Here is a 55879-nt window from a genome sequence, read left to right as displayed (position 1 = left end):
GCGAGTGCCGCCGCATGGGCCGGAGGCGGCAGAATCGACAGCGGCGGGAGGACTTCGGGCAGGCCCGGTTCGTGGCCCCAGCCCAGTCCGCGATAGGCGAGGCAGCGCAGGAAGGCATCGGCGTTGCGCGGCCCCCCTTCGCGCAGATAGCGCCACAATTGGTGGCACAGCGCCGGGTCGGCCGTGCTTTTCGCGGTGAGTGCCGGATCGTCCTGCAGATCCCCGGAAAACATCACCAGCAATTGCCCGCGCCGGGCCGCGAGATCGGTGACCCGCTCGATCCCGTACGGCCAGTACGCCTCGCCGCCCAGATGGTCGACGACGACCACCTCCGCGTGGCGCAGCACATCCTCTTCGTAGAAATCGACCGACGCCGGCTGGCGCAGGAAGGCGAGGTTCGCCAGCCGCAGTGTCGGCCATGCCGGCCCGAGACGCGCCTGCGCGGCCGCCAGCAGCGACAGCGTCGTGTCCGCCGAACTGAGCACGACGATGCGTGCGGGCGTCTGATCGATCCGCACGACGCCCTCGCTGTCATCGACGAAGCCGCCGGGCGTGGTGCGCAACAGATGCATGCGTCAGCGCCCCGTCGCGATGCGACGCGCGCGCGCGCCGGCACGCACGGCGGCCGCGTCGCGCCGGCCATGGCATCGTCGGCGGATAGGCGGATTTCCGCGCCCGCTGCCCCGGCCCTTCATGCGGCGGCCGCTGCCGCGAGCGCCGCATCGAACGCCTGCTGCAGGCGCGCGACGTCGAGATCCTCGCCGATCAGCACGAAATGGCTCGTCGGCCGCGCGGGGTTGGCCGTGCGCTCCGCCAGTTCGTCGGCCTGCCAGCGGCGGTCGAAATAGCTGTCGAAGCGTTTGCCGACGCCCTGCACCACGAGCCGCATCGGCGCGGCGGGCAGCGCCGCGAAACCCTTCACGCGGTAGATGGTATGGGCCTCCACCAGCGCGTGCAGCGCCGCGAGCAGCGGCGCGCGCGCGCGCACCGTCGCGCTGACCACCACCGAGTCGAAATCGTCGTGGTGGTGATCGGGATCGTCCGCCGAACCGTGATGGTCTTCGCGCAGATGGATCGTCGCCTCGGACGCCGATCCGAGCCCAAGCAGGGCGTGCAGGTCGATGCGTCCAAGGCTCGCGGGCACGATCTTGACCTGCGCCGGAATCTCGCCGCGGATCAGTGTCTCCACTGCCTCCCGCTGCCCGGGCACGAGCAGATCGGTCTTGTTGAGGATCACCAGGTCCGCCGAAGCGAGCTGGTCCTCGAACAGTTCGTGCAGCGGCGATTCGTGGTCGAGATTCGGATCGGCGCGGCGTTGCGCGTCGACCGCAGTGGGGTTCGCGGCGAACTGCCCGCTCGCCGCGGCCGGGCCGTCCACCACCGTGATCACCGCATCGACGGTAAAACTGTTCTTGATCGCCGGCCAGTTGAACGCCTGCACCAGCGGCTTGGGCAAGGCGAGACCGGACGTCTCGATCAGCACATGGTCGATCTCCTCGCGGCGCTCGACCAACGCCTCCATCACCGGAAAGAATTCCTCCTGCACGGTGCAGCAGAGGCAGCCGTTCGCCAGCTCGTACAGCTGGCCGCGCCGCTCGATGATCTCGACGCCGTCGTCGTTGCCGGTCTCGACCTCGCAGCCGATACCGCAGCCTTTCAGAATCTCGCCGTCGATGCCCAGCTCGCCGAATTCATTGACGATCACGGCGATCCGCAAGCCTTGCGCGTGCGCGAGGATGTGGCGCAGCAAGGTCGTCTTGCCACTGCCGAGAAAGCCGGTCACGACGGTGACGGGGATCTTGCGGGTCTGCGCGGGGGTTTGCAAAATGACGCTCCTGGCACGGGCCTGGCGTACCGTCCGGGTGCTTCCTCGCCCGCGGCGCGGCCTGTCGCCCGCCTCGGTCCCACTGCCTGTGCGGAGAACGCAGAGCGGACCGGCACGGACACCGCGCGCAGCTGTCCCGAGGATGAAGGAGACGGGAAAACAGGAAGCCGGGAAGCCGGAACGACGCCAGACGAAAATCAATCGAATTCGAAACGAACGACGCGCACCGCATCCCTGCGGTGCGCGTGCCAGTCTAGGCGCGCGTGACGATCACGTCAAGACGGCCGGATGCGGCCCGATCCAAGCATCTCGTGGCACCATCGCGTGCCGACAGCCTCGACACCCTGCGGCACGCGATGTGCTATCGTCGTTCCCCCGGAGACGCCAGATTGACCCTTTACACCATCGGCCTGGGATGCCGTCGCGGCGTCGGCAGCGCGGCGATCGACGCGGCGGTCCGGTTCGCGCTGGGCGCCACGTGGTCGGCCCGCCTGCTGCCCGATGCCGGCGATCACCGTCCTTTTGCCGGCGGTCCCGCCGCCGTCGACACGCACGCTTCCGGCACCGGAACCGCCACCTGGAACACGGGCGTGCTCGTGCAGGTGGCGACGCTCGACGCGAAGGCGACGGAATCCGGCCTGCTGGACTACTGCGCGCGCCATCGGCTGGCGCTGCGGCATTTCCCGCAGGAAGCGCTGGCCGCGTTGGCGGCGCACGCCCCGGACGTCTCGCGCCCCTCGGACGCCGTACGCGCGCGGTTCGGCATCGACGGCGTCTGCGAACTCGCCGCGCTGTGCGCGTCGCCGCGGGGCGTGCTGCTCGTGCGCAAGACGTCGCGGCACGGCGTTTCGGTCGCCCTGTCCGGCCCGGCGGCAACCGGCCCCGTTTGGGAAGATGCCAGCACCTTTACTGACGATCGATGATGAAAACAGACCCCGACGCACACCAGCGGATGACCCAACGGCGCAAGGAAGGCTTCGACAGGAAGCAGGCTGCCGCGCACCAGGAAAAAGGCCTGTTGATCGTCAACACCGGCACCGGCAAGGGCAAGACCACGGCCGCATTCGGCATGGCCGTACGCGTGCTCGGCCATGGCATGCGCCTGGGCGTCGTACAATTCATCAAGGGCGCGCTCTACACCTCGGAGCGCGATTTCCTGGGAGCGTTTCCGGGCTGCGATTTCGTCACGATGGGCGACGGTTATACCTGGAACACGCAGGACCGCGCCGCCGACATCGCCACCGCGCGCCGGGGCTGGGACGCCGCGCGCCGCATGATCGAAAGCGGGGACTATCAGATGGTCGTGCTCGACGAATTGAACACCGTGCTGAAATACGACTACCTGCCGCTCGACGAAGTGCTCGCCGTGCTGAACGCCCGCCCGCCCATGCTGCATGTCGTGGTCACGGGCCGCCATGCGGCCGAACCGATGATCGCGGCCGCCGACCTCGCCACCGAAATGCGCGTGATCAAACACCCGTATCGCGAGCAGGGCATCAAGGCGCAGCGCGGCGTCGAATACTGACCGTGCGCTCCGCCATCCTCTCCTGCCCGGCGCTTTTCATCAGCGCCCCGGCCTCGCACCAAGGCAAGACCACGGTGACCGCGGCGCTCGCCCGCCATCATCGGCGGCAGGGCCGGCGCGTGCGCGTGTTCAAGACCGGGCCGGATTTTCTCGACCCGATGATCCTGGCACGCGCCGCCGGCTCTCCTGTGTACTCGCTGCACCTGTGGATGGTCGGCGAGGACGGCTGCCGGCAACTGCTCGCGCGCGCGGCCGCCGAGGCCGATCTGATCCTGATCGAAGGCGTGATGGGCCTGTTCGACGGCAAGCCGAGCGGCGCCGATCTCGCCACCCGCTTCGGCGTGCCGGTGCTCGCGGTCATCGACGCGCAGGCCATGGCGCAGACGTTCGGGGCGCTTGCCTTCGGCCTCGCGCACTTCCAGCCGGACCTGCCGTTTCATGGCGTGTTCGCGAACCGTGTGGGCACGCAAGGGCATGCCGACACGCTGGCCGCGGCACTGCCGCCGACGCTGCGCTGGTGCGGGCACATGCCGACGGCAGCCGACATCACGCTCCCCGACCGGCATCTCGGACTTACGCAGGCCGACGAAATCGACGATCTGGACGCGCGCCTGGACCGTGCAGCCGATGCGATCGGCCGCACGCCGCTGGCCGAACTCCCCCCCCCCGTGGATTTCCGCGCGGCGATGGAATCCGACGCCGGAGTGGACGCGGCGCCCTCGACCGCGCCGACACCAACGCCGACACCGACACCGACACCAACGCCGACACCGACACCGGCGCCAACAGCAACGGCAAACGCCGCCGCCCATGCGCCGAACGTCGCGCGACGCGGCCTGCTCGACGGCCGGCACATCGCGGTCGCGCGCGATGCCGCGTTTTCCTTCATCTATCCCGCGAATCTCGACCTGCTGGTCGAACTGGGCGCGCGGCTCAGCTACTTCTCGCCGCTGCGCGACGAGCCGGTGCCCGCCGGCGCGCATGCCCTGTTTTTGCCCGGCGGCTATCCGGAACTGCATCTGCCGCGGCTGACGGCGAATGTCCGTACCCGGGATGCCGTTCGGGCGCACGCCGCCGCCGGCCGGCCCATCGTCGCCGAATGCGGCGGCATGCTCTATTTGCTGGATCGCCTGCGCGACGCGCAGGGCGTGGACTGGCCCATGCTGGGGCTGCTGCCGGGCGATGCGGCGATGCAGCCGCGCCTGGTCAGCCTTGGCATGCACCGGTTGCACACCGCCCACGGCGAAGTGACGGGCCACACGTTTCATTATTCGCGCATGACCAGCCCGCTCACTGCCTCGCACACCACGCGGCATGCCGTCCGCGATACGCCGGGCGAGGCCGTCTACCGCGTCGGGCCGATCGTCGCGAGTTATTTCCATGCATACTGGTCGTCGAACCCCGCTGCTGCCGCCGCACTTTTCAACGGAACCGCGTTATGAGCGAAACCAACCAGGCGGTGATCGCCGCCGTCGCCGCCAGCCGGGAAATCCATTCGCTGGCGGATACCGTCGCGCGGGCCGGCGCGCGGGACCCCGTCGGCTCGCCCTGTACGAACGTATGCCGCCTCGACGTCGAAACCCGCAGCCATTGCATCGGTTGCTACCGTAGCCGCGCCGAGATCAAGGGCTGGAAAACGATGGACGACGCCGCGAAGCGTGCGATCCTCGCCACGCTGCTGACGCGCCAGGACGCCCATCCTGCCTGAAAGAGGCGGATCCGGAATGTATTTTGCATGCCCCGCGAGAACTTCGCTTCCCTGAAAGGAACAGAAAGCACGCGACAGCGACGCCCGCTATGCATCGCCCTACAGTTTCACGGGATCCCGCCGTTATCGCGTGTTGACGAGCATGGAATGAACAGCTCAGCTTCGCGGCACTCTCCCGTTTCACGAGGCGATGCCGACAGACCCACCCGAAAAGATCACTGAACGTCTCAGCCATGGCCAATCTCCACGCATCGCTTCATCGCTGGCTTCACCGCCGCGTTCCCGGCGCCCTGTTTGCCGTCGCCGGCTTGCTGTCCCTCTCGGGCCCACCCGCGCGGGCGGCGCTGGGCGGCGGTCCCACCACGGTGACGCAGGATCGGCAAGTTCTCGGCGGCTCGGCCGTGGTCGCTACGACACTGTCCGTGAAACAGGCGACGGCGGCCACGACGACGGCGGCCAGCACGACAGCCGTGGCCGCGGCGGGATATACCGTCACGACCATCACGACCGATGCCGGCACCACCGTCAACGAATACGCCACCACCGCCGGCGTGGTGTTCGCGATCGCCTGGTCCGGGCCGCAGATTCCCGACCTGCGGCAGTTGCTGGGCGACTATTTTTCGACCTATGCGAGCGCCAACGCGGCGCAGGCCGCCTCCAGCCCCGGCAGCCGCGGCCCCGCCCGCGTCGACATGGACGATCTCGTGGTGCACTCGGGCGGCCGCATGCGCAGCTTCCAGGGTTCGGCCTATCTGAAGAGCCAGCTTCCCGCCGGCTTCAATGTCGACGACATCCGCTGACCGGAGCCGCACGTGAAACTACGACCCTATCTTGTCGCCGCCCTCGCGGCGCTCTCGCTCGCCGCATGCGGCGGCGGCAGCAGCAGCAGCTCCAGCACATCCAGCGGCAATTCGAGCACGTCGTCGGGTTCCACGACAACGACGGCCGCCGCGAGCAACGTGGCGACCATCACGGTGGGCACGCCGGTCAGCGGGCGGCGTCCCAACCTGCCCTATGTCAGCGTCACCATCTGCGTGCCCGGCACGACCACCTGTCAGACCATCGACGACGTCATCGTCGATACCGGCTCGGTCGGGCTACGCCTGCTCGCTTCGGCGGTAACCCTGTCGTTGCCGGCGGTCACCACGTCGTCGGGCCAGACGCTGGGCGAGTGCGTGCAGTTCGCCAACAGCTACAGCTGGGGGGCGGTGCGCTCGGCCAGCTACACGATCGGCGGCGAGACCACCACCAGTTCCACACCGGTACACATCATCGGCGATACCACCGTGCCCACGATGCCCACGCAATGCTCGGCGAACGGCGGCACGGCACAGAACACCATTTCCACGTTCGGTGCCAATGGCCTTCTGGGCATAGGCCAGTTTCAGCAGGACTGCGGGTCCGGCTGCACCATCCTCGCCAACGGGAACTTCTACTACGCCTGCACCGGCAGCACCTGCACGGCGATCACGCTGCCGCTCGCCAGCCAGCTGCAACACCCGGCAACCCTGTTCTCCACCGACAACAACGGTACCGTCGTGGTGATGCCGAGCGTCGCGGCCAGTGGCGCGGCCAGCGCAAGCGGACAGTTGATCTTCGGCATCGGCACCGAATCGAACAATGCAATCGGTTCGGCCACCGTGATCAACAGCGATGCGTCCGGCAACTTTACCGCGACCTACGACGGCCTCACGCGCGCCAGTTCCTTCATCGACAGCGGTTCGAACGGCCTGTTCTTCAACGACGCCAACGACACGTCGCTTACCGCGTGCTCCACCACCAGCGGCGCGTACGGCTTTTATTGCCCGAGCGCGACCATCAACAAGACCGTCACCCTGGTCGGCAACGCGAACACCACGCAGACGACCAGCGTGGCCTTGACGATCAATTCCGCGACGACCCTCCTCGCGGGCGGCTCCAGTACCAACAATGCGCTTCCCGGACTGGCCGGCAAGGGCAATTCGCTGAGCTTCGACTTCGGCCTGCCGTTCTTCTATGGGCGCAGCGTCTACACGGGCATCCAGAACGTTTCGACGCCGGCCGGTACCGGCCCCTTCGTCGCGTTCTGAGCGCGCAGCGCGCACATGGCGTGGAGGCTGCTCGCGCAGCCTCCTTTCCGGTTCCCGGGCACGGAACCTTTCATTTCCCCTCGTTTGCGATTGAAACGCAATCTCATCATGATTTAAAATTCGCCGGCGGCATGACGCCATCCCGGCATTCTCCGCGCCTTCACCGTCGCGCATGGCACAAACGAATTTGAATTCTTCCCCGTCTCCCGCCGTTTCAGCCATCGAACGCAGCGCGAAGCGCGCCACCCGCAGCCGTTTTCTCAAGTGGCTGCGCAAGGTACACGGTTGGGTGGGCCTGTGGGGGGCGGTCCTTGGCCTGCTTTTCGGGGTTACCGGATTCCTGGAAAATCATCGTGCCGTGCTGCGCATCGGCACGCCCGGCCCGGTGAAGACGCAGGTCGAGTTGCCGGTGCCCGCACCGCAGCCGCGCGACCCGCGCGCCCTCGCGGCGTGGCTCGGCAAAACCCTGCAACTCGATGCGGCGCATGCACGCGTCACGCGCGAGCCCGCGCAGCCGGTCGACTGGGGCGGACAGGCGGTGATGCAGCCGGAGCATTGGCAGATCCGTTTCACCACGCCGCGCCACAGCGTCACCGCCGATTACTGGAAGAACGCCAACACCGTTCGCGTGGCGCGCAGCGACCATGGCTGGCTGACGGTCATGCAGAACCTGCATCGCAGCAACGGCGTGGGCGTCGGCTGGGTCCTGCTGGCCGACTCGATCGCCGGCTCCCTCGTGTTGCTGTCGATCACCGGCGTCATTCTCTGGACCGAATTGAACCGGCGGCGCACCGTGGGTTTCGGCATTTTCGCCGCATCGCTCATCACGCTGGTGGTGGTGGCCGGACGATCGCTATAAGCCGTCCGTCGTTGAACGGCCTGCCCCCGCCGCGATCTTTCTCCCACCCGCTTCGGTAGCCTCCCACCGAAAAGCGTGGCAAGATGTATGCGCTGTCAAACAATGGGGTCATCCCCCTTCCTGCCCTGACCGGACAAGGCCGTCAAACCGCGTCCATCACCGGACCGACGTTCATGCCCGATGCAGTAGCGGCGCCGCTTTCCGGTTCGCCCGCGCCACGCGACAGTCTGCCGCCGGCGAACCGTAAAGCGATGGGCGCCCTGATGATGGGCCTGGCGCTCGCCACGCTCGATACCGCGATCGCCAATACCGCCCTGCCCGCGATCGCCGCCAGTCTGCACACGACGCCCGCCGCATCGGTCTGGATCATCAACGCCTACCAGTTGGCGATGGTGGCCACCCTTCTCCCCTTCGCCGCGCTGGGCGACCGTCTCGGACACAAACGCGTTTTCGTTGCGGGTCTGAGTCTGTTCGTGCTCGCCTCGCTGCTCTGCGCCGTGTCGCCCACCCTGCTCGCGCTGACGATCGCACGCATTCTGCAGGGTCTGGGCGCAAGCGCCGTGATGAGCGTCAATCTCGCGTTGATCCGCTTTCTGTACCCGCCCCACAGGCTGGGACGCGGTGTCGGATTGAATGCGCTGGTGGCCGGCGTCTCGATGGCGACCGGACCCACGGTGGCGTCGCTGCTGCTCTCGGTCGCGCCCTGGCCCTGGCTGTTCGCCGTCAACATCCCCTTCGGCGTGGCCGCGATCGTCTTCGCGATCCCGAATCTGCCGGTGGCGCCCCGCCGCGACCACCATTTCGACGGCATCGCCGCGCTCCTCAATGGCGCCGCCTTCGCCGCGCTCGTATTCGGTTTCGTGGAAGCCGCGCAACGCGCGCCCTGGCCCGTGCCCACGGCGGCGATCGGCACGGCCGCCCTGCTGATCGTCGTGCTGATGCGCCGCGAGGCGGGTCATCCCGCGCCGATGCTGCCGGTCGACCTGTTCCGGCGGCCGATGTTCGCGTTATCGACGATCACCGCCCTGTGCTCATTCTGTGCACAGGGGCTCGCCTTCGTCGCGCTGCCGTTTTATTTCGAGACGGTGCTGGGACGCGGGCAGATCGAAACCGGCTTCCTGATGACGCCATGGCCCCTGTTCGTCGCGATCATCGCGCCGGTGGCGGGGCGCCTGTCCGACCGCTATCCGCCGGGCCTGCTGGGCGGCGTCGGTCTGGGCGTCCTGAGCGCGGGCATGGCTTCGCTGGTGCTGATGCCGGCGCACCCGAACGTGCTCGACATCTGCGTGCGCATGGCGCTCTGCGGCATGGGTTTCGGTTTCTTCCAGTCGCCCAATCTGAAGGCCTTCATGACGAGCGCGCCACCCGAACGCAGCGGCGGCGCAAGCGGCGTCATCGGCACCGCGCGCCTGCTCGGCCAGGCCTCGGGCGCGGCGCTGGTGGCGCTGAGCTTCGGCCTGTCGGGCCATCATGGCCCGCTTCTCGCGCTGGTGTGGGGGGCGGTGTTCGCGGGCGTCGGCTGCGTGGCGAGCGGACTGCGGCTGATGACGCCGGTGGGCGATCCCCGCAAGGCGCCGCCCGGCGGCAAGCGTATCTAGATCGACGTCGTCCGATCCGGCGCCGCACGAAATAATTCGCTCAAGCAATGGTCGGTAAGGCCGTTAAGCGCAGGGAGAGAGGCGATTTCTTCCCCGGGCCGCCTCGTCCTTCACGTTTCTCATCTCCCCGCGCCATGACCATTACCCGACGTCTGCTTGTCATCATTTCGATTGCGCTTTTCGCGCTTGTTGTCGTCAGCGCTTTTGGCCTGCGGTCGCTCGGCAAGGCGCAAACGCGATTTGAGTCCGTTCAGACCGACACCGTCCCCAGCATCATCGATCTCTCAACCATCCGCAACGATTTCTCCTCGCTGCGCGTCAACGCCTATCGCGAGTTCCTGGCCATCACGGACGAACAACGCGCCGAGCTCAATGACAGTCGTCAGGCCATTGTCCAGCGCCTCGACCGCGAACTCGCCAAATACGAAGCGACCGAAATTTCCGACGACACCGACCGCCGCATGCTGCAGGTGGACCGGGATGGATTGCGGGCCTACGAGACCGCGTTGACCACGATGGTGGCCAAAATCCACGCGGGCGACACCGAGGCGGCGAAAAAACTCATCCTGCCGCACGGCGACATGGCCGAGGCCGCCACCGCGTTGCAGAAGGCCCTGTCCGACCATATCGATTACAACCAGAAACTGGGTGAAAACCTTCGTCAGGAAAACACGTCCGCCTACACCTCGACCGTGACCGTTCTCTCCTGCATCGTCGTGCTGGCCGTGTTGACGGTGGGCGCGCTCGCGGCGCAGCTGTACCTGATCATCAGCCGCGGACTGAGCGGCCTGCAGAAAACGCTCGAGGACGTAAGCGGCAGCCTCGATCTGACGCACACCGCACCCGTCGTGCGCATGGACGAAATCGGACATACCTCGGTCGCCTTCAATGCCTTGCTGGCACGCGTCGCGGGGGTGGTCGGCGAAGTACGGCAATCGAGCGGCTCGGTCGCGGTCGCGTCGCGTGAAATCGCGGCGGGCAATATCGATCTGTCGGCGCGTACCGAGGAACAAGCCGCCTCGCTGCAGCAGACCGCCGCCAGCATGGAGCAACTGACGGCGACGGTGAAGCAGAACACCGACAGCGCGCAGATGGCCAGCAAGCTCGCCGGCGATGCGTCGGACGTCACGATGGCGGGCAGCGGCGTCGTCAAGCGGATGGTCGGCACGATGAACGAGATCACCGAAAACTCGACGAAAATCGGCGATATCACCGCGCTGATCGAAGGCATCGCGTTCCAGACGAACATCCTGGCCCTCAACGCCGCAGTGGAAGCGGCACGTGCAGGCGAACAGGGTCGCGGTTTCGCGGTGGTCGCTTCCGAGGTACGTACGCTCGCACAGCGCTCTTCCGCCGCCGCCAAGGAAATCAAGGACCTGATCGCCGTGTCCGTGTCGGTCGTGCACGACGGATCGAGGCAGGCGGAGGAAGTCGGCCGGGTCACCGTCCAGGTGGGCGAAGCGGTGAAGCGCGTGGCCGACATCATCGGCGAAATCGCCTCCGCTTCCAACGAACAAAGCCGGGGCATCGAGCAGGTAAACCAGGCCGTGGCGCAGATGGACCAGGTCACGCAGCAGAACGCCGCCTTGGTCGAGGAAGCCGCCGCCGCGACGCAATCGCTGCAGGAACAGGCGAACAAGATGACCGATACCGTGTCCGCCTTCAGGGTCGGCGGCATGCATCACGCCTATTGACCGCGTCGGCCGGACCTGGCCCGGCCTACCCGGACCGGGTCGGGTCCGACGTCATTCCGCCTCCTCGTCGCGCGTGCGGACCGTGCCGCCGTCCTCGCCCGCCGCCACCGGCTCGCGATACTGTGCGAGCGACATGCCGAGTTCGCGCGCCGCCGCGCCATCGTATTCATCGAGCAGGCGCTCGCGCTCGTCCGGCGTGTCGATGCCGATTCGCACCAGATACCGGTAGGGCTCCAGGTTGTAGGTCCGCGCCTGCTGCTCGATCGCTTTCTGCAGATACACGCTGCGCACTTCCTCCTCGGCGACATCGTGCCGCCTGGCCTCGGCCACGCTGGCCGCGTCGATGCGCTGCGCGATCGCGGGGTACTTTTCAAGAAAGCGTCGGCTCGCTTCGGCCAATTGTTCAGCGTTCATGCCATGCTCCATCCGGATGGGTACTGATATTTTATACAGTAGTTCCCGGCACCGTGCAACGGTTCGGCCCGATTGACAGGTCCGGGCGCAGGGGTATATTGAGAAAAGCCGCTGCCCAAGCAGCCACCCACCGTACCCATGTCCATGAAAGCCGCGCTCTTCGTTCCCTGCTTCATCGACGCGTTCTATCCCGAAATCGCGATCGCCACGCTCGAACTGCTGGAGCGCTTCGGCGTGGACGTCGACTACCCGATGCAACAGACCTGCTGCGGGCAGCCGCTGGCCAACAGCGGCGCGCAAGCGGCGGCGGCCGGTGCGGAAAAGGTTTTCGCGCAGAACTTCGCCGATTACGACTATATCGTCGGCCCCTCGGCCAGTTGCATCCATCACGTGCGCGCGCATTTCACCGCGATCGAACAAACCGCCCAGGTGCGCAAGGTGCGCGCGAGCGCCTGGGAGCTGACCGCTTTCCTGCACGACGTGCTGGGCGCGCGCGACTTTCCCTGGGCCGAATTTCCGCATCGCGTCGGCCTGCACGACAGTTGCAGCGCGCTGCGGCATCTGCACACCGCCTCCGCCACCGAAATCGCCCAGCCGGCGTTCTCGAAACCGCGCACGCTGCTCGAGGGTGTGCGCGGCATCGCATTCGTCACGCCCGAGCGTCCCGACGAATGTTGCGGCTTCGGCGGAACCTTTTCCGTCAGCGAGGAAGCGGTCTCGGTGAAAATGGGGCAGGACAAGGTCGACGACCATCTGCGTGCCGGCGCCGAATACATCGTCTCCGGCGACATGTCCTGCCTGATGCATCAGCAAGGCTGCGCGGCGCGCGGCGGACGCGACGTCCGCTTCATCCACATCGCCCAGATCCTCAACGGAGCACGCGAATGAAGCGTACGGCACGGGTCGATCACGCCGCCGCCGCCGCGGCCTTCATCGCCAAGCCGGCGCATGTCGCGTTCCATGACAAACGCCTCTGGGACCTGCGCAGCAAGCGCGACGCGCAGGCCCACGGCATCGCCGAGTGGGAAACCCTGCGCGATGTCGCGTCGAACATCAAGGAACACACGCTGTCGCATCTGTCGGACTATCTCGCGCAGTTCGCGGACCGTGCCGAAGCGAACGGCGTCGTCGTGCACTGGGCGGCGGACGCGCAGGAGCACAACCACATCGTGCACCGCCTGCTGACGGAGCGCGGCATGACCTGCCTCGTCAAGAGCAAATCGATGCTCACCGACGAATGCCGGATGCGCGATCATCTGGAACCGCGCGGCATCACGGTCATGGAGACCGATCTGGGCGAGCGCATCCAGCAGCTCGACGGGCAGGACCCGAGCCATATGGTCGTGCCCGCCGTCCACAAGTTGCGCGACGATGTGGCCGTGCTGTTCGGCCGCACGATCGGCACGGATCCCGCCAATAGCGACATCCACTATCTTGCCGAACGCCAGCGGATGCACACGCGGCCCTATTTCGTCCGCGAACGCACCGCCGGCATGACCGGCTGCAATTTCGCGGTCGCCGAGACCGGCACCGTGGTGGTGTGCACCAACGAAGGCAATGCCGATCTATCGGCGAACGTGCCGGCGCTGCATATCGCCTCGATCGGTATCGAGAAACTGATTCCGTCGATCGCCGATCTCGGCGTGTTCATCCGCATGCTGTCGCGCAGCGCGCTGGGTTCGCCGATCACACAGTACACCTCGCATTTCCGCGCACCACGACCGGGCACCGAAATGCATTACATCCTCGTCGACAACGGCCGCAGCGAACGGCTGGCGATGGACGATTTCTGGTATTCGCTGAAATGCATCCGGTGCGGTGCCTGCATGAACACCTGCCCGGTATACCGGCGCAGCGGCGGATTGTCATACGGCGGCACGTACTCGGGACCGATCGGCGCGATCATCAATCCGACCTACGACCTGAAACGCTACAGCGCGTTGCCGTTCGCATCGACCTTGAACGGCAGCTGCACCCAGGTCTGCCCGGTACGCATCGATATCCACGAACAGATCTACAAATGGCGTCAGGTCATCGCCGCGGAACACGAGGTGCCGTTCGTCAAGGCCGAGATCCTGAAAATGGCCGGCAAATTGCTGGCGAGTCCCACGCTGTACCGCGCGACGGCAGCCTCGATGGGCAGCGCGCTGCGCCGGTTGCCGAATTTCGTGCTCTACAATCCGCTTAACATCTGGGGACGGCAGCGCACGCTGCCCGACGCACCGGCACAGACGTTTCACCAGTGGTATGCAGCCAACCGGCTTGCCGCGCACCGTCCCGCAGCCGACGCCGCCCGAAGCGACGGCAACGGCGGCAACGACGGCAACGACAGCGGCTTCCGGCCATGACCCGTCGCGACGATTTTCTCGCGAAGGTGCGGGCCGCACAGCCCGCAGGGATCGCCCGCGGCGCACTGCCCTACTTTCCCGCGACGTTCGACAGCGGCCGGCAGACGCGCTTCGCATCCGCGCTGGCGACGATGGGCGGCCTCTGCGTCACGCTCGCGTCGGGCGTCACGCCGACGGACTATATCGCCGGGCGCTTCGGCGCAACCGCGACGATCGCCTCGGCGGTCGACGGCGTGCCCGGCACCCGCTCGCTCGCGCCGGATACGCCACCGGCCTCGCTCGAAGACGTCGACGTCGGCGTGGTGCGCGCGCGCTTCGGCGTCGCCGAGACCGGCTCCGTCTGGTTCAGCGAAACCGAATACCGGGTCAACGCGCTCGGCTATCTGGTCCAGCATCTGGTCGTCCTGCTCGACCCGGCGACGCTGGTCGACGGACTGCAGGACGCCTACCGTCGTAAGGACTTCGCGAACGCGCGCTATGCGGTCCTCGTCACGGGCCCTTCCGCCACCGCGGATATCGAGGGCGTGCTGATCCGCGGTGCGCAGGGCGTGCGCTCATTGACGGTGATCTGGGGAAGCTGACGGCGGGCGTCTTCCGTGCTCGGACATGCCGCGCCGTTGCAGCAGCACGTTCTTTCCCGCGCTAGGCGAACTCGGCAGGGACCGCGACGGCGATTTCGCGTCCAGAGCCAGTCCCGCCTTTCCCACAGGCAATTCGGGCAGAAGCGCCGCGACGCGGTAATGGTCGTTCAGCCCCTCGCCAAAGCCTGCGGCGCGAAGATTGAGGTCGACCGCCTCGCTACCCGCCCGGGCACTTTCCATCGCCGAGAAATCGATGACTTTCTCCAGCCCCCACGGGTCGATCAACAACACCTTGTTTCGATGGGCATATGTGAACGCGAGAAACTCCGTGCGGGTCAGCCGGGGCCGCAAGCGCTGCCGCTCCGGGTCCGTCTCCTCGATACGACCGAACCGGCCCAGCAAAGCGGCATCGTCCGCATACAGCAGCGCGGCGTGGCCGAGCCCGCTGCCGGGCAGTTCGCGAAACTCGATCTGCAGGATTTTCGTGCGCAGCGCCGCCGATTGCATCAACTGCGCCGTGATGAAATCCGTCATTTCGTGACACAACGCGTCGCTCGAACGATGCGGCAAGTACAATCCCTGCGCATAAAATTTGAAAATCTTCTCCGATACGAAACGCTGCTTTTGCTGGACCGTCCACGTGTTCCACTTCTCGGCCTGATAGGTCTTGCGGAAGAATTCCTGCCGCACCGACACGACATTGGACAAGTCGCCGCCGCCGGGCGCCGTGCGATTCGGACGGCGCACGTGAAGATCGACGATTCCCTGGAACGCCGCGTCGACCGCCGCACGCAGGAGGGGACGCGCCTGGAGGAAACCGATTGCTCCAAGCCGCTCGTGATACTGCCGGAGGCTGTCGAGACTCCGGTTGCTGTCCTTGCGCACCGATGCATGCCGGCCCGCGGGTGAGAGACGGGACATGCCATCTTCGCCGCGATCCGGCGCGCCGATTCCGCCACCGCCATTTTCAAGCTCCACCGCTCCCGAGATGACGTTCCAGCGCTTGCGTTCGGAATCGAACCGCACCCAGCGCCGCCCGTCGCCTTCGCCGACATAACGGCGCCCGTTCGGGCCATCGGAGCGGAGGTCGTAATACCCATAGCGCCCCTCGATCAGCGTGCTGCCATCTGCGCGGCGAATGATGCCGGAAACATCCGCCGGCCCCAACTCCGCCATTTCCGGAAACGCGAAACGGCGGATGCTCTCCTCCCCGAAGATGACATTCCTCGCGATTTCGATCGTCCTGCCTGCCACGCGGATGAATTTGCGATTGGCGACACGGAGAAACCCGTCGCTCGCGATAGTCCCATCGATCTCCTCGGGTTTCATGTCAGCCGGCTTGAGCGCCCAATTCCGTTCCGGGCCGCGTGTCAGCGGCAACGGCGGCCACCCGCTATGTTCATGCACGATCCACAACCCGCCGGGCTCGATCTCGCCTACCCGATAGGCCACCCCGTCGATGCCGATGTAATCTCCGCCGGAAACCGCGAACCGCTGCGGCGCGGCGGCGGGAATGGCCATGGGTGTCGCGTATTCGGACAAAGGCATGCTTTCCCAGAGCACTTGTCCATCGTCGCGGCGGCGCCCGAGCAGGGGCACGTTGCCGACGCGGGTGTACAACGCGGGACCCCGCGTCAGATCGTAGGCCGCGTCCGCATGCTCGAACGAACTGCGTTCGCGATCGCTGTTCAGCCGCCATGTGAAACGCGGCACGGCGAGCAAGGCGGGGTCGTCGCCCCGCTGCACCGACGTTTCCTCGCGCGCCGCGTCGCGACCCGCGGCCAGCGGCGGCGGCGGCGGCGATGCCGCATTGCCGGACGGCAGGGCCGCGTTCTTTTGCCACGCCGCGTCATCCGACGCGTCGCCGGTCACCAGCAGCAACGCGCCCGTTCGCGCCGGCGAAGGTGGCGGCGCAGCGTCCGCCGTCGTGCCCGCCTTTCCCCCCGGTTGCGCCGGCGAGGCGGTCGGACTACGCGATTCGCCGCCCGGCCGCGCCGGGGGCTGCAGCGTCATCAGGTTGCGTTCGAGCGTGCCGATGTCGAGCATGTCGTCAGCGTCGGCCTGACCGCCCTTGAGCAGTTTCGACGCGATGCCGATCACGCCAAGCGCGCTTCTGTACCCGTACGTCTTCGGATCGAGGCCGGTCAGGGAATCCAGAATGGCGCCGATTCGCAGGACCGCCGCGCGCCGCGCGGGATTCCGCTCGCCGGCGCCGGCTGCCGACAGGTCCTCCCCCAACGCCGCGAGCGATTCGAACGGATGGGCGCCGGCGGCGAGCGCGTCGAGGATATCGGTGGTCGAGTAACGCGTTTTGATCGACAACGTTGGCCGTACGGGAACGATGACGACGTGGTCGCGCGGCATCGCAGCCGGCAGCGGCACGGGCGTCGTCCGGCCCGTCCCGTCGCCGCGGGGAACATGCCGCCGAACGCGGTGCGCGCGGCGCCATATCGATTCGTATAAACGGAGGTCCTCCCCCCGAAAATGTCGCAGCGCATCGTGTGCCGGAGCCGGGTGTCGCGGCGTAGCGCAATCGTGCGTCCCGCGGTCGTGCGGCGCCCGGGTCGCGATCCCGGACCTGCCGCCGCGCGCGACGTCGCCGCCGGAACGCGACGCCACGCCACTCTCCGTCCTATTCAACTGGAACATGCTCCCTCCGCTATCGTTCGATGCGATAGCCGGTGGGTCGTCCTGCACCCGGCATCGGATCCCGCGGCAGGGCGAAATTGCGCCATTGGGACGCATACCTGACTAAGCTAACGGTAACCGGCACGGCAAGGAGTCCGCCCGTGTACGCGCCCCTTCGTATACGGCGGCGTTACCGTGCCGACGCCTCCGAGGTATCGACGGCGACCGCGTCGCCGCCCAGCGCCTGCTGGAGCGTCACCGCGTTGACGGCGAGATCGTAGCGCAGCCGCAGCAGCGTCGCCTCGACGTCGCGGCCCGCGGCCCGGTGTTCGAGCCATGGCGCGATGTCGGTCTCGCCCGCGCGGTAGCGCGCGCAGGCGAGATCCGCCGCACGTGTCGTGGCGGCCCATTGCGTGCGCGCCGCGTCGAACTCCGCGAGGTAGCGGCGGCGTTCGGACAAGGCATCCTCGACCTCGCCCAGTGCCTGGTGCAAGGTGCGCGCGAACTCGGCCAGGGCGAGTTGCGCCTGGGCGTCGGCGGCGCCGATGCGCCACTGCCGCACCCGCCATTCCATGGCGGGAAACGACAGCCCCGCGATCAGCGTCCCCACCGGGTGCCGCAACCATTGCAGCAGATGGTCGCTCGCCGATCCGAGACGACCCGTCAGGGTCAGCTTGGGATAGAAGCTCGCATGCGCCGCGTCGACCAGCCGTGCCGCCTCCCGTAATCGCCATTCCCGCGCGCGCAGATCGGGCCGGCGCGACAGCAGCGCGGCCGGAAGACCCGCATCGATCCTGGGCAACTGGTCGACCTCCGGAAGCGCCGCCGCTTCCGTGGCGCGTCCCGCCACGGATCCGGTCACGGATCCCGCAGCGGGATCGGTGATCGCCAGCAGGCGGTTCAGCGCATGCCGCGCGCTCGCCTGCTCCGCCGCGATGGCGGCGCGCGCGCCTTGTCGCGCCGCGACATGCCGGGTCGCGCCGGCGACATCGTCGCCGCTCGTCTCGCCCAGGCGATGCCGCGTCTCGGCGTGGGCCGCGCGCCGCCGCGCGTCATGCCACGCGGCGTCGCGCAGCGCCGCTTCGCGCCGCAGATAGGCAAGACGCCAGTAGGCGCCGCTGACCTCGGCGACCAGACGGCGCCGCGCATCGGCATGGGCGAAGTCCAGCGCCACGGTCCGCGCATGCGCCGCCTGGGCGCGCCGCGCCAGTTCGCCGCCGAGATCGACGGGCTGTTCCACGGCCAGGGAAGCCGAGGTTTGCGAGCGCCGTCCACCGATGCGGGCTTCGTCGCCGGCATACCGGTGCTGCTCGATCGCGACGCCGGGCGTCGGCCAGCGGCGGCGCCGCGCGAGGCCGTGCTCCATGCGTGCGCCATCGCGCCGCGCGCGGGCTTCCCGAAGACCGGGATTGTCGCGCAGCGCCTGCGCGATGAGCCCGTCCAGGAAGGGATCGTGGCCACCCGCCGGCCAGGGCAGCGGATCTGCACCTTCGTCACGGGGAGCAGCGCCGGCATTGTCCACGCCCGCGGGAACTTCGGCGCCGTCCAGGCCTGCGGGAATGGCCGGCCCGTCGTCCGCCCAGGATTGCCGCGGCGACGGCGCCAGCATCGCGAGCTGCGCGCTCACCCGCTCGTCCGCGGCGCGCGGCGGCATCGCGCATCCGGCGAGGCCCGCGGCGAGCGCCCACCACAGCGATGCCCTGACCAAGGTCGTTCGATCAACCATGCGTCAGCGCCCGGATCGGATCGAGACGCGCGGCATTGCGCGCCGGAAGATAGCCGAAGGCCACTCCCACGGCCATCGACATCAGGCAGGCACCCGCGATCGACGACCACGAAAAAATCATCGGCAGCGTTGGCACCCAGAGCGGAACGAACTGCTGGACGGCCAGCGAAATCGCCACGCCCGCCGCACCGCCGAGCGACGCGACGATGATCCCCTCGTAGAGAAATTGCCGGCGGATATCGACCTGACGCGCGCCCACGGCCATCCGCAGTCCCACCTCGGCAGTCCGCTCCACCACCGACACCAGCATGATGTTCATCACGCCGATGCCTGCCACCAGCAAGGAAACGCAGGCAATCGCCAGGATCATCCAGTTCAGCGCGGCGCTGCTGCGTTGCGCGGCCTTGAGCTGCTTGTCATACGAGAAAACGAAGAAATCCTTCACGCGGTGCCGCAGGAGCAGCAGGTTCTCGATCCGCGGCTCGGCGCTCGCGGGCGTGACGCCGTCGACGGTTTTCACCATCAGATAGTCGATGTCGTGACGCCCGCTCAACCGCGCGCCGACCGTCGTGACCGGCATATAGACGGTCATTTGCTCGGGGCCGCCACCGTTCGCATCGTCGGCGGCGAGCACACCGACGACGGTGCTCGGCACGCTGCCGACGAGCAGCGTCGCGCCGATCGGATCGGTCCCCGGCGGGAAAAACGCGCGCCGGGTGGGTTCGTCGATCACCACCACGGCGCGCATCCGGCGCGCGGCATCGGCACGAAAGGCCGCCCCGGCCTGAAACACGCTGTTGCGGATCGAGAAATAGGCCGTGTCGACGCCGACGATCGAAACGTCGGCCTGCACGCTGCCGCCGCGCACGCTGCGCAGCGTGCGCAGCACGGGCGTGACATCGGCGATGTAGGACTGCGCGCGCAGCAGATCGACGTCGGCATCGCGCAGGGTGCGCACCGCCTTCGCGCGACGGTCATTGAACCCCTCGCCGGGCAACACGAAAATGGCATCGGCGCCGAACGACTGGATCTCCTCCAGCAGTTTCGCGCGCGCGCCCTTGCCGAGCGCGACCATCGATACCACCGCGGCAATGCCGATCGCGATCCCCAGCATCGTCAGCGCGCTGCGCAGCCGATGGCGGGTCAGCGCCGCCCAGGCGATCGCCCCGCTGTCGCCGATGCGGGCGCCGGGCGGCACGCGGCGCGGGGATGCGGGCACGGGGGCAGGAGCGGGGGCGGACGCAGAAGTCGTCGACGCGAAACCGGTTGCCGCGACGTCGGCGCTGTCGGTCGCCGACACCTTGTCCGGCGGCGCCGCGCCGCCCGCCTGGATGCTGCCGTTCCCGCGGTCGGCGACGATCCGGCCATCGCGGATCTCGACGACGCGCGGCGCGATGCCGGCCACTGCCATGTCGTGCGTCACGACGATGACCGTATGACCCAGCCGATGCAGTTCGCGCAGGATCGCGACGACTTCTCCGCCGCTGCGGCTGTCGAGCGCGCCGGTGGGCTCGTCGGCGAGAATCACGGCGCCACAGTTCATCAGCGCCCGCGCGATGCCGACCCGCTGTTGCTGGCCGCCCGACAGCATCGCGGGCCGATGTCCGGCATGGTCCGCCAGCCCCAGGCGGCCCAGCAACTGTGCCGCGCGCGCGCGGCACAGGGACGCGTCCGTACCGGCATAGATTCCCGGCACGCAGACGTTTTCCTCGGCGCTCAGGTGGGCGAGCAAATGATAGCGCTGGAAGATGAAACCGAACCGGTCGCGCCGCAATGCCGCCAGCGCATCGGGCGCCAGGCCGCAGACATCGCGCCCGGCCACCTCATACCGGCCCGTCGACGGGCGATCCAGACAGCCGAGCAGATTCATCAGCGTCGATTTCCCGGACCCCGACTGCCCGACGATCGCGAGCATTTCGCCTGCGCGGACGTCGAGATCGATGTCGCTGAGCACGGTCGTTTCTTCCGCACCGGCCGGAAAGCGCCGGGACACGCCGCGCAGACGCAGCAGGGGCGCCGTCCCGCGCATCCCGGCATCCGGCGCGGGCCCGTGGATCGTACCGATCGGCGGCGCCGATGCCGCGCTCGTGTACTGCATCACGACGCGCCGTCCGCGAGCAGGACCCGCTCGCCTTCCGACAGCCCTTCGCGCACTTCCACATGCGTATCGCTTCTCAGGCCAAGCCGCACCTTGCGCGTCACGCCGCCTTTCGGACCGGCGACGCGGACCTCGGCGACATCCGGCCCGAGCGGCCTGTCGAGCGCGAGAATCGGAATCACCAGCGCCTGCGATGCGCTGTCCTGCACGATCCGCACGTTCGCGGTCATCATCGCGCGCAATCGGCCCGACGCATTGTCGACATCGAACAAGGCGTTGTAATAGATCGCGCCGCTGCTGTCCCCGGTGATCCGCACCGGCGCGGGTTCCACCTCCCGCAAAAGGCCGGCGTAACGCACATCCGGCTCGGCCAGTACGGTGAAATAACTTTGCTGACCGGGCGCGACACGCGTGACGTCGGCTTCCGACACGCGCGCTTCCACCGTCATGATCGACAGATCGGCCAGCGTCATGATCACCTGGGCACTTTGCGTGGCGACGATGGTCTGCCCTTCCTTGATCGCGATCGACGTCACCACCCCGTCGATCGGTGCGACCACCCGGGTCTGCGCGAGCCGCGCCCGCGCGCTGTCCAGCACGATCCGGGCGCGCAGTATCGCCGCCTCACGCTCCGCGAGCGCCGCGCGCTGCACGTCGAACTGCGCCTGCGCCAGTTCCAGTGCCGCCTGGGATCCGGCATCGGCGGCGCGCAGGTCGCGCGCACGCGCGAGCTTCCGTTCGCGCAGGGCCCGCTCCGCCAGCGCCGAGCGTCGGCGCGCCAACTCCTCGTCGAGCAGCGCCTGACTGCTGCGCACGTCGTTGCGTGCCAGATCGGGATCGATTTCCGCGAGCAGTTGTCCGCGTGCGACGCGCTCGCCCAGCGCGACCTTCAGGGTGCGCAGTTGCCCGCTCGCCTGCGTACCGACATCGACCTGCCGGATCGGCCGGATCATGCCGGTCGCGCGGACCGACGCCTCGATATCCGCCCTGCCCACGGCCGCCGCGGGCGCCGCGACACCCGTATCGGCGACATGACGGACGTAGATCGCGAAGCCGGCGCCGAGCACCGCGGCCACGAGAACGAGCACGAGGGCTCGTCCATGGAGCGTGGGTGGCCTGATACGCATGGGTGTGGGCCTCGTCGAATGGAAAGAATGGCGGACGGGCGTCGTTGCGGACATGTGCGGACGCCTCTGCCATCCGATGGATGGGCAACGGCCAATATCGGACAAAGCACGCGGCAGTGCCATCGGACGTGTCTGTAAAGTGCCCGGGCGGGGTCCGATGCTTGGCGCGCTTCTGAAGTAAACTAGGGAACTAGGCGGACATCCAGGCGCTACCGGGCTTCGCGTGCCCGCCCTATCGACAAGCCCCTCCACTGGGCAGAGCTTCCTCGGAGAAGAAGATGAGCAAACAATCCATCGGTGTCGTCGGCCTGGCCGTCATGGGCCGCAACCTCGCCCTGAATATCGAAAGCCGCGGCCACGCGGTCTCCGTGTTCAACCGCAGCCGCGAGAAGACCGACGAACTGATCGCCGAATATCCGGATCGCAAGCTCGTTCCGGCGTTCACCCTGGAGGAGTTCGTCGCGTCGCTCGAAAAGCCGCGGCGCATCCTTTTGATGGTCAAGGCGGGCGCGGGCACCGATGCGACGATCGATTCGCTGCGCCCGCTGCTGGAGCCGGACGACATTCTCATCGACGGCGGCAACACGCACTTCACCGACACGATCCGACGCAATGAGGCGCTGGCCAAATCCGGGCTGCATTTCATCGGCACCGGGGTTTCGGGCGGCGAGGAGGGGGCGTTGAAGGGGCCGTCGATCATGCCGGGCGGTCAGCGCGAAGCATACGACCTGGTGGCGCCGATCCTTACCGAGATCGCTGCCAAGGCCCCGGACGGCGAGCCGTGTGTCGCCTACATGGGACCGAACGGTGCCGGTCACTTCGTGAAGATGGTCCACAACGGCATCGAATACGGCGATATGCAGTTGATCGCCGAAAGCTATTGGGTGCTGAAGCAGGTGCTGGGCCTGTCGAACGAGGAACTGGGCAAGACCTATGTCGAGTGGAACAAGGGCGAACTCGACAGCTACCTGATCGAGATCACCACGAAGATCTTCGACAAGAAGGACGAAAAGACCGGCGAGCATCTGGTTGACGTGATCCTCGACCGCGCGGCGCAGAAGGGCACCGGCAAGTGGACCAGTCAGAATGCGCTGGATCTGGGCGTGCCGCTGCCGTTGATCACCGAATCGGTGTTCGCGCGCGTGCTGTCGTCGTTGAAGACGCAGCGCGTGGCTGCCAGCAAGGTGCTGTCGGGACCCGCGAAAAAACCGTTCGAGGGCGACCGTGCCGCCTTCGTCGAGGCCGTGCGCCGCGCGCTCTACCTGAGCAAGATCGTATCGTACGCACAGGGTTTCGCGCAGTTGCGTGCCGCGTCGGACGAGTACAAGTGGGACCTGGACTACGGCACCATCGCGAAGATCTTCCGCGCGGGCTGCATCATTCGCGCGCGCTTCCTGCAAAAGATCACCGATGCCTACTCGAAGGACAAGGAGCTCGCGAATCTGCTGCTCGATCCGTATTTCAAGGATATCGCGGACAACTACCAGCAAGCGCTGCGCGACGTGGTCAGCGCGGCGGTGCAGGCGGGCGTGCCGGTGCCGGCGTTCGCCTCGGCGATCGCCTACTACGACAGTTATCGCTCGGCCACGCTGCCGGCCAATCTGGTGCAGGCACAGCGGGACTTCTTCGGCGCGCATACGTTCGAACGGATCGATCAGGAAGGAAGTTTCCACGCCGACTGGTCCTAACGCCCGGCCGCCCCCCCCTGCGGGCGAAACCGCCACGCCCGCCGGGAAACGGGTGAAGCCATCGCGTCTATTGCATGGCTTCCGCAAGCGCCGCCTTCATCGGTTTCGGCGCGTGTCCCGTGAGCGCCAGAACGTCTTCGGTAACCAGATCGAAGGCGCCTTGCGCGAACGTCTCCTGCATGGCCACCAACGATTCGACGATGAAGTCGGGTAAGGACGCCCGTGACAGCGCATCGCGCAGTTGCGGCTTCGACATGACGGCGAACGCCATCGGACGACCCGACAGTTCAGCGACCAGACCGGCGCGTTCGGCACCGCTCACGCTGACCGGGCCTGTCAGGTCATAGTGGCGCCTGGGGAGCGAGTCAGCATGCAGCGCACCGGCCAATGACCTTGCCACGTCGCCGCGCGAGATGAAGGAAACCTTGTTTTCGGCCAACCCGAACATCGTGCCATGGGGAATCGACATTTTCGCCATGGCCGCGAAGGTCTCGACATAGAAGCTCGTCCTGAACACGGTGGCATGGGCGCAACGCTCGCTCAGGCGTTGCTCGGCGAGGGTATAGCCGCGCGTCAGGTCCGAGGCATGCGCGGTGCCGGCCGCGTGCAGCGCGGAAAGCAGATAGACATGACCGACGCCCGCATCCGCTGCGGCATCGATCGCAGCGCAAAGCTGTCGCCCCAGGGCGCCCGGCTGCAAATCGGGGGTTGGCACCAGTAGCAGACGGTCCAGTCCCGCAAATGCGGCGCCCAGGGTCTCCGGCCGATCGTAGTCCATCCGGCGCCAGTTTGTCGCGGGCGAGGACGCAGCAGGTTTCCGACCCAGGCCGATCAACGCGTGATTCGCGGCCGATACGCGCAGGCGGGCCCACACCTCGCCGCCCAATCGACCGGATGCGCCTGTGATGCCGATTTTCATGATGAACCCCTCGTCGTCGTGGATTGTCGTGGATGGCTCGGGCCGTCGCACGTGTCGCGCTGCAAGCGGTTCGGTCCTTTTGCATCGCTATACGAACAAAATGTTCGTCATGATAAAATTGTTCCCGTCGGCGGCGTAAGAACGCACAGCAATGTGCCCACGAACAAAAAGGTTCATTGCGACCGCCGTGCCAGGCAACCACCTTTCAGTCCGCCGCCATGACCCGACACGACCCTGCTTCCGTTCCGGTTCCCGTTGTACCGTCGCGGGTTGGAGATTCCGCGCAATGCGTGGCGCTCGGGCAGATCATCGACCGCGTGGCGGATAAATGGGCCGTGATGACGATCGGCAATCTATCCACCGGCTCGTTGCGGTTCAACGAATTGATGCGACGCATTCCCGGCGTCTCGCACCGGATGTTGACGCTGACGCTTCGGGGACTACAGCGGGACGGCATAGTCGATCGAACCGCCTTCGCGACGGTTCCGCCGCGGGTCGATTATGCGTTGACGGAACTCGGGAAATCGCTGATCGAGCCCTTGGGCGCGTTGGCGCGCTGGGCCGAATCGAAACAGGATCAGGTTTTGGCGGCGCGGGCGAACTACGATACCCGGATGAATCCATAGACGGCAAGATCTTGAGCGCCCCGGCGCGAACGATCGACGCCGCCCGGTTCCGATGCGCGCCATGCCAATCTTTCCGTTGCGAACACGCATCGCCATCCCGATCACTAGATAGCTTGCTAACGAATCAAGCTATAATGGCGCCATGTCAGACCCTCTTCGCCACATGCACCTCGCGCTGAGCACCGAACTCGTCGTCTCGGCGCGCGCCTGGCGGCGCACCGCGGACCAGGCGCTGAGCGCCTTCGGTATTTCCAGTTCCTCGGCACTGCCGCTCCTGATGATCGGCCGTCTGGGCGACGACGGCGTGCGACAGGTGACGCTCGCACAGGCGGTGGGCATCGAAGGGCCGTCACTGGTGAGGGTGCTGGACCAACTCTGCGCGGCGCAACTGGTGCGACGCGACGAAGACCCCATGGACGGCCGCGCGAAGATCGTTTCGCTGACCCATGCGGGCCAGCGCATGGTGGTGGCGATCGAAGGCCAGCTCAGCGACCTGCGCGACCGTGTTCTGGAGGGCGTCAGCGATACCGAGCTGGAGATCGCGCTGCGGGTGGTGCGCCGCTTCAACGGCGCTCCCGCGCTGTCGGCGGCGCCGGCTGCCGCGTCGCATCCTACGGCACCGCCGAACGACGCGCCACGTCCGGCCCCCGCCCGCCCGCGCGACGCTTCGTGACCCCCGCCCTTCGCTGACGCCGCCCCGATGTATCCATCCAAAAGAGACTGGCTGTTTTCCGTCAAGACATTTGCTGCGGCAATGCTTGCGCTGTATCTCGCCCTGCTTTTCGAACTGCCGCGCCCGTACTGGGCGATGGCGTCGGTCTACGTCGTATCGAACCCCTTCGTCGGCGCGACCCGCTCGAAAGCGCTGTATCGCGCGCTGGGCACCTTGCTGGGCGCGTCGGCGGCGGTATTTTTCGTGCCCCTGCTGGTTGATACCCCATTGCTGCTGAGCCTCGCCGTCGCCACCTGGACCGGCTCGCTGCTGTTTCTCGCGCTGACCGACCGGACCGCGCGCAGCTACGTCTTCATGCTGGCGGGTTATACGCTGCCGCTGATCGCCTTTCCCGTGGTCAACGATCCCGCGACGGTATTCGATGTGGCGGTGGCGCGCAGTGAGGAGATCATCCTCGGCATCGTCTGTGCGTCGGCGGTCAACAGCGCCCTGTTTCCGAACCGGCTCGGCGCGGCGCTGGGCGAGCGCACCGGCGCCTGGTTCAACGACGCGGTGGCGTACGCGCGCGAAACCCTCTCCGGACGCATCGTCGGCAAGGACTTGTCGGCCGCGCGGCAACGCCTGGCGACCTCGGTGAATGGGCTCGAATTCCTGTTGAGCCAACTGGCCTACGACGATACCCAGCCCGACGTGCTGCGCCGCGCGCACGCGCTGCGCGGCCGGATGGCGCTGCTGCTGCCGATCGCCTCGGCGCTCGGCGATCCGCTCGCGGCGCTGCGCGCGCAGGGCGCGATTCCTGCCGAACTGGAAAGTTTGCTGGTGGACATCACTCAGTGGATCGGCAGCAAGGACGGGGCGCTGCGCGACCGCGAGGCCGACTCCCTGCGCGTGCGCCTGGATGCGTTGGAGCCGCAGGTGATGCGCGTGCCCGGTCCCGGAGACACGCGGGCCTCGGCGGCAGGCGTATCCATCGGCGCCGCCACCGTGGCGCCGCCCGACGCCGACGCCGCGCCGGACGCGCCCGCGCTGGCCGAGGTACCGAACGTGCCGGCGTGGACGGGCATGCCCGTGACGCTTGCCCTGGAGGAAGACGGGAATGCGAAGGGTGCAGGGAAGGCAGACGATGCAGCGGATGCAGCGGATGCGCCCGGGACCCCGGACAACGCCGCCCTGCCCGCCACCGAACGCGTCGACCAGTCCATCGCCGCCGCGCCCTATCTGAACCCGAACTGGGACCGCGCGTTGTTGTCGTCGCTGCTCTGGCGCCTGCGCCTCATGGTCGACCTGTGGCAGGACTGCCGCGCGTTGCGCGAGATGATCGAGACCGAGACGTCCGCCGCCTGGCGTCCGCACCTGCGTCACTGGCGGCTGGGCGGCGCCGAGCGGCATATCGATCTGACGATGATGTTCCTGTCGGTCCTGCCCGCGGTCGGCACGACATTGCTCGCGGCGGCGATCTGGATCATGACCGGCTGGGCCGACGGCGCCGGCGCGGTGACCCTCGCGGCCGTGGCTTGCAGCTTCTTCGCCGCGCTCGACCAGCCGGCCCCCCAGGTCTTCAGCTTCTTCATCTGGACGCTGGTCAGCAGCGTGCTCGCCGGCATCTATCTGTTCCTCGTGCTGCCCAATGCGCATGATTTTCCGATGCTGGTGCTGATGTTCGCGGTACCCTTCATCTGCGTCGGCACGCTGATCCCGCAGCCGCGCTTCACGCTCGCGACGATGCTGACCTCGGTCAATACCGCCACCTTCCTCAGCATCCAGAGCGCCTACGACGCGAATTTCACGTCGTTCCTGAACAGCAACATGGCCGGTTGCGCCGGCCTGCTGTTCGCCTTTCTCTGCACGCGCATCACGCGGCCTTTCGGTGCCGAGATGGCCGCCGGCCGCCTGACGCGGGCCGGCTGGTCGGACATCGTGCTCGCCGCCTCGCCGCACGCGATCGTCGCGCAGAACAACATGGCCTCGCGGATGCTCGACCGGTTGATGCAATTGCTGCCCCGCCTGGGTGCCTCCGACGATCAGCGCCATCCGTCGATCGACAGTTTCCGGGACCTGCGCGTGGGCCTCAACGCGCTCGACCTGCAGCATGTGCGGCGCACGCTGCGCGAAGAACGGCGCATGCCGATCGATCAGGTGCTGGCCGGTGTCCGCGCGTATTTCCAGGGCTGCATCGACGCACGCGAACGCTTGCCCACCCCCCCCGAACTCGCCGAACGGATCGACGCGGCGCTGGCGTCCGATCCCGACAGCCGGGGCGCGCTGCATGCGCTGGTCGGGCTGCGCCTGTCGTTGTTCCCGATCGCCACCGCGCCGGTGGCGGGCGGCCCCACTCTGGAGACTGCGGCATGACGCGTTTCTCGTTTCCCGCGCGCAACGCCTGCCGCGTCCGGCGCTGTGCTCCGCATGACACGCGTTTTCGCGGGGTCCGGCGATGATCGGCGAATTCGATCTCGTCGGCGTGTTCCTGCCGGAACTGCTGGTCTGGATGCTCGTGACCTATTGCATCCAGTTCTTCGTGGGCAAAGGACTCGCGCGCGCGGGTCTGTACCGTCATGTCTGGCATCGCTCGGTGTTCGATCTCGCGCTTTACATCGTCCTTCTCGGTCTCGTCGTTTTCGTGTCGCACTCGTTCAGCATCGGTTGATCAATTGAAACTCAAACTCTCCTCCATCGGTCGCGTCCTGCTGACCTTGATCGTGGTGGCCATCGCCGCCGTGGTGCTCTGGAATCTCGTGCGCTATTACATGTTCGCGCCCTGGACGCGCGACGGCCACATCCGCGCGGACGTGGTGCAGGTCGCGCCCGACGTCAGCGGCCTGATCGACCGCGTCGACGTGCGCGACAACCAGGCCGTCGCACGCGGTCAGGTGCTGTTCGTCATCGATCAGGCACGCTTCAGGCTGGCGCTGTCCCAGGCGCAGGCGATGGTGGCGATGCGCCGCGCCACGCTCGATCAGGCGCGGCGCGAGGCCAACCGCAACCGCTCGCTCGGCGACCTCGTCGCGCAGGAGGTGCTCGAGGAGAGTCAGTCGCGCGCGCAGCAAGCCGCCGCCTCGCTCGAAGAAGCCGAAGTGGCGGTGGGCGTGGCGCAACTCAATCTGCAACGCAGCGTGGTGCTCAGCCCCGCCGACGGCTACCTGAACGACCGCGCGCCGCGTCGCGGCGAGTTCGTGACGGCCGGCCGGCCGGTGTTGGCGGTGGTCGATGCCGGCTCCTTCCATGTCGACGGGTATTTCGAGGAAACCAAATTGTCGCAAATCGCGATCGGTCAGGGCGTGCAGATCCACGTGATGGGGCAGCCGCAATTCCTGCATGGGCATGTGACCAGCATCGTGTCGGCGATCGAAGACCGCGACCGCGTGCAGGGGTCGAATCTGCTGCCCAACGTCAATCCGGCATTCAGCTGGGTGCGGCTGGCGCAGCGTGTGCCGGTTCGCATCGCGCTCGACGAGGTGCCGGCCAACGTGCGGCTGATCGCCGGCCGCACCGCCACGGTCTCCATCGAGGATGCGAACGGCGCCATCGTCACGCCCTTCTTCGGGCGCTCCGTGCACCCGCGGCCCGCACCGGCAGGCACACCATGAAACTGCATCGCGCGCTATGGGCGCTGCCCTCCCTCTTCTGCGTGGCGGCCTGCACGACCATCGGCCCGGATTATCACGTGCCGGACACGGCGCTCGTCAAACAGCCGCTGGCGGCCCGGGCGCTGATCGAACAGGATGACGGCGCGGCCGGCAAGACGCTGGGCGAGGCGGCCTCGGCGGCCGCGGTGCCCGACTACTGGTGGCGTCTCTACGACGACCCGGCGCTCGATGCGCTGGTGAACGAAGCGCTCAAATCGAACAACGATCTGCGGGTAGCAACCGCCAACCTCGCACGCGCGAACGCGATCCTGGGCGTGGCCGAGGCGCAGGGCGGTTTTTCGGCGAATGCCTCGGCGACCATCAACCGGGCGCAGGAATCCGCCGAGCAGTATCTGATGACGGAAAAGCTGCCCGTCGGCTATGTCGGCGACGCGGGGCTGTCGGTGTCCTACCAGTTCGACCTGTTCGGCACGCTGCGGCGCGGCGTCGAAGCCTCCGCGGCGGACCTCGATGCGGTGCGCGCGGCGGTCGACACCGCGCGCATCACCGTGGTCGCCAATGTCGTGCGCGCCTATTTCGAAAGTTGTTCGGCGGCGGAAGAGGAAGATATCGCGAACCATTCGCTGGCACTGCAGAATCGCAGCGTCGATCTCGCAAGGCGGCTGCGCAGCGCGGGACGGGGCGCGCAACCGAACGTGACGCGCTCGGTCACGCAGGCGCAGAGCGTGCGCGCCGACCTGCCGCGTTTCGCCGCGCAGCGGCGCGTCGCGCGTTACCAACTCGCGGCCCTGCTGGTACGCAGCCCCGACGCCCTGCCGGCATCGATCGCGGCATGCCGGCGCACGCCGCGCATCCTGACGCCGTTACCGGTCGGCGACGGCGCGGCGCTGCTGCGGCGCCGACCCGACGTCCGCGAGGCGGAACGGCGTCTGGCGGGCGCGACCGCCCGTATCGGCGTCGCGCTGGGCGAGCTGTATCCGAACGTGAGCTTTGGCGCGAGCGCGGGCGTCACCGGCATCGGTGGCGACCTGGGCACCGTCCCTACCCAGCGCTGGGGTTTCGGGCCGCTCATCAGCTGGACCTTTCCGGCGAACGGCGTGCGCGGCCGGATTCGCGCGGCCCATGCGGGTGCCGATATCGCGCTCGCGCAATTCGACGGGGTCGTGCTGAATGCGCTGCGCGAGACGCAAAGCCGTCTCGCCACCTACGCGGGGGACCTGGGGCGGCTGGACGCGCTCTACGACGTGCAGCGCTCGGCGGAACAGTCGTCGGATGAAACGCACCGCTTTTTCCTCGCGGGACGCGAATCCTTCCTGGCCGATCTGGACGCCGCGCGCACGCTGACCAACGTCAACGCGCAAGTGGCCGGCGCCGAGGCCAAGGTGGCCCAGGATCAGGTGGACGTCTTCCTCGCGCTGGGCGGCGGTTGGCAGGTCGAGGGAGCGGGGATCGCCGATCCCGCCGCCGGCGTCGCCAGGGCCGCGTCGGGCGCCAGCGGTTCGTAGACGCGGGCGAAGCGCGCCTGCTGCACGACGCCGTAATCCCCCGGCGCATATTGCAGCAACCAGTCTCCGGCGGCGCCGCTCAACACGTCGCCGCCGGCGCAACGCGCCAGCGAAAAAGGATGCGCGAGACGTTTGGCCCAGACCGGCGTCGGTACGTTCCGGTACCGGCCGGCTTCACCGGTGGCGAGCGGCGGCAGCGGCCGGTATTTTTGCAGAAAGCGCTCCCGCGACACCACCCACCGCTCGCCGGTGGCCGCGCTCACCAGGGCGTCGCCGGCCCGATAGGCATTCGGCCCTTCCAGACTGCTCAACTCGCCATCCGCCGCCGCGAACGCAACGTCGACGATTTCGTTTTTCCGATAGAGCCGCGCATCGGCATCGCGCGTCAGCTCGACGGACGTCAGGGGAATGGCAGGAGCGTGCATCGCGAGACCTGTGCAAAAAGGTGATTGTACCCAGAAGCGCAGGCCGCCCGACGCGTAGACTTCGGCCGCGGTCAGGCGCGAATGTATTTCAGAACTGCCAGCTCGTGGATGCGATGGAACCAGATATGGTCGCTGATGACGATGGCGGCCACCCAGGCCAGCGTGACGACGACCAGATCGCACTTGCCGCTATTCCAGAGATTCAGCGAATGACGCCGGTAGATCCATGGCACGCCCATCGGATTGGGCCAGTCGGCGAGCAGATGCATCAGGCCGCCGCAGGCGAAACCGAACACGCCGGCCAGCAGGGGATAGGCCGGCAGATACCGATGGGAACCATATAGCAGGACGCCCCAGCCGACGCCCCAATGGGTCACCGTGCGATGGGTGACCCACAGGCGCCGGCGTTTGGACCACCAAGCGACTTCGAGCCAGTCGGGCGCGGTGCCGCCGACGACGCCGGCGGCGAGCGCCAGCAGGGACCAGACATACAGAGGGCCGCCCATTCCCTCATGCGCGACGAGTGCCGCCGCGACGAGCCCAGCGGGCCATCCGGTAGCGTGGTGTGCTTGCTTCGAGGCCATCGGTAGTACGTGATTGCAGTGGGCGATACGAGTCGCCATTCTGCCACACTACTGTATGAAAATACAGTTCGAAGATGCGAAAACCGTGGCGGCCCCGCGTTTGCGCACAGCTCTCGATGCCGTGCCGCTCAACTCAGCAGACTCGCGGCGATATTGATCGACAGGCCCATGATGGCGAGATTGAAGAAATACGACAGCACGGACTGGCCCAGCGTCACCCGGCGCATGCGCGGCGTGGCCACGGCGACGTCGGACGTCTGGGACGCGACCGCGATCGTGAAGGAAAAATACGCGAAATCCCAGTATGTCGGGTCCAGCTTGTCATCGGCGAACCGCAGGGCGGGCGCCGCCGCGTCCTCGGCGAAATACATTCGGGCGTAGTAGATCGTGAAAAGCGTGGGCAGCAGCGTCCAGCCGCCGAGCAGGGTCACGAGCGAAAGAACGATATGCAGCGTCTTCTGCGCCTCGCCGGCCGCCCCTTTCGCGGTGGCCAGTTCCAGCACGATCGCCGCGAGGCTCACGAGCGTGGCGAGGGTGACCGTCAACAGCACCGTGCCCGCGCTCTCGTCTTCGCGTCCCGCCATCTTGCGGACGTGAATGGCTTCGCGGTGACTCAGCATCATTTGCCACAGCAGCGCGAGATACGACCACAGGATCACGTTCCAGCCGACCAGGCCGCGCTCGATTCCCGGCCAATGCCCCGGCATGAAGAGCGCGATCACGACGCCCAGGACGATGGCGGCCACCAGCCGGAGATGATAGCGAAACAAACTGGAGACAATTTTTATCATGATGGAAAGCGCCACAGGGCATGGAGAAGCGGTGATTATCGCACCGCATCACGGGCGCGCATCGGCAAGAATTAAGACCAGTCGACTTACCCGTTTTCCACTTCGTGGGCACCATCCATGCGTCCAGTTGGAAAGCTCTGGAGCCGTCAAATTATGAGACACCCGCCGGTGTCGAAGCGTGCCGGATGCACCAGCCGGCACGCCGCGGCGACAGTGCCGGATGCGCCGAGGGGGAAATTCGAACATCGTTTCGCGGATCCGCGCAGCAGGATGGCGCCGCCATGAGACCCTGAACCCGTTTCCCTCCGCACGCCTGCGCGGCGCCCTCCTCCCCATCCAAGTAATGGAGCGCTCATGACGATCAGGGTCATTGTTGCCGATGATCATCCCCTCTTTCTCGCCGGTGTCGCATCCCTGTTCAGCACCATCGCATCGACGGAAATCGTCGCCACGGCGGGCAGCAGCGATGAACTGGTCGACGTATTGGGCAAGCAGCCTTGCGATGTGTTGGTCACCGATTTTTCCATGCCGGGCGGCAGACAGCAGGATGGCCTGCGCCTGATCGCCTATCTGATGCGGACGTTTCCGCAGTTGCGCATCATCGTCATCACGATGTTGATACGAATTGCCTTTTATTCTTCAAAATCATGGCCTTCAATGATTTCTGACTGATCAATGGCCTACCTGTCAGCAACAATCTCGCATGTGTAAAAACAAAGGGTTACATGCGGGTTTTTGACGGTGCGCGGCTGAGTGAAGTTATGCGACTCGCGTCCGCGACTACGGCTCAGCTAGAACAATCCGGCCGGTTCTTCCGCATCGTTCCAACTGAAAATCAGCACCTCCTTCCGCGCCACACCTTCCCCGCCGCCCACCGTATATTTGATGTCGGCCGTCTCGATGTGGAAACCGTCGAACACGCGCCGGATGTCCGGATGGTCGTTGAGCGTCACGATTGCCCGCCCCTTCAGATTCCGGACCGTCTCTGCCATTGCCTCGTATTCAGAAAATGGGAACGGAACGCCGTAGCCTGCCGTCTGCCAGTACGGCGGATCGAGGAAGAAGAGCGTGTGCGGCCGATCGTACCGCTCGATGCAGGCGCGCCAGTCCAGCCGCTCGATGAACGCCGACGAGAGACGCAAGTGCGCCGCCGAGAGCGTCTCCTCGAGTCGCAGGAGATTCAACCCCGGCGGCGCGGTCGTGGCCACCCCGAACGTTTGCCCCTCTACCTTCCCACCGAAGCAGTTGTGCTGCAGATAGTAAAAGCGCGCGGCGCGCTGGATGTCCGTCAGCGTCTCAGGGCGAGTATCCTGCAGCCACTTGAACACCTCCCGACTTGTCAGCGCCCATTTGAACTGCCGGACGAATTCCTCGAGGTGATGCTGGACGATGCGGTACAGGTTGACCAGTTCGCCGTTGATGTCGTTGAGCACTTCGACGTCGGCCGGGGGCCGCTGGAAGAACAGCGCGGCGCCGCCAGCGAATACCTCGACGTAGCATTTATGCCGTGGGAACCGGGGGATGATATGCGCGGCGAGGCGCCGCTTACCGCCCATCCAGGGAATGATTGGATCTGCCATTGATAGTGGTTGCTCCTGCCAATATACTGTATAAAAACACAGTATATTGCTATTACTGGAGCACCAACAGCATAATCGTAGGGACATCCTGCTGTGTCGTATGTTGCCACGTATTGTAAAAAAACTTGCAGTTGTTCGACTACCCACCTTGTAATATAAAGAGAAAAAATACTAAAATCTTCTTTCCTTTCCAACCTAACTTTAAACTTTTATGGCAGAGAAAATGTGTGGATTTTGCGGTGAGCCGATAGGTGCAGGAACGCGATCTCGTGAGCACTTAATCAAGAAAGCTTGGCTTAGGGAACTTGGCCATTTACAAACGAACATGCCTTCGGACCACGTCAGCGGCGCGACGGGAAAAATCATCAGTAGCCGTCTCGCGACTGCCGACAAACTGCAGGCAGGCGGAGTATGTGAAGATTGCAACAATGGCTGGATGGAAAGAATGGATGCGCCAATCTCAGACGCAATGCTTTCGATGGCGAGAGGACTAACATGTCCGCTGCATTACTCCTATGATATACAGCGCCAAATTGCCCGTTGGATTTTTCGGACTGGCTGCACATATAGATTGATGAATTTAAAATTAAAAGAACTCATTTCTGCAGAGACGCGTAAAGCTCTCATTAATCCGGCTTACACGCCCTCTGGTCTCACAGCTTTCTTTTTAAGCTATCCCCCAGGAAAGAAAGAGCTCGGCACAGCGCTGATACAAAATTGGGAAGCGTATGGAAAAGGAATAGATTTAAAAGATGTCCAAAATATGAAATTCGCGATTCAAATAGATTCGATCCTTCTTGGCTGCGTACACATTGATACTCCTCTATTAAACGCAGTGCTTCTTCCGACGCACAGGGCTTTCTATACCAATACTCTCTTTAATATTTCCCGCAAAGAAACAATTTCCCGTAGAAATTTTACAGAAATAGCAAGCGTTTTTATTAATCAATGGCTGGCCGCTGTAGGAGTTGCTAAAAGCAACTGCCTTCTCAACAAACCGCCCTTTGATTACGGTCCATCTTGCGCCAAATGGGCCATAGCTAAGCTGCGACATTAACACCTTCATGAGCGTCAAAATTTTAATGCAAAGAAATTCCTCCTATATTAATTTATTCGCCCATTCAGCAGAACTCTCTGCACGACCGTCAAAATAACTGATTGCTATTGATCTTTAAGCTTTCCCAGTAATCAGCCAATTCGGCGTAACCTGGAAATAGCCGGCGACCCTCACTAGACTCCAGTAGTTCGGGTACCGTTCGCCGTTCTGCCACAGCCTCATCGTGTCGACGCTGACGCCCATCGTGTCGGCCAGTACATCACGCGGCAGTTTGGTTTTTGCGCAGAGCGACCGCAGGCGCTCCCCGAACCGGTCCGCGCCAACCAACGCGATATTCGGATCAGGCACACTCAGCACCCCGTACTCGCGCTCGACCGCGTCCGTTATGCTCTTGACCGCCTCGAGCATGGCCAGGCCGATTGCACGCTTGCCCTCGATGTTGGTTCCTTGCAAGAGCATAGCTATTTCGCTGTTGGTGCGCCGCACGCAGCAGTGTAGGCGTCGTCGTGATTCGTGATCTGCATCTTCAGGCGATCGGAAAGCCCGGCCAATTCGGCGCGAGGCACCTTGATCAGCGAGAACGTGGTGCAGGCCGTATTGACCACCTCGGTCTTGCAGGTTGCCGTCGGCGCCTGAACGGGCACCGTGGCCGGGCAGCCCGCGAGAAGCGGCGCGGCTACCGCAGCACAGATAAGCATCAGCCTTTTCATTCCGTGTACCCCTTGTCGATCATCGCCTGGTCCAGCGCGCCCGGTGTCTTCGCGAGCGTTGCATTGCCTGCTTCGATCGTCTGCCGAACGCTCGCCGCCTGGGTCACGGTCGCGAGCGCGGCGCGCGCGCCGGCGGCGTCGCTCACTGCTTCGGCCGCTTTGTCCGTCGCGGCAGCGGCCACCTCCACCTGTGTCGCCTCATTCGCCTTTGCGGTCTTTGCCTCTTGATGCTTGAAAACCGCGACCGCGGTGGCCACGAGCATGCCCAGCAGCGAGATCAGGCCGGTCCAGCCGCCGGACAGCAGGGAGAGAATTGCAGTCATGAGGTCACCCCTTGGCTGACGCGCTGCTGCCAGCCGTATTCGAATTTCTCGTTGATCGGTTTGTTCTCGGCGATCTGGATGTAGGCCACGCGGCGCAACGCCCGGACCATTTCCAGCAGCACCGCCATGCCGGGCGCGCCGCGCTGCGTCTTGTACATCCGCAGGGCGGCCAGCGTCATCGCACCGGCACCGCCGTCGACAACGATGTCTGGAAAGCTCGCGCCCTGGGCGTTCAGCACATTGAGGGCGCGCTGCATCCAGGCGACCGCAGTGGCCGGCCCCATGTTCACGCCGCCATCAAACAGATTCGACGCCAGCGGCAGATCAACCGCGGCAATCTGGTCAAAATGCGGCTGCGTCCAGTACCGGGCGCGGTAGATCGCAATTGCCGTGTCGCGCGTCATGCTCTTCATCGGCCCGGTATAGCCGAACGCCCGGGCCACCGCGATCGTGATGCCGAAATTCGTTTCGCCGCCGGCGTCGGCCGGGTCGTTGACGTAGCCCTTTTCCGTGGCCAGGACTTTTACGATGAGGTCGTCCGGGATCATTGATCACCCTCCCGGTGCGGGAAGCGTACGACCACCACGCGCGCCAGCACTGACAGCACGCCGCCGATGAACGGGCCTACCGCCTGGCTCGCCGTCGGGAAGAATTTGAGGACGAACGGCGCGATTTCCGGCCAATGATCCGACAGAGGTCCGATCCAGGGCGCGACCATCGCGAGCAGCCCGTACAGCAGCGTGAGGGCCGCCGCCAACCGCACGCTCGACCACTTCTTTGCGCTGCGCCAGTCATTTACCAGCTCGACCTTCACGCGAGCCGCCTTTCCTGCGTCTGCCATTGCCTTCTCCATTTGATCAATGCCCTCCGCCGCTCGTCCAGGCCCGCGCCGGCACTACGGCGGTCGGGCGGACGGCGGTGTCCAACTTCTTCTCGGTCGCTTTCGCGGCCGACGCCGCCTCGGTCACCTGCTGCTGAACGACCGTCTGCTTCGCCAGAATCTGGTCGGTCTTTTGCGCCGTCACCGCTGCGGACGCCGCAGCGCGCTGCGCCGCGAGAAGAGCCGCCGCCTGTGCGCGCTCGCGCTGGGCCGAACGCAGGTCGTTCTTCGCGTCCATCTTGCTCAATGCTTTCCCGAAGCTCTCCACCGCCTTGGCGAACGTGTTCGCCTCCTTCGCGTATTGAGCCGACTGCGTGCCGAGTCGTTTTTCGTAATCGAGCTTCTGACCCGCCCACTCGTGCGAGTCGCGCGAGGATTGAATCGCCGCGCCGACGTACCCGCCGACGGCCACCGCGCCGGCCAGGCCGAGCAGCAGAAGGGCGCATAGCGCCGCATACAGCACACGCAAATCACGCTTCGCGCTGCCCAACGAGGCTTTCGAGTTTGGCAATTCGCTGCTCCAGTTCACGCACTTTTGATTCGGCTTTGCGCGCGCGATCGTCTGCCGCGCGCTCCCGCTCTTCGGCTCGATCGGCGCGCTCTACCGCCGCCATTTCGCGAAGCTCCGCCCGGTCCGCTCGCTTCTCGGCCAGTTCCGCCAGCTTTTCGTATCGGGCCATGGTGTCGACCTCGGCCGCCGACGATGCGCTTGCGACCGCCGCATCCCCCTGTGACTGCGCTTGCCTCACGCGATCGATCTGCCGCCAGACCCGCGCCGCGCCGCCCCATGAGGCGCCGCCCAGAATCACCGCGCCGACCGCCTTCCCTACTTCCGACCAATCCATTGCGCCGCTCTCCTGCTCGCCTGCGCGCAGGCGTAAAAAAACCGCCTCGAGGGCGGTTCGGACTGATCCAGGTGCGCTTAGACGATCGTGCCGCCGGCGAACGCTTGCCGCGCTGGCGTCGGCGACAGCGTGTCGGTCGCGGGCGCGATGATCTTGCCCTCGACGAACGTCAGCACGTCATCGCCGCTCGCGGGTAGGACGGGGAATTCAATCGGCTGCTGGAAAACCGGCTGCTTGCCGGCCGCGTAGGTCTCGTCGCTGACATAGGACGCCAGTTGCGCCGAGCTGCGACCGTTGGCATAGTCAAGCGATACCTGCTGCACAACGTGATAGCCGGTCGTCGCGCCGGATGCCGGCGTCGTGTAATCGATTTTGATGGGCATGATTGCTCACATATTGGAAACGTCGAGTACTAGATAGTCGTACGCAAGGACTGATTGTTGCGAAGGAGGCACGCCGCCGCTGGCTGTTGAGGTCGTTTGCTCATTGGCGGACTTCCACACGACTGACGTTCCGGACACCGTGAACGCCGCCGCGAGGAACAGCGAGTAGGTAGTGCTGCCCGTGCCGGCGCTGTTGTTATTTATGGAGGACCGCAATTGCCCTTGCACCACCGCCAGGTTGCTCGTTCCAAACGTCTGCGTGATGCCGCCGGATGAATCCATCGGGTCGCCAGTGAGCACGCCAGGCGACGACAGCACCCCCACTACGCGCATGTAATTCGAGCGCGAGTCGAAAACCTTCGCGCCCGCAGCATTATTCACGATCAGCCCGTACAGCCCGGATACCGTCACCGAAACCGGGTCGTCGAACACCCAATATGAAACCGTCACGCCGCTGGCAGAACACAGAACGTAGTAGGTAATGTTCGACCCGGAGACCGTGCTGTACAGCAGCATCGCCTGCCCTGAGCTGGGACGGAACGCCATGACCGGTGACGTGCCGTAGGCGACGGTGAAACTCGCGGAATACCAGTTCGTTGCGGTCGGACTGCCGCCCGATGTCACGGCCCCTTTCGTGCGAAGCGACAGATTTTTGTAGGTGCTGTCGATCTGCAGATAGCCCGACGAGTTATAAACGGCGAGGCCGAAATCCGCCATTTAGTAGACTCCGTAAAGCACCGTGACCGCGCGCTTTGCCAGGGTCGTGCTGGCGTATGACCATGAAATCGTCGTGCCGCTGATCGACACGCTCGGCGCCTGCGTCGTGGCCGCGCTCGGGTTCACGGAGTCGAGCACATGAATCCATGGCGTTCCCGTCGAGAATCCAGCGATCGACGCCGAGCCGGCCGCAGTACCGGTCGAGAGCGACCCCAGAAATCGCGTGAGGCGGTCCGTCACGTCCAACGTCAGATTGCCCGACGCATCCCAGCACCGCAGCCCGTTCGCCATTACCCGAGGTATCCCAGCTTCACGCGCAGGACGCTCGACGAGTCATAGACCTGCATGCCGTTTGCGTTGACCAGGCTTCGCCCACCGCCGCCCGTGCCGTTGATTTCAAAACTGCCAGCCTTGTTGATCTGCCAGCCCTGGGAGCCGGACACGAAATTGTCCGACTGGATGACGCTGCCGATCATCAGGTTCGTGATCCAGCCGGTGCCGATAAACGCCTGATTTATGAACGTCTGCCCGTTCTGCACCACGAACGGCGCCGTGACGCTCGCGCCCGACGTCGACGCTGAGCTGATCACCCCGAACCGATCCGCTGTCACCAGCACCTGAGATTCGACCGTCCCCGTGGTGTTGTCGATCCCCACCCCGATTCCGGCGACATACGTGCGCCCATCTGCCGTGACCTGCGTCTTGATCGTGTAGCTCGCGGCCAGTTGCCCATTCAGGCCCGCGTACGATGTCGCGACGGTCTGCACCGCAGCCGCGTTCGAATTGGCTTGCGCTTGAACCGTCGCCACTTGGCTGGCCAGCGCGCCATCAGCATCGACGCGGGCCTGTGTCTCGACCTGGACTGCGGCCAAAAGCGTCGTATTGTTGTTGGTGATCTGCGCCTTCACCGTGTCGATGTTTTGGGCGAGCGCAAGGTCTGCTTCGGCGCGCGCGCTCTGCTCCGAATACACGCCGGCGTAGATTTCGGTCGAGCCTGCGTAGTCCTCGGTACTGCCCGCCATGACCGGAATGACGACCTGCGCTGACACCTCGTCCAGCCGGTCCGACAGCGCGGTGTCGCCGTCGACGCGCGATTGCTGCTCGGTCTTGATCGCGGCGGCGGTCGCCTCGACGTTCTCCTGCAGGTCGGGGATCAGCTCGATGTCGCTCAGCAGATCCTTCGCCAGTTGCGTCGCGCCGATCTGCCCGGCCAGGTATGACAAAATTTCGCTGGCATCGTCGCTGCTCGACCCCTGCACACCGCCGGTCGTGCTCACGGGATACCACGGCCCGATATTGCCGCTCGTGTCGACCAGCCGGCCCCAGAAGAAAAAAACCTGCCCCGCGGCCAGACCCATCAAACTCGCGGTCGCCTGCGGATACGCATAGTCCGCCTGCTTGGTCGCCGTCGACAGATCATCCGTCCGGCTGTACCAGATCTCGGTGCGCTGCGTATCGCCAGCCGTGCCGTCTGCCGGAAAGCCCCAGGTCAACTGAATGGCGAACACCTGCGACACCGCAGTCAGGCTAACAAGCGCCGGCGGCAGGCCGGTTTTCCCGGTCAACACGGTGTCGGCCCCGTAGGTGGCCACGGACGTGACACCCATCGCGTTGACGGCGTAGACGCGCGCCAGGTACGTGCCCTGATAGATCCCGGGCACCTCCGCCTGAAGGCCGCCCACCGAATTCATGGTGACCCATTCGCCGTTGTCCTTTCGCCAGCACGGAATATACGAAGTCGCGCTGGCCGCCGCGTCCCACGCGATGACCATGGTCGTCTTCGAAATGCCCTGGTCGATCGCCGAGTACGTCGAGACACGAACGTTCGCCGGCGGCGGCTGGACGGACGGCGGCACGACCGTCGTTGGCTTGACCTGGATCGCCGCGCCGTTGTCGATCGCGTCGTACTTGCCCGGCTCGTGCTGCGTGGCGTTGACCGTGAACGTGATCTCGCCATCGTCGTCATTCTGCTGGACGCTGACGACCCGAAAGGTCTGCGCGGCCAAGTCGGCGCTCTCGAGCATCCACACGGATTGCGCTGCGGGCGTGACGTCGTATGCAGCGGTCACGGTGATCGTGTCACCGGATACCGATTGCACGGTGCGCGCCTGCGCTATGCCTGTCGGCAAGATCACCGTCAGTGTGTCGCCGGGTACGGTCGTCGGCGCCTTGTCGAGCGTCACGCTGCGCGCGGTCGCGCTTTTGATGCGCCCGCCGATGCGCCGACCTGCCTTGTCTGGGTCCGCGATCGCGATGACCTGGCCGGGCGCGCACAGCACGCCGTCCATGCCGATCGTGAACGAGACCGTGCTCGTCTCATAGCGGCTCGTCAACAGCGTCCACAAGCCCAATCGATGCGCCTGACCCTGCGACGTCGTGCCGAACGCCGTGATCTCGACCTTGTTGACGCCATACCGCGCGATGCCGTCCTGATCCTCGACGTATTCGACGGCCTGCTGATAGGCGTTGTTCGGGTCGTTCCAGGTGACCAGGCACGTCGTGTAGCGGGTCTTCAGCGTCGAGCCCACGTACGTGAACGCGCCAACCACGTTCGCCGGCGTGTAGATGTAGACCGGATCGGTCGGCATGTCGCAGCCGGCGACGACCGCGCCAGTGCCCCAATACGAAATGCCGCGGAAGATCGCCGCGATGTCCTGGAACACCTTGTACGCGTCGGCGCGCGACTGGATGTAGCAGTTGCACGTGAAGCGCGGTTCCGTGCCCGTGCCGCCCTTGCCATCCGAGACCATGACGTCGCAATATTGTGCGATCGAATAAAGGACCCACTTGTCGATCATCGACGCGTCAATGCGCTTGCCCAGGCCATAGCGCGTGTTCAGCGCCAGGTCGTAATAGATCCACGCTGGGTTGTTCGTCCATGCCGTCTTGAACGTCCCGTCCCACGTGCCCGCGTACGTGCGCAGGTCCGGATCGTAATTCGTCGGCACGCGGACCAGCAGACCCTTGATGTCGTACGAGCGCACAGGCACCGAACTGAAGGCCGAGGCGTCGAACGTCATGCCGACAAGCGCCGACATCGGATACCGGAATTTTCGGTCGATGATCTCGGTGATCGCCTCGATATTCGTCGTGTTCGCGATGTACGCGCTCGCCGAATTAGCGGTGAGGCGCCGCACACGAATCTGCCAACCGGTCGTCGCGGCGCCCAGCTCGATGCGGTGGCTGCGCTCGTACAGGCTGGTCGTCTTGCCATCGAACGAATTCGTCAGCACCGTAGCGAACGCGCCGCCGTCGGTCGACAGGTCGATGGCATAGTCGATGACATAGCCCGTGATGTCGCCGGTGCTCGTGTTCGTCTGCGACAGCGCCGGCACCGCCAAGCGAAGACGGACGGCCGTCAGCTGCACATTCTCGATCGCTCGCACCCACGGCGTGTCGGCACGCAGCTCGACACCGATCGCCGTCTCCGATTCGACCGCTGGGAAGCCGGCCATGTACGTCTGGTCTTGCGTGCCTAGCCGTGTGTCCACGGTGTAATTCGAGAAATTCGTCGAGCCGTCGGAATTCTCAATCGGGGTGTCGTCGAGGAAAACCGACTTCAGGCCGTCGACCAGACCACTGATCGGACCTTCGCCGACTACGTCGAGCGTGCGCGCATAGGCGATCGAACGCAGCGTGTCCGCTGACTCGGTCGCCGTCGACGACGAGCTGCTGCCCTTGGCCCCGACAATACGCATTACGCCTGATCCTCAGAATAGATTCCCGCGCTGGCCACCTTCGAGCCGACCCGGAACCGGCCATAGGCCAAGGGCACCGGGTCACCCTGAGCGGAACTGTTGACCGCGCCGCTGAAGTAGTAGGACGCGGTGCTGCTCGAAGTGTCGCTCGATGTGCTGGTCTGCGGGCTGAGCATCTGCATGACGCCGCCAAGCGCCATCGACGCGCCGGTGAGTATGAGTCCGACGTTCCCCGTAAATGCGCCGGCAACAACCAGAGCCGCGCCTAGAATCGTCTGGAACAGGCCGCCGCTCTTCGCGCCGATCAGGATCGGAGCGATTCGAATGTCGTCGCTGCCCACCGGCGCCGGCAGGTCGTCCTGCGCGAGGTTGCGACGGCCGTTGAACACCGCGAACGTCAGCCCGTTGTCCCGGGCGTTCATCATGTATTTCTCGAAGCCCGGCACCATGCGGCACAGCGCGCGCACGGCCTCGGCGGTCGAGGCGACGGCCATGCGATGCACGCGACCGAAGCGCACGCCCAGCGGGCCGTACAGTCGGATCGTGCGGACCTTGTCACTCACCATTCACCCCCGCGTATCGCAAAACCGTGCGCAGGCTGTGCGCCCACATGCCGCCCCATACCGTCCGCCCGGACAGCTGGCCATGCATGTGATGCAGCAGGACATTTCCGCCCAGGTAGATTCCGGCGTGGTTCGGGACGCCGTTCTTGCTCCGAATCTGCATCAGCAGCACGTCGCCCTCTTGCGGCTCCGCGTCTTGGCCCAGGTCGATAAACCCCGCCTTCGCGAAATTGTCCATGTAGAGGTTGGACGCGCCGTCGTCCCACCAGTCGTCCGTGCGCTCGAAGTCCGGCAGCGTGATGCTGCGCTCGAGGCGATACCAGTCGCGAATCAGGGCATAGCAATCCAGCGCGCCGTGGACGAACTGGCGACCCAGCAGCGGCGCGACATAGCCGCTCGGCCCAAACTCGCACCAGTCGTCAACCCCGATCGAGCCGTCGGCTTGAACGCCAACCGAGCAGATCACCCACGCGCGGATGCCACTCTTCTCGCACATCGTCAGATCTGCACCGCTTGGCCGCGCCACGCCGCCCGGGTGCGAGTGGACAAGCGCGACAACCGCGCCAGCGTCCTCGGCGTCCGCAAAATCGGCGGGATCCATTTCGAACTGGTCGCGCGGCGCCGCAGCGCGGTTCGCGCACTCGCGATACGCTTCCACGCCGCTGGCCAGGACGACCAAGCCGCAGCACTCGCGCGGGTACTCGCGGACAGCGTGCGCCGCGATTGCCGCCTTCGTGTTTTCGTTCATGAGAGGGTGTCACTGAGGAAGCCGCCCCAGGAAAGGGGCTCGTTCACGCCAAACCGGCACTCGCAGCCGGTCGTCTTTTTGCTGCACCGATCCTGCGCCGGGTCCGTCGTCGAGACGTCTTTGATGGTGAAATACGCGGCACCGGTATATCCGCATTCGGCGCCCCGATATTCAAACTGGCAGACGCCGGCGATCTGTCGGCCCGGCAGCTGTTGCCCGCCAAAGTCGAGCGCGCTCGACAGCGTGAATTCCACCTGTACGTTCGTCTCGCTCGATTTCTGCTCGATGTACCAGATCTCAAGCGGGAATTCCTCGGTCGGGTCCGCGGTCGGGTTGCCCGCCGGGAAATTCACCGCGTCGAGGTATTGCTTCAGCGTCGTGCGGCGCGTGACCTTGGCGCCGACCATGTCGTCAAGGTAGACGCACAGCGCCGAGATCGTGCCGCCGGTGTTGCCGACGGTGATCTTCGGCTCAGGCTGCTGCGCATCCGACGTGTGCTCAAAACCGTTCGCCTCGATCGCCCAGGGCTTGTATTCGTTACCCTGCCAGAAGATTGACGTCTCCTGAAGATGCGCATGGAACCGAAGAAAATCACCGCCAATGCCGGTACAGTCCACATCGAACACTACGATCCGTGCGCCCGGCTCCAGTTTCTGAACATCCACAGAAATTGTCATTACAGCTCTGCCGTCGCGTATGCGACCCCCGTGAACAGCGCCATCTGATAAGCAGTTCCCCCTGAGCCACCGGTCAAATCAAAGCTCACACCGGCCTGCGTATTCGTCGCTGCGTTGATGGCTCCAAACGCAATACTCCCGTAGCCAATCGCATTGACTGTTGCAGTGGGAACCGCGTAGGCCGGGGCGCCGCGCATGGGAACCCGGAATTTCCAGACCAAGCGACACGCCGAGGCAGAATACATCTGCCCAACTATCTCGCCGGCGAGCGCCGCCTGATAGAACTGGCAGCATCGCAAATATTCAATGGCAGCATCGGCAACCACAAAGGGCGTCAAGCCTCCAAGCTCCATCTTTGGGCGGGATAGAGTCCCCCCGGAAAATTTCGCTGTGACAGCTGTGTTTGCCGCGATTTTTACAGCTGCGCCACTTGTCACTGCTGTCCCGTTGACGGTGAGCGTTGCTGTCCCCGTCCAGCTGAAATAGTATGTGCCGCCGAGGATGTCAGTCGCGGGCAGGATCTGCTGAAAGCCGCCTGACGGCACGGTCGCGACAATTGAATTACCGGAGCCCGTCCAACTAAGAGACGATCCACTGGCCGTCAATGCCCAGCGGTCGAGCACGTACTGCGCCGCAGATGTTGATGCTGTCCCAGACACATACCCACGCTGGTTCACCGAAAACAGTGCGTTGTAAAAGAGATTCGGATTGGGCGCTGCTGAAACCGCTTGACTGCCATCGGGAAATATAAACCCTGTCGCGGCGATCGTTCCTGTCACCGCGACCGGACCAGCGATACCGCCCAAAAGCGCAACCGCACCATTCAAGGTGGCCGCGCCAGCGACTACCAGCTTGCCCTGCACAGTTTCGTCGAGCGGCTTTTTGCGGCCGATCGTACGGTACACCGATGCGCCGTCCGTCTCGTAGGTGTTGCACTCGCCCGGCTTGATCACCACCACCGTTGGTGCCGTGTCGCCGCTGCCCAGCTTCACCGCCATGGTGATGTCGTACGTCGGCGACAGGTTGTGGATAGAGACGATCTGATCTGCCCCGCAGTTCGCCGCCGCCTCGAAATGGCACGTCCCGGCGGCCGTCGGCGTCATGTTGACGCGCTTGCCCATGTCTGCGGCCGTCAGGTCGCGCAGGCCGGCCGCGACGCTGGTCAATGTCGCCTGCGTGTTCAGGACGTCGACGGCGAGATTAAACCGCGTGCCGAACGTGCGAACGTCATCGCCATCAACCGCCTTCGGCGGCGTGCCCTGCTTCGTTTTTTGAAGTGCGGTCATATCTCAGGGTGCGAAGGTTTGTTCGAACGTCGCGGTCAGCGTGTAGACGGCGCCGTCTTTTGTCGGCTCGCCGTATGTCTCGCAGGTGAACAGCAATGGGCCGCGCAGCAGTGGCGACCAGTAGAACGAGACGCCGGCATGCGCATCCAGAAACGCCAGAATCGCGGCCATCGTCGTGGCGTCTTTCTTGAACTGCAGATTGAAGATCGACGAGCGGGCGTTGATGCCGTCCGCGCTCGTCTGGCGATACCCATCGCCGAACTGCGCTTTCCGGACTTTGAGCGTGGCAGTGCCTGACAGCCCTTCGACTGTCGGCGCCCATCCAAACGTGTCAGGCATCATGCGATCCCGTTCTTCATTTTCCAGAGCGCGCCGCCCTGCTTCCGCTCATTCGAAACCACCGCGCGCACGGCGGCGGCGATTTTCTTTTGCAGGTCCGCAGCGCCGGCCGCATTCGCCGTTGTGTCGCTGCCGCCCTCGACGGACACCGGCGCGTTGACGTGGATGTCACCGCCAGTCGCCGTAGACGGCGCAACCGATCCGACATAACCGCCGGTCGCGAACTTCGCCAGATTGTTGATGCTCGCGCCGTTGTTCATGGCTTCGAGGTTGGCTACGCCGAAACGCTTCATCGCGTCCGCAGTCAGGATCCCCTCACCATTCGACACGCGCGCCAGGATGCTGTCGCTCGTGCCCGTGCCTGGGCCGACGATCGCGCCGCCATCGGCAAAACCATAGGTATTCGTGCCGCTGTAAATTTGGCTGGTAGATGACGCGACACTTGACGCAACCGAGCCTGACGAGGAGAGTCCGAGCACTGCAGTGAGGCTCGACCCGGTGCTGCCGAACAAGCTCCCCAGCAAACTGCCAACCCCTTGGATCGCTTGCAGCTCGAGAGCCTTGACGCCGATGCGCGCCAAGTCGGCGATTACGCCAGTCGCGAGACTGGAAAAAGACAGCTTCCCGGTCGACGCGAACGTGACGAGCGCGTCCTCCATGTTTTTCGCAACGTCACCGACCAGCGAGCCGACCTGCGAAAACTTGTTCTGCGCCGCCTCGGCATAGTCGGCAAGCGCTTTCTGCGCGCCGGCATAGCCGTCGGCATTCAGCGCCCGGATCTGCTCGGTCGCTTGCGCCTCGAGCGCGAGCCGCTTGCGCTCGTATTCCTGCAGCGCAGTGATTTCGTCGTCATACTGGGTTGCGCTGATCTTGTTCTCGGTCAGCGATTTCGCCAGCGCTTGGTACTTCTCGGCGTATTCTTTTGCGGCAGCCGTCGCGCGCTCGAGCGCGTCGGCATCCGTAGCGCCCAGCGTCTTCCCCTGGTTTTGCGCTGCGATCGCTTCAGCACGCGCTTGCAATGCGGTGCTCAGTCCATCCGTGTAAGCCTTCGTCGCGGCAAGCTCTTTCGCCTGAAGGACGGCCAGAGCGTCGGTCGTTTGCCGGTCGTTACTCGTGATCTCCGCCTGAATCGCCTTCTTTTTGTTTTGCCACTCTACCAAGGCTTTTTTGGTTTTGGAGTGAGCCGCGAGGTCGATTTCCTGATCGGCGGTTTTCAGCTGGTCGGCATACGCTGCGTCGCGCTCATCGTGCTCTTGCTGTATTGCAGTCGCAGCATTAATAACGCCTTGTTGCTGCAGCGATTTGATGTGCTCGACGTTGTCGCGCATCAGCTTTTCACGCGCGTCGAGTTGCTCCTTTAGATCTTGCATCTGCGCATTCAGGGCGTCCTGATTACCCTTCGGCGCACTATTCTGCCCCTTGGCATAGCTGATCTGGGGCATGTCCGGCGTAGCGGTCTGCGTCGCCTTCGGGATCGTGTCCGACCACAGCTTTTTCGTGAACGCGGCATAGTTCGTGCCGTTCGTCATCAGCTTCTTGTAGCCGTCTTCGCCAGCCTTCACCGCGTCAGACCATTCCCCCTTCAGTCCGTGCGACACCACCGAAATGACGGTATCGACCACGGCATTGAAATCTAGGATCGCCGAGACCGCGGTAGCCACGACCGTGACCACGCTTTTGATGACGAACGCCAGCCCCTCATAGAAGCTCGTCAGCAGCGGGCTCGTGCCTGCGTTCGTCACGAACGCGTCGGTCAGGTTGATGATCGTGGGCAACAGCGCCAGGCTCGCCGTCCGGTTCACGTTCGCCATCGCGGCCTGGCTGGTTTTTAGCCGTTCTTCAAACTCGGCCAGGGCCCGGATCGTCTCGCCGCTCAGGGCGCCGCCGCTGGCCAAGAATGCCTCGTTCAGCTCGATCGCCCCCTTCGAACCCTGATCCAACAACGGAATCAACGCCTCAGCGCTGGAACCGAATAGCTCGCCAGCAACGGCCGCCTTACCGGCGCCATCGGCTGTCCGCGAAAACGCATCCTCCACCTTGCCGAGCAGATCCGAGGCCGCCGTTGTCTTCAGGTCGGACAGCGAGATCCCGAGCGACTTGTATGCTGCGAGCGCGTCCTTGTTGCCGTGGATCGCCTCGTTCTGCGACTTCGTCAGGCTGTTGAGCGCGCCGGACGCATCTTTCATGTTGACGCCGACCGTCGAGGCGGCGAAACCGAAGGACTGGATGCTGTCGGTCGACAAGCCGGTCGCTTTCGCGATCGTATTGACCGCGTTGCCGTACTCGGTGAGGCGCTCCGCCGTCTTGATCGTGATCTCTGCCGAGATGCCCAGCACCGCGGTGAACCCGGCGATGATCGCGGCCGTCTTGTTGAAAATCAGGCCCATGGCGTTGGACCGTTCGGCCAGCACGAGGACCGACCCCGCGAAATTTTTGATCTGGCCCTGCGACAGCTCGTGACCTAGCACGAGCAGCTCGCGCCGCGCGCCTGCCGATTCCAGGCTGAAATCGTGCGTGTTGTGCGACGCCTTGGCGGTTTCGTCGGCATGCGCTTGGATCTTGGCGATCGCGCTGCTGACGTCGGTCGTGACTCCGCGCTGCGCCGCCTGGAGCGTCAGCATCTCCGCGCGCGTCTTGCCGATCGCCGCCGCCTCGGCATTGATCGCATCGACGAACTTCTTCGTGTCGGCGATCGCGCGTTCCGCTTCCGCCGACGCGGCGGCCTGCGCTTGCGCCGCCGCCCGGTCGGCGGCCGTCTTCGCTTTTGCCGCGTCCGACGCCGCGCGTGTCGCCTCGGCGACCGATTCCATGTGCGCAATAAACGGCTCGGCAGCGTCGGTAACGCCAAGGACCGCAGCGCGCTGCCGCAAAAGCTCGGTCGTCGACTTGCCGGCCGCGTCCGACTGGCGCGCCAGGGAACTGATGAACGAATTGATCGAGCGCGTGCTCGCGTCGCTGCCGTTGGCCACCGCCTCGACGACAGCCGCCTGCGCAGCAGTGACGCGTGCGGACGCCGCTTCGTTGCTTTCCGCAAACGCCGTTGCCGACCGGGTCGCGCGGTCCAGCTCGGCGACGAAACCCGTCGCGTCTGCTGTGACCCGCGTGATGTTCTCGTTAGCCACCCGACGCTCCGTTGATTGCTGCGTTCAAAACCTCGTCGACGGCTGCGGCCGCCTCCGTTTTCTTCGCCTCATAGGCTGGCCGCTTGAACGGCTGCGCGGCGACCTTCGATTTCCCGTATTCGATGAAACGCAGGTAATACGCCTCTTTCGTCCAGGTCACGATGTAGGACGAGGACACGCCGGGAAGGGATCGCTCGCTGTCATACGCGACGATCAGATTGTCGCGGCCCTTCCCGGTTTTTACCGGCACGCGGATCTTTTCCTCCGCGAGGAACACGCGCGCGCCGGCGAGCGTCGCCTTGCGCAGCGTCGATTCGGAAACGGCAAGCTCGAGCGCGCGAAGCCCGGCCGTCAGCGCGGCGGGGTTCTCCATCACCATCGATTTTTTTGCCATCGCCTATTTGCCTCCGAAAATCGTCGCCACCAGCAGCGCGGTCTGCGCTGCCGGGTCATCCAGCAGGATCGGCTCGTTACTCTCAGCTGCGGGCCCGTCCGGCGCCCAGCCGAAGAAGTCGAGCGGCGCGAATGGCTTCGGCTGCTTCTTCGAGTCACGGTTGATGTTGGCCAACAGCGCGATTCCGGTGCCCGCGCGCAGATCCTCGATCCCGGAACCCCACGGCTCCAGGTCGTAGAATGCAATCCAGTCGGTGAATTCGGCGCTATCGATCTCCGCCTGGGCACGCCGCACCGACATGCCCAGCTGCAGCGCTAGGCGGTGCCAGAATCGCCGCTCTGGGCGGCTTCGGAGTTTTTTCCCGCTTTTTCCGTCTCGGCGGCACCCAGCTTATTCAGGGTCACCGCCGCTTTGAACACGCGCTCGAGCGGCGCGGTGCCCTTCGAACGGATCGTCTCGATCTCGTCCTTCGTGAAGAGCGGTGCGCCGTTCTCGTCCACGACAGTCGCCGCGATCATCACGGCCTGGACGTGCGAAACGGCCTTGCTTTCGGCGAAATCGGCTTGCAACGCATCGCGCGCCGCGCCGGACAGCATGGACACACGAACGGTGCCGCCCCATTCCGGGACTTCGAGGTCGGTCGTGGTGAGATCGCGCGCGGCGATGATCTGGTCTTTGGTCAGCAGCATGGGTTAGCTCGAAGCCGGGACGTCGGTGACGGCGCCGGTGATGGTGAGGGCCACGGTCGCCGTCAGCACCGTGTCGGTGCCGCCGGCGAGCGGGAACGTTTTGACGAATGCGTTGAAGGTCTTGGCCGTGCCGGTGGGCAGACCCAGCTTGAATTCGAGCGATGTGCCAGCCGCGCGCGCGGCTTGCATCGCCGCTTGGCCCGGGTCGGCATAGTTCACGTTGATCTCGATCGAGAACGAGCCGTTGTCTTGCAGGCCGAGCCGCTTCTCCTTCGCGGTCGAATCCAGATCGGTGACATCGATTTCGGTCGCGCTGCCGTCGAAACCGCTGTACGACTTGACGTTGGCGATCTTGGTCCAGACCGGCGCGGCCAGAGTGCCGGTGTTGACCGAAAAATTGCTTCCCTGCGACGAAACTGCGGTGCTCATAATTTTTTCCTCAGACGTTGAACCAGATAGAGACATCCAGGCGGCTGCCGTACAGCTTCGTTTCGTCCTCGTAGACGCTCACCGGCGCGCCCACGGGCTTTCCTCGAACAGGCGCGGCAGTCATCGCCCGAAGAATTTTTTGCATAATCTCGACCGCCTCGATCCTAGTCGACGACCAGACCGCGATCTGCATGCGGCTGTTTTGCTGCCCCTCGAAACCGTCCATCGAGGTTTCATCCACGCCGCCCACGCTCTGATAGACGATGTACGGCGCGGCGACATTGGCCGGAGCCTGATCCGGGTACACGCCGCCGCTCGCGAGGCCCTGAAGGGCGGCGACGGTGACGCTTTCAGCGCTCGCCACGCTCTTTTTCAATGAGCGCGAAAACACGGTGATCGGAAGTCACCGGAGTCACGTCAATTTCCGCGCCGGCCGGCCCGTCGATCGCATACAGGCGCACCGTCACCATCACGGCCTCGCCGGCATTGAAGCTCACATCAAACCCCTTGCACCTTTTCGGAATGCCGAGCTGTTCCATGAGGAAATCTGCCAGCACTTTGCCTTTTCCACTCATCGGCGTGCAAATTCGATCAACCATTGCTTCCTCCGTTGGAACACGCCAAATAAACGCACTCGCGGCCTGCTTCGTCTGGCAGGACCGCATGAATTTTGTAGACGACGCCGCGGTGGACAACCCGCATGGACGTCGTGATGTCATCGCGGTACCGAATTTGGATGCTCGTGGTCACCTCGCTGCGCTCGCTGTCCGCCGCGGCGTATTCCCGGCCGTTGACGGTCCGGATGTTGGCCCACGGCCGCGCGAAGCGCACCCAGCCGGGCACCGGCTGCCCGAGCTTGTCCTTGACGTCGCCCGGCTGCTGAATCTCCACCAGGCGGTTGAGCGTCCCGGCGCGCATCAGACGCCCAGCCCGACGCGGTAGGGGTACAGCAGTTGTTTCGAACCAGTCGGCAGGTCAAATACCGTGGCGCCGACCACGGTGTCCTCGCGGTTCGCGTAGAGCCGGCCGAGAATCAGCAGGATCGCCGCGCGGATAGCATCGTTCACCACGATTGGGTCACTGCCTGCCGTTCCGGCGACGATCGCGGCCGCCATGTCATCCGTGTCTGCGTAAATCTCGCGATTGAGGAAATCGGCGGCTGATCGCACCGCCGCGCTGACGTAGAGGGTGACCAGGTCAGCGTCGTCTCCCTCTTCGGCCCGCAGATGCGCGGCAGCGATTTCAGGGCTGATGACAACGGCCATTATTTTGTCTTGCCTCGCGACCGCGCATCGGGCACCGCCGGCGCCGGCGGCGCGGCCTCAGGCAACTCCGATGACCGAGGTAAAATCCCAATCAATCCGCGCGCCGCCAACTCACGAGCATGCAGATCGGTCGTCACGATGTTCATCGACACGTTTCCGCCGTGCAGGATTGGGCGGTTTGTGGTCACTTTCATTGGATTATCTCCATCGGCCACCAAACATCGATGGCCGGCTATCGCCAGTCGCGCCGGTTATGCCGTCGCAGTGGAGGTGGTTGCAGCGGACGCAGTGAACGAGCCGTAGATGAATGCTTCCGGGCGCTTCACAGCCAGGGCGAGACGCTCCTCGCAGCGAATCGAGATCATGTTCTTCTCGAAGTCGTCGACGTTCTCGGTGGAGATCACCACGTTCGCATCCTCGCGGTCGAAGATCTGCGCGCCGTACTGGAACGAACCGGTCAGGAATTTCCCCTGGAATGCCGGGACTTCGGTCGCCACCACCGGCAGACCCCAGAGGACCGGACCAGCCAAGCCGAGCGGATTCGCCAGGATGTAGCGCCCGAGGCTGTCCTTGGTCAGCTCGATCTTCGCCCAGTCGATGAAGTGCAGAACGTGACCGGTCGCCGGGATCCGCGCCAGCTGCGCTTGCAGCATGGCGAGGCGCAGATCGTCGATGCCGCTCTGCTTCTCCACCGCGAATGCCGGGTCGTACGCACTCGCTTGCGGCACGATGCCGTGAAGATGAACGCCGGTCCCGTCGCCGAAAAGGATCTCCTGCTCTTCGACATATTTCAGACCGAACTGCAGCTCGGCGTCGACCGTGCTTTGTAGCTGCGTGAAGTCGTCCAGGATCTGCTTCGACGCCTTGAACATGTGCGCGATCGTCGACACCGCGGTCATCTTCGTGGCGAATTCGATGCTCGAATACGGCTTGGTCGTGTTTTCCGCGACCACCGCCGCCGCGTTCGTGAAGCCGGTCATCTGGACCCAGAAGATCGCGGGTGCGCCGGTCGTGCCCGGCGCGATCAGGTCGCGGATGAACAAACGCTGCTTGGGGGTCGAGTCGATGCCCGGCAGGCGCTGCGGCTGGACCACTCCTTCGGCGACACCGCTCGACAGCAACGCGGTACGCGGCATCGGTACGCTGAGGCGCTTCCCGCCCTCGACGCTCGCCGCGAAGCTCTTCAGCGAGTCCGCGCCGACCAGCAGCCGACCAGCGCTTTGCGTGCGCTCGGCTTGCTTGCCCTGCGCGGGAATCGCCGCGAAGGCTTGCTCGACTTCCCCCATCTGCGTGGCCAGCTTGTCTTTCGCAGCGGTCAGCGAGTTGAATTCGGTCGCCAGCTTGTCGACCGAATTCTTCGTTTCGCTGGAAAGCGAACCGGCGGCCCGCGCTTCTTTCAGCGCCTCTTCCGCCTTCTTGCTGAAATCACTGGATGCCTTTTCCAGGCTGGCAGTTACCTGCTTGAGAAGCTCTTCGGGCGTCATTTCTTTCCTCGGGTTTAGTTTGCTGCCGACTCGAAGCGCGCAAGCGCCCGAATAAACTCGGCGGTGGTGTCGGCCGTAAAGGCCACGTCGGCAGCGTCACGCGTACCGTGTCCCGCAGCGCTGGGCGTGCCGGACTTGATCTCTTGGATGATTTTTCGGCGCTCGGATCTCGGGATACCTTGCCGCGCCATGACCAGCTCGACTTGTCGGGCCGCGTTTTGCGCCTGGGCGCGCGCGCCGCCGGATTCCTTGACCTCGTCCGCTGGCAATAGCGAATCTGCAAACCCTTGCTCCACGGCCGCCCCGCCGCCGATCCAGGTCTCGGCATCCATGAGCGCCTGCATGGCTTTGGGCGAGGACCCGGTACGAGCGGCGTAAATGTCAGCCATCGCCGCGTCAAATGGCGCCAGGGTATCGGCGATGTCGCGGAGTTCGTTCTGATTGCCGGCGGCAACGACCCAGGCGTTGTGGATCATCAGGAACCCAGCACGTGCCACCTGCAGTTCGTCGCCCGCCATAGCGATAATCGATGCCGCACTCGCCGCGAGCCCCACGACCTTGACCGTCACAGCGCCCTTGTATTCACGCAGCAGGTTGTATATCGCCAGCCCTTCGAACATGTCGCCGCCCGGCGAATTGACGTTGACGGTCACGTCCTGACCGTCGAGCGACCTGAGAATGCCTGCGACTAGCTTGGCGGACACGCCATCGCCCGTCCAAGGGTCATAGCCGATCTGATCGAACACCGAGATCGTGGCCTGGTCTTCGGCCGCAGCAGCATGGATGGATGGATTCCACCGTTCCAAGGCGCGCGGCGACAGATCGCACGAAACGCCCGGACGCGACTTCGCCTCCGGCGCAACCGGAAGATTTCTGATCGTCATGGGGTCTTCTCAGGAGGTGAGTGCGTCGATTTCTGCGCGGTGCTGTTCCGCAGCCGCCGGGTCTTGGTTCAGCGTCCCCATCCAGGCTGCAAGCGCAGCACGCGCGGCCTCGGCAGGTGACTTGTCCTTGCCGAGCTGCTCGATCGGCGTCAAATTCGTCTGTACGGTGAAGACGTCGCCGCCCGGGATAGGCGGTAGGTTTTCCAGACGCCGAACCTCGTTACGCGACATCCATCCGTTCTGGAGGGCGATGTTGTAGAACGCCGCGCGCCCCGCGCTGTCGGCCCTCAGCAACGCCTCGACCGCAAATTCCGCATAGATGACGTCGCGCTCCGTCGGATCGATGAGGCAGCGCGTGATTTCCTGCTCGATGTTATCGAGCAATGGCCGCAGACTGTTCGTCAGGAAGTGCAGGTTCTGCGCCTCCACGCTGGCCGCCCAACTGCTCTGCTTGTCCATGTGCCCAATCATGAAAGGGGGCACCTTGAACCAACTGCAGACCAGTTCAACAGTAAGCGTCCAGGCAAGGCATCTTGCCTGGTGGATGTTGGCTGAGTTCGGGCTAGATGAAGCGCGGGATGCCCGCCCGTTACGTCCCCACTTATTTTCGTAAGCGGGGACGTATTTTTAGACGCGCGTTGACGCGGGCGTTGAACCCATCAGCGTCCACGGCAGCAGGTCATCGATCCGGTTGACCGGATGATCGGCGATGCGCGTGAGCACCTCGCGCAGATACGCCTCGGGGTCGAGGCCGTTAAGTTTAGCCGTGCCGATGAGGCTGTACATCGCCGCTGCCCGGTGGCCGCCG

General features: G+C 65.1%; 62 protein-coding genes and 1 pseudogene (1 of these 63 cut by a window edge). 21 read left to right on the top strand and 42 right to left on the bottom strand.

Annotated features, from left to right (window positions below; genetic code table 11):
• A protein-coding gene (cobN, locus tag OVY01_RS00320; protein ID WP_267844831.1) for a cobaltochelatase subunit CobN crosses the window boundary here: on the bottom strand, nt 1-572 show its start. Its footprint begins 3508 nt before the window's first position; the window shows 572 of its 4080 coding nt (coding positions 1-572); the start codon lies at nt 570-572; its stop codon lies off the left edge, out of view.
• A gap of 119 nt (nt 573-691) precedes the next feature.
• The gene (cobW, locus tag OVY01_RS00315; RefSeq protein ID WP_267844830.1) at nt 692-1825 is read right to left on the bottom strand and encodes a cobalamin biosynthesis protein CobW; all 1134 of its coding nucleotides are present in this window, start codon (nt 1823-1825) and stop codon (nt 692-694) included.
• Nucleotides 1826-2214: 389 nt separating this feature from the next.
• Between cobW and OVY01_RS00310 the strand changes: the two genes are divergently transcribed.
• From OVY01_RS00310 to OVY01_RS23045, 9 genes are all read left to right on the top strand, one after another.
• Entirely contained in the window at nt 2215-2748 is a 534-nt protein-coding gene (locus OVY01_RS00310; protein WP_267844829.1) for a cobalamin biosynthesis protein, read from the top strand.
• A complete protein-coding gene (gene cobO / locus OVY01_RS00305) occupies nt 2748-3350 on the top strand; it encodes a cob(I)yrinic acid a,c-diamide adenosyltransferase (protein WP_267847617.1) in 603 nt (200 codons plus the stop codon). The genes OVY01_RS00310 and cobO overlap by 1 nt, the downstream gene beginning before the upstream one ends.
• Nucleotides 3351-3364: 14 nt before the next feature.
• Nucleotides 3365-4792: a cobyrinic acid a,c-diamide synthase CobB gene (locus OVY01_RS00300; RefSeq protein WP_267847616.1), complete on the top strand. Its 1428-nt coding sequence runs from the start codon at nt 3365-3367 to the stop codon at nt 4790-4792.
• On the top strand, nt 4789-5058 hold the full coding sequence (locus OVY01_RS00295; protein ID WP_267844828.1) for a DUF1289 domain-containing protein: 270 nt from the start codon (nt 4789-4791) through the stop codon (nt 5056-5058). The genes OVY01_RS00300 and OVY01_RS00295 overlap by 4 nt, the downstream gene beginning before the upstream one ends.
• A gap of 233 nt (nt 5059-5291) precedes the next feature.
• Nucleotides 5292-5858: a DUF2844 domain-containing protein gene (locus tag OVY01_RS00290; RefSeq protein WP_267844827.1), complete on the top strand. Its 567-nt coding sequence runs from the start codon at nt 5292-5294 to the stop codon at nt 5856-5858.
• 12 nt (nt 5859-5870) lie between these two features.
• Complete coding sequence (locus tag OVY01_RS00285) at nt 5871-7127, top strand: DUF3443 family protein (protein WP_267844826.1); 1257 nt, start codon at nt 5871-5873, stop codon at nt 7125-7127.
• Nucleotides 7128-7299: 172 nt separating this feature from the next.
• On the top strand, nt 7300-7986 hold the full coding sequence (locus OVY01_RS00280; RefSeq protein WP_267844825.1) for a PepSY-associated TM helix domain-containing protein: 687 nt from the start codon (nt 7300-7302) through the stop codon (nt 7984-7986).
• Between the two features lie 173 nt (nt 7987-8159).
• Nucleotides 8160-9584, top strand: a complete 1425-nt coding sequence (locus OVY01_RS00275; protein ID WP_267844824.1) for an MFS transporter — start codon at nt 8160-8162, stop codon at nt 9582-9584.
• Nucleotides 9585-9718: 134 nt separating this feature from the next.
• The gene (locus OVY01_RS23045) at nt 9719-11278 is read left to right on the top strand and encodes a methyl-accepting chemotaxis protein (protein WP_284700722.1); all 1560 of its coding nucleotides are present in this window, start codon (nt 9719-9721) and stop codon (nt 11276-11278) included.
• A gap of 51 nt (nt 11279-11329) precedes the next feature.
• Here the strand turns inward: OVY01_RS23045 and OVY01_RS00260 are convergent, their stop codons facing one another.
• The gene (locus tag OVY01_RS00260) at nt 11330-11692 is read right to left on the bottom strand and encodes a DUF6388 family protein (RefSeq protein WP_267844823.1); all 363 of its coding nucleotides are present in this window, start codon (nt 11690-11692) and stop codon (nt 11330-11332) included.
• Between the two features lie 144 nt (nt 11693-11836).
• Between OVY01_RS00260 and OVY01_RS00255 the strand changes: the two genes are divergently transcribed.
• The 3 genes from OVY01_RS00255 to OVY01_RS00245 are packed head-to-tail and all read left to right on the top strand — an operon-like array spanning nt 11837 to nt 14621.
• A complete protein-coding gene (locus tag OVY01_RS00255; RefSeq protein WP_267847615.1) occupies nt 11837-12580 on the top strand; it encodes a (Fe-S)-binding protein in 744 nt (247 codons plus the stop codon).
• On the top strand, nt 12577-14040 hold the full coding sequence (locus OVY01_RS00250) for a lactate utilization protein B (RefSeq protein ID WP_267844822.1): 1464 nt from the start codon (nt 12577-12579) through the stop codon (nt 14038-14040). The genes OVY01_RS00255 and OVY01_RS00250 overlap by 4 nt, the downstream gene beginning before the upstream one ends.
• Nucleotides 14037-14621, top strand: coding sequence for a LutC/YkgG family protein (locus OVY01_RS00245; protein ID WP_267844821.1), 585 nt, complete (start codon nt 14037-14039; stop codon nt 14619-14621). The genes OVY01_RS00250 and OVY01_RS00245 overlap by 4 nt, the downstream gene beginning before the upstream one ends.
• On the opposite strand, the gene OVY01_RS00240 is transcribed toward OVY01_RS00245, so the two are convergent.
• The 4 genes from OVY01_RS00240 to OVY01_RS00225 all read right to left on the bottom strand — a co-directional run bounded on the left by OVY01_RS00240 (nt 14595) and on the right by OVY01_RS00225 (nt 22161).
• Nucleotides 14595-17003 carry a hypothetical protein gene (locus OVY01_RS00240; RefSeq protein WP_267844820.1) on the bottom strand — a complete coding sequence of 803 codons (2409 nt, stop codon included), beginning with the start codon at nt 17001-17003 and terminating at the stop codon, nt 14595-14597. The genes OVY01_RS00245 and OVY01_RS00240 overlap by 27 nt on opposite strands.
• 436 nt (nt 17004-17439) lie before the next feature.
• Entirely contained in the window at nt 17440-18975 is a 1536-nt protein-coding gene (locus tag OVY01_RS00235) for a TolC family protein (protein WP_267844819.1), read from the bottom strand.
• Nucleotides 18968-21004 (bottom strand): ABC transporter permease, encoded by a 2037-nt coding sequence (locus OVY01_RS00230; protein WP_267847614.1) that lies wholly within the window; start codon nt 21002-21004, stop codon nt 18968-18970. Before OVY01_RS00230 ends, OVY01_RS00235 begins: the two co-directional genes overlap by 8 nt.
• A 68-nt stretch (nt 21005-21072) precedes the next feature.
• On the bottom strand, nt 21073-22161 hold the full coding sequence (locus tag OVY01_RS00225) for an efflux RND transporter periplasmic adaptor subunit (protein ID WP_267844818.1): 1089 nt from the start codon (nt 22159-22161) through the stop codon (nt 21073-21075).
• A gap of 317 nt (nt 22162-22478) precedes the next feature.
• Between OVY01_RS00225 and gndA the strand changes: the two genes are divergently transcribed.
• A complete protein-coding gene (gndA, locus tag OVY01_RS00220; protein WP_267844817.1) occupies nt 22479-23888 on the top strand; it encodes an NADP-dependent phosphogluconate dehydrogenase in 1410 nt (469 codons plus the stop codon).
• A 67-nt stretch (nt 23889-23955) separates the two neighbouring features.
• Here gndA and OVY01_RS00215 read toward each other — a convergent pair whose 3' ends face one another.
• Nucleotides 23956-24807, bottom strand: coding sequence for an NAD(P)H-binding protein (locus OVY01_RS00215; protein WP_267844816.1), 852 nt, complete (start codon nt 24805-24807; stop codon nt 23956-23958).
• Nucleotides 24808-25025: 218 nt separating this feature from the next.
• Between OVY01_RS00215 and OVY01_RS00210 the strand changes: the two genes are divergently transcribed.
• From OVY01_RS00210 to OVY01_RS00185, 6 genes are all read left to right on the top strand, one after another.
• A complete protein-coding gene (locus tag OVY01_RS00210; RefSeq protein WP_267844815.1) occupies nt 25026-25433 on the top strand; it encodes a winged helix-turn-helix transcriptional regulator in 408 nt (135 codons plus the stop codon).
• Between the two features lie 142 nt (nt 25434-25575).
• Nucleotides 25576-26106 carry a MarR family winged helix-turn-helix transcriptional regulator gene (locus tag OVY01_RS00205; protein ID WP_267844814.1) on the top strand — a complete coding sequence of 177 codons (531 nt, stop codon included), beginning with the start codon at nt 25576-25578 and terminating at the stop codon, nt 26104-26106.
• A 27-nt stretch (nt 26107-26133) separates the two neighbouring features.
• Complete coding sequence (locus OVY01_RS00200; protein WP_267844813.1) at nt 26134-28458, top strand: FUSC family protein; 2325 nt, start codon at nt 26134-26136, stop codon at nt 28456-28458.
• Between the two features lie 82 nt (nt 28459-28540).
• A complete protein-coding gene (locus OVY01_RS00195; protein WP_267844812.1) occupies nt 28541-28753 on the top strand; it encodes a DUF1656 domain-containing protein in 213 nt (70 codons plus the stop codon).
• A gap of 4 nt (nt 28754-28757) precedes the next feature.
• On the top strand, nt 28758-29693 hold the full coding sequence (locus OVY01_RS00190) for an efflux RND transporter periplasmic adaptor subunit (RefSeq protein ID WP_267844811.1): 936 nt from the start codon (nt 28758-28760) through the stop codon (nt 29691-29693).
• The gene (locus tag OVY01_RS00185) at nt 29690-31198 is read left to right on the top strand and encodes an efflux transporter outer membrane subunit (RefSeq protein ID WP_267844810.1); all 1509 of its coding nucleotides are present in this window, start codon (nt 29690-29692) and stop codon (nt 31196-31198) included. The genes OVY01_RS00190 and OVY01_RS00185 overlap by 4 nt, the downstream gene beginning before the upstream one ends.
• Here the strand turns inward: OVY01_RS00185 and OVY01_RS00180 are convergent.
• The 3 genes and pseudogenes from OVY01_RS00180 to OVY01_RS00170 all read right to left on the bottom strand — a co-directional run.
• A pseudogene (locus OVY01_RS00180) lies at nt 31195-31623 on the bottom strand (PGDYG domain-containing protein); the annotation flags it as partial. The gene OVY01_RS00185 and the pseudogene OVY01_RS00180 overlap by 4 nt on opposite strands.
• Nucleotides 31624-31694: 71 nt before the next feature.
• Nucleotides 31695-32207 (bottom strand): metal-dependent hydrolase, encoded by a 513-nt coding sequence (locus OVY01_RS00175; RefSeq protein ID WP_267844809.1) that lies wholly within the window; start codon nt 32205-32207, stop codon nt 31695-31697.
• Nucleotides 32208-32335: 128 nt separating this feature from the next.
• Complete coding sequence (locus OVY01_RS00170; RefSeq protein ID WP_267844808.1) at nt 32336-32998, bottom strand: DUF1345 domain-containing protein; 663 nt, start codon at nt 32996-32998, stop codon at nt 32336-32338.
• Between the two features lie 354 nt (nt 32999-33352).
• On the opposite strand from OVY01_RS00170, the gene OVY01_RS00165 reads away from it, so the two are divergent.
• Entirely contained in the window at nt 33353-33670 is a 318-nt protein-coding gene (locus OVY01_RS00165) for a response regulator (protein ID WP_267844807.1), read from the top strand.
• A gap of 119 nt (nt 33671-33789) precedes the next feature.
• Here the strand turns inward: OVY01_RS00165 and OVY01_RS00160 are convergent, their stop codons facing one another.
• Nucleotides 33790-34578, bottom strand: a complete 789-nt coding sequence (locus OVY01_RS00160) for a DNA adenine methylase (RefSeq protein ID WP_267844806.1) — start codon at nt 34576-34578, stop codon at nt 33790-33792.
• Between the two features lie 211 nt (nt 34579-34789).
• Here OVY01_RS00160 and OVY01_RS00155 point away from each other — a divergent pair, with 211 nt between their 5' ends.
• Nucleotides 34790-35635, top strand: coding sequence for a hypothetical protein (locus OVY01_RS00155; RefSeq protein WP_267844805.1), 846 nt, complete (start codon nt 34790-34792; stop codon nt 35633-35635).
• Nucleotides 35636-35749: 114 nt separating this feature from the next.
• Here the strand turns inward: OVY01_RS00155 and OVY01_RS00150 are convergent, their stop codons facing one another.
• The 30 genes from OVY01_RS00150 to OVY01_RS00005 all read right to left on the bottom strand — a co-directional run.
• Nucleotides 35750-36094 (bottom strand): helix-turn-helix domain-containing protein, encoded by a 345-nt coding sequence (locus OVY01_RS00150; RefSeq protein WP_267844804.1) that lies wholly within the window; start codon nt 36092-36094, stop codon nt 35750-35752.
• A 2-nt stretch (nt 36095-36096) separates the two neighbouring features.
• The gene (locus OVY01_RS00145) at nt 36097-36345 is read right to left on the bottom strand and encodes a hypothetical protein (RefSeq protein WP_267844803.1); all 249 of its coding nucleotides are present in this window, start codon (nt 36343-36345) and stop codon (nt 36097-36099) included.
• On the bottom strand, nt 36342-36668 hold the full coding sequence (locus OVY01_RS00140; protein WP_267844802.1) for a hypothetical protein: 327 nt from the start codon (nt 36666-36668) through the stop codon (nt 36342-36344). Before OVY01_RS00140 ends, OVY01_RS00145 begins: the two co-directional genes overlap by 4 nt.
• The gene (locus OVY01_RS00135; RefSeq protein WP_267844801.1) at nt 36665-37216 is read right to left on the bottom strand and encodes a glycoside hydrolase family 108 protein; all 552 of its coding nucleotides are present in this window, start codon (nt 37214-37216) and stop codon (nt 36665-36667) included. The genes OVY01_RS00140 and OVY01_RS00135 overlap by 4 nt, the downstream gene beginning before the upstream one ends.
• Entirely contained in the window at nt 37213-37509 is a 297-nt protein-coding gene (locus OVY01_RS00130; protein WP_267844800.1) for a DUF7940 domain-containing protein, read from the bottom strand. The genes OVY01_RS00135 and OVY01_RS00130 overlap by 4 nt, the downstream gene beginning before the upstream one ends.
• Nucleotides 37510-37525: 16 nt before the next feature.
• A complete protein-coding gene (locus OVY01_RS00125; RefSeq protein WP_267844799.1) occupies nt 37526-38077 on the bottom strand; it encodes a hypothetical protein in 552 nt (183 codons plus the stop codon).
• The gene (locus OVY01_RS00120; protein ID WP_267844798.1) at nt 38019-38393 is read right to left on the bottom strand and encodes a hypothetical protein; all 375 of its coding nucleotides are present in this window, start codon (nt 38391-38393) and stop codon (nt 38019-38021) included. Before OVY01_RS00120 ends, OVY01_RS00125 begins: the two co-directional genes overlap by 59 nt.
• 77 nt (nt 38394-38470) lie before the next feature.
• A complete protein-coding gene (locus tag OVY01_RS00115; RefSeq protein ID WP_267844797.1) occupies nt 38471-38776 on the bottom strand; it encodes a hypothetical protein in 306 nt (101 codons plus the stop codon).
• Nucleotides 38777-38782: 6 nt separating this feature from the next.
• On the bottom strand, nt 38783-39493 hold the full coding sequence (locus tag OVY01_RS00110; protein ID WP_267844796.1) for a hypothetical protein: 711 nt from the start codon (nt 39491-39493) through the stop codon (nt 38783-38785).
• Nucleotides 39494-39784, bottom strand: a complete 291-nt coding sequence (locus tag OVY01_RS00105; protein WP_267844795.1) for a hypothetical protein — start codon at nt 39782-39784, stop codon at nt 39494-39496. It abuts the gene before it with no gap.
• On the bottom strand, nt 39784-43191 hold the full coding sequence (locus OVY01_RS00100) for a TipJ family phage tail tip protein (protein WP_267844794.1): 3408 nt from the start codon (nt 43189-43191) through the stop codon (nt 39784-39786). The genes OVY01_RS00105 and OVY01_RS00100 overlap by 1 nt, the downstream gene beginning before the upstream one ends.
• On the bottom strand, nt 43191-43754 hold the full coding sequence (locus OVY01_RS00095) for a tail assembly protein (RefSeq protein ID WP_267844793.1): 564 nt from the start codon (nt 43752-43754) through the stop codon (nt 43191-43193). Before OVY01_RS00095 ends, OVY01_RS00100 begins: the two co-directional genes overlap by 1 nt.
• Nucleotides 43747-44502, bottom strand: coding sequence for a C40 family peptidase (locus OVY01_RS00090; protein ID WP_267844792.1), 756 nt, complete (start codon nt 44500-44502; stop codon nt 43747-43749). Before OVY01_RS00090 ends, OVY01_RS00095 begins: the two co-directional genes overlap by 8 nt.
• A complete protein-coding gene (locus OVY01_RS00085; protein ID WP_267844791.1) occupies nt 44499-45179 on the bottom strand; it encodes a phage minor tail protein L in 681 nt (226 codons plus the stop codon). The genes OVY01_RS00090 and OVY01_RS00085 overlap by 4 nt, the downstream gene beginning before the upstream one ends.
• The gene (locus OVY01_RS00080; RefSeq protein WP_267844790.1) at nt 45179-46465 is read right to left on the bottom strand and encodes a hypothetical protein; all 1287 of its coding nucleotides are present in this window, start codon (nt 46463-46465) and stop codon (nt 45179-45181) included. Before OVY01_RS00080 ends, OVY01_RS00085 begins: the two co-directional genes overlap by 1 nt.
• A 3-nt stretch (nt 46466-46468) precedes the next feature.
• Nucleotides 46469-46804 (bottom strand): phage tail protein, encoded by a 336-nt coding sequence (locus OVY01_RS00075; protein ID WP_267844789.1) that lies wholly within the window; start codon nt 46802-46804, stop codon nt 46469-46471.
• Nucleotides 46804-49926 carry a phage tail tape measure C-terminal domain-containing protein gene (locus OVY01_RS23120; RefSeq protein ID WP_267844788.1) on the bottom strand — a complete coding sequence of 1041 codons (3123 nt, stop codon included), beginning with the start codon at nt 49924-49926 and terminating at the stop codon, nt 46804-46806. Before OVY01_RS23120 ends, OVY01_RS00075 begins: the two co-directional genes overlap by 1 nt.
• Entirely contained in the window at nt 49919-50320 is a 402-nt protein-coding gene (locus tag OVY01_RS00065) for an HK97-gp10 family putative phage morphogenesis protein (RefSeq protein WP_267844787.1), read from the bottom strand. The genes OVY01_RS23120 and OVY01_RS00065 overlap by 8 nt, the downstream gene beginning before the upstream one ends.
• 3 nt (nt 50321-50323) lie before the next feature.
• Nucleotides 50324-50620, bottom strand: coding sequence for a phage tail assembly protein T (locus OVY01_RS00060; RefSeq protein WP_267844786.1), 297 nt, complete (start codon nt 50618-50620; stop codon nt 50324-50326).
• A gap of 14 nt (nt 50621-50634) precedes the next feature.
• Nucleotides 50635-51009: a hypothetical protein gene (locus OVY01_RS00055; RefSeq protein WP_267844785.1), complete on the bottom strand. Its 375-nt coding sequence runs from the start codon at nt 51007-51009 to the stop codon at nt 50635-50637.
• Nucleotides 51010-51012: 3 nt separating this feature from the next.
• Nucleotides 51013-51438 (bottom strand): phage tail tube protein, encoded by a 426-nt coding sequence (locus tag OVY01_RS00050; RefSeq protein ID WP_267844784.1) that lies wholly within the window; start codon nt 51436-51438, stop codon nt 51013-51015.
• 10 nt (nt 51439-51448) lie between these two features.
• Nucleotides 51449-51802 (bottom strand): DUF3168 domain-containing protein, encoded by a 354-nt coding sequence (locus tag OVY01_RS00045; RefSeq protein WP_267844783.1) that lies wholly within the window; start codon nt 51800-51802, stop codon nt 51449-51451.
• On the bottom strand, nt 51789-52037 hold the full coding sequence (locus OVY01_RS00040; protein WP_267844782.1) for a hypothetical protein: 249 nt from the start codon (nt 52035-52037) through the stop codon (nt 51789-51791). Before OVY01_RS00040 ends, OVY01_RS00045 begins: the two co-directional genes overlap by 14 nt.
• Nucleotides 52030-52356 (bottom strand): phage head closure protein, encoded by a 327-nt coding sequence (locus tag OVY01_RS00035; RefSeq protein WP_267844781.1) that lies wholly within the window; start codon nt 52354-52356, stop codon nt 52030-52032. Before OVY01_RS00035 ends, OVY01_RS00040 begins: the two co-directional genes overlap by 8 nt.
• Nucleotides 52356-52703: a head-tail connector protein gene (locus OVY01_RS00030; RefSeq protein ID WP_267844780.1), complete on the bottom strand. Its 348-nt coding sequence runs from the start codon at nt 52701-52703 to the stop codon at nt 52356-52358. Before OVY01_RS00030 ends, OVY01_RS00035 begins: the two co-directional genes overlap by 1 nt.
• On the bottom strand, nt 52703-52897 hold the full coding sequence (locus OVY01_RS00025; RefSeq protein WP_267844779.1) for a hypothetical protein: 195 nt from the start codon (nt 52895-52897) through the stop codon (nt 52703-52705). The genes OVY01_RS00030 and OVY01_RS00025 overlap by 1 nt, the downstream gene beginning before the upstream one ends.
• Before the next feature lie 57 nt (nt 52898-52954).
• The gene (locus OVY01_RS00020; protein ID WP_267844778.1) at nt 52955-54187 is read right to left on the bottom strand and encodes a phage major capsid protein; all 1233 of its coding nucleotides are present in this window, start codon (nt 54185-54187) and stop codon (nt 52955-52957) included.
• A gap of 14 nt (nt 54188-54201) precedes the next feature.
• Nucleotides 54202-55071 carry a head maturation protease, ClpP-related gene (locus OVY01_RS00015; RefSeq protein WP_267844777.1) on the bottom strand — a complete coding sequence of 290 codons (870 nt, stop codon included), beginning with the start codon at nt 55069-55071 and terminating at the stop codon, nt 54202-54204.
• A 9-nt stretch (nt 55072-55080) separates the two neighbouring features.
• Nucleotides 55081-55617 carry a phage portal protein gene (locus tag OVY01_RS00010; protein ID WP_349293509.1) on the bottom strand — a complete coding sequence of 179 codons (537 nt, stop codon included), beginning with the start codon at nt 55615-55617 and terminating at the stop codon, nt 55081-55083.
• 81 nt (nt 55618-55698) lie between these two features.
• A partial coding sequence (locus OVY01_RS00005; RefSeq protein ID WP_267844776.1) for a transposase domain-containing protein occupies nt 55699-55879 on the bottom strand: 181 nt, incomplete at its 5' end.

Source organism: Robbsia betulipollinis (assembly GCF_026624755.1).
Lineage (GTDB): Bacteria > Pseudomonadota > Gammaproteobacteria > Burkholderiales > Burkholderiaceae > Robbsia > Robbsia betulipollinis.
This window is presented reverse-complemented; position numbering and strand designations above follow the sequence as displayed.

Coding starts and splice junctions, on each gene's coding strand:
- OVY01_RS00110 (WP_267844796.1), bottom strand. CDS start 39,493: ATGGCGGATTTCGGCCTCGCCGTTTATAACTCGTCGGGCTATCTGCAG.
- OVY01_RS00130 (WP_267844800.1), bottom strand. CDS start 37,509: ATGGCAGACGCAGGAAAGGCGGCTCGCGTGAAGGTCGAGCTGGTAAAT.
- OVY01_RS00175 (WP_267844809.1), bottom strand. CDS start 32,207: ATGGCCTCGAAGCAAGCACACCACGCTACCGGATGGCCCGCTGGGCTC.
- OVY01_RS23045 (WP_284700722.1), top strand. CDS start 9,719: ATGACCATTACCCGACGTCTGCTTGTCATCATTTCGATTGCGCTTTTC.
- OVY01_RS00105 (WP_267844795.1), bottom strand. CDS start 39,784: ATGGCGAACGGGCTGCGGTGCTGGGATGCGTCGGGCAATCTGACGTTG.
- OVY01_RS00090 (WP_267844792.1), bottom strand. CDS start 44,502: ATGAACGAAAACACGAAGGCGGCAATCGCGGCGCACGCTGTCCGCGAG.
- OVY01_RS00165 (WP_267844807.1), top strand. CDS start 33,353: ATGACGATCAGGGTCATTGTTGCCGATGATCATCCCCTCTTTCTCGCC.
- OVY01_RS00245 (WP_267844821.1), top strand. CDS start 14,037: ATGACCCGTCGCGACGATTTTCTCGCGAAGGTGCGGGCCGCACAGCCC.
- OVY01_RS00275 (WP_267844824.1), top strand. CDS start 8,160: ATGCCCGATGCAGTAGCGGCGCCGCTTTCCGGTTCGCCCGCGCCACGC.
- OVY01_RS00060 (WP_267844786.1), bottom strand. CDS start 50,620: ATGTCGGTGCGGCGTGCCCAGGCGGAGATCGATAGCGCCGAATTCACC.
- OVY01_RS00295 (WP_267844828.1), top strand. CDS start 4,789: ATGAGCGAAACCAACCAGGCGGTGATCGCCGCCGTCGCCGCCAGCCGG.
- OVY01_RS00290 (WP_267844827.1), top strand. CDS start 5,292: ATGGCCAATCTCCACGCATCGCTTCATCGCTGGCTTCACCGCCGCGTT.
- OVY01_RS00210 (WP_267844815.1), top strand. CDS start 25,026: ATGACCCGACACGACCCTGCTTCCGTTCCGGTTCCCGTTGTACCGTCG.
- OVY01_RS00020 (WP_267844778.1), bottom strand. CDS start 54,187: ATGACGCCCGAAGAGCTTCTCAAGCAGGTAACTGCCAGCCTGGAAAAG.
- OVY01_RS00050 (WP_267844784.1), bottom strand. CDS start 51,438: ATGAGCACCGCAGTTTCGTCGCAGGGAAGCAATTTTTCGGTCAACACC.
- OVY01_RS00015 (WP_267844777.1), bottom strand. CDS start 55,071: ATGACGATCAGAAATCTTCCGGTTGCGCCGGAGGCGAAGTCGCGTCCG.
- OVY01_RS00215 (WP_267844816.1), bottom strand. CDS start 24,807: ATGAAAATCGGCATCACAGGCGCATCCGGTCGATTGGGCGGCGAGGTG.
- OVY01_RS00160 (WP_267844806.1), bottom strand. CDS start 34,578: ATGGCAGATCCAATCATTCCCTGGATGGGCGGTAAGCGGCGCCTCGCC.
- OVY01_RS00150 (WP_267844804.1), bottom strand. CDS start 36,094: ATGCTCTTGCAAGGAACCAACATCGAGGGCAAGCGTGCAATCGGCCTG.
- OVY01_RS00280 (WP_267844825.1), top strand. CDS start 7,300: ATGGCACAAACGAATTTGAATTCTTCCCCGTCTCCCGCCGTTTCAGCC.
- OVY01_RS00120 (WP_267844798.1), bottom strand. CDS start 38,393: ATGGATTGGTCGGAAGTAGGGAAGGCGGTCGGCGCGGTGATTCTGGGC.
- OVY01_RS00230 (WP_267847614.1), bottom strand. CDS start 21,004: ATGCGCGGGACGGCGCCCCTGCTGCGTCTGCGCGGCGTGTCCCGGCGC.
- OVY01_RS00200 (WP_267844813.1), top strand. CDS start 26,134: ATGTATCCATCCAAAAGAGACTGGCTGTTTTCCGTCAAGACATTTGCT.
- OVY01_RS00135 (WP_267844801.1), bottom strand. CDS start 37,216: ATGATCCCGGACGACCTCATCGTAAAAGTCCTGGCCACGGAAAAGGGC.
- OVY01_RS00065 (WP_267844787.1), bottom strand. CDS start 50,320: ATGGCAAAAAAATCGATGGTGATGGAGAACCCCGCCGCGCTGACGGCC.
- OVY01_RS00030 (WP_267844780.1), bottom strand. CDS start 52,703: ATGGCCGTTGTCATCAGCCCTGAAATCGCTGCCGCGCATCTGCGGGCC.
- OVY01_RS00155 (WP_267844805.1), top strand. CDS start 34,790: ATGGCAGAGAAAATGTGTGGATTTTGCGGTGAGCCGATAGGTGCAGGA.
- OVY01_RS00100 (WP_267844794.1), bottom strand. CDS start 43,191: ATGCGTATTGTCGGGGCCAAGGGCAGCAGCTCGTCGTCGACGGCGACC.
- OVY01_RS00025 (WP_267844779.1), bottom strand. CDS start 52,897: ATGAAAGTGACCACAAACCGCCCAATCCTGCACGGCGGAAACGTGTCG.
- OVY01_RS00035 (WP_267844781.1), bottom strand. CDS start 52,356: ATGCGCGCCGGGACGCTCAACCGCCTGGTGGAGATTCAGCAGCCGGGC.
- OVY01_RS00075 (WP_267844789.1), bottom strand. CDS start 46,804: ATGCCTGACACGTTTGGATGGGCGCCGACAGTCGAAGGGCTGTCAGGC.
- OVY01_RS00185 (WP_267844810.1), top strand. CDS start 29,690: ATGAAACTGCATCGCGCGCTATGGGCGCTGCCCTCCCTCTTCTGCGTG.
- OVY01_RS00250 (WP_267844822.1), top strand. CDS start 12,577: ATGAAGCGTACGGCACGGGTCGATCACGCCGCCGCCGCCGCGGCCTTC.
- gndA (WP_267844817.1), top strand. CDS start 22,479: ATGAGCAAACAATCCATCGGTGTCGTCGGCCTGGCCGTCATGGGCCGC.
- OVY01_RS00170 (WP_267844808.1), bottom strand. CDS start 32,998: ATGATAAAAATTGTCTCCAGTTTGTTTCGCTATCATCTCCGGCTGGTG.
- OVY01_RS00140 (WP_267844802.1), bottom strand. CDS start 36,668: ATGACTGCAATTCTCTCCCTGCTGTCCGGCGGCTGGACCGGCCTGATC.
- cobO (WP_267847617.1), top strand. CDS start 2,748: ATGAAAACAGACCCCGACGCACACCAGCGGATGACCCAACGGCGCAAG.
- OVY01_RS00205 (WP_267844814.1), top strand. CDS start 25,576: ATGTCAGACCCTCTTCGCCACATGCACCTCGCGCTGAGCACCGAACTC.
- OVY01_RS00195 (WP_267844812.1), top strand. CDS start 28,541: ATGATCGGCGAATTCGATCTCGTCGGCGTGTTCCTGCCGGAACTGCTG.
- OVY01_RS00235 (WP_267844819.1), bottom strand. CDS start 18,975: ATGGTTGATCGAACGACCTTGGTCAGGGCATCGCTGTGGTGGGCGCTC.
- OVY01_RS00085 (WP_267844791.1), bottom strand. CDS start 45,179: ATGACAATTTCTGTGGATGTTCAGAAACTGGAGCCGGGCGCACGGATC.
- OVY01_RS00145 (WP_267844803.1), bottom strand. CDS start 36,345: ATGAAAAGGCTGATGCTTATCTGTGCTGCGGTAGCCGCGCCGCTTCTC.
- OVY01_RS00080 (WP_267844790.1), bottom strand. CDS start 46,465: ATGACCGCACTTCAAAAAACGAAGCAGGGCACGCCGCCGAAGGCGGTT.
- OVY01_RS00260 (WP_267844823.1), bottom strand. CDS start 11,692: ATGAACGCTGAACAATTGGCCGAAGCGAGCCGACGCTTTCTTGAAAAG.
- OVY01_RS00055 (WP_267844785.1), bottom strand. CDS start 51,009: ATGCTGCTGACCAAAGACCAGATCATCGCCGCGCGCGATCTCACCACG.
- OVY01_RS00040 (WP_267844782.1), bottom strand. CDS start 52,037: ATGGTTGATCGAATTTGCACGCCGATGAGTGGAAAAGGCAAAGTGCTG.
- OVY01_RS00115 (WP_267844797.1), bottom strand. CDS start 38,776: ATGCCCATCAAAATCGATTACACGACGCCGGCATCCGGCGCGACGACC.
- OVY01_RS00255 (WP_267847615.1), top strand. CDS start 11,837: ATGAAAGCCGCGCTCTTCGTTCCCTGCTTCATCGACGCGTTCTATCCC.